We start from the raw sequence: 57,671 nt of genomic DNA, 5'->3' as shown, positions 1-57,671 counted from the left end.
TCATGTGTTTGTTTTTTGCTGTTTTACAACAGTAATGGGATTGCAAGCTTCAGGCTTCAAGCCTCAAGCTGCAAGAAAGTTTATGGTATAAATCGTATTCCTTGTAGCATGCAGCTTGAAGCTTGCAGCTTTCTCATCCTTTATTTGCCAACTGCCCGCAAGCAGCATCAATATCTTTTCCTCTGCTTCTTCTGAGTCGGGCATTAACGCGATTCGATTCAAGGAACTTCATAAAGTTCATGATACCTTCTTCATCAGGTTTGGTGAATTTGAAAGCGTCGATCGGATTGTATTCAATGATGTTCACCAGATCTGCAGGCACTTGTCTGTAAATCTTCACCAGTTCCTCTGCATCTTTTTGTGAGTCATTGAAATCTTTAAAAAGGATATATTCAAAAGTGATCTCGTTACCTGTTTGTTTATAGAAATAATTGAGTGCCTCGATCAACACTTTGATATTGTTTGTTTCATTGATCGGCATGATCTCATTTCGTTTCACATCATTGGCAGCATGTAATGAAAGTGCCAATTTGAAACGAACCTGATCATCACCTAATTTACGTATTGCTTTTGCTACCCCTGCGGTGGAAACGGTGATCCTTCTTGGACTCATAAATAATCCATCTTCCGCCGAAATACGTTCAATGGCTTTCATCACATTGCCATAATTCAACAGCGGCTCACCCATGCCCATGAATACAATGTTGGAAAGCTTTTTATTGAACTTTTCCTCACTTTCTTTATTGATCAAAACAACTTGATCATAAATTTCATCATAGGTCAGGTTTCTTTTGCGGTCCATATATCCGGTCGCACAAAATTTACAGCTGAGACTACAGCCAATTTGGGAGGAAACACAAGCGGTTTTTCTTTCGTCTGTTGGAATAAGTACACCCTCTACCAGGTGGTTATCATGCGTGCGAAAGCGGCTTTTAATGGTTCCATCCTCACTATATTGAACCGTATCTACCTTCAAAGCTGGTAATGAAAAAGTCTGCGCCAACTTAGCGCGGAGGTCTTTACTAAGATTGGTCATGTCATCAAAATGATGCGCATGTTTCTGCCATAACCATTCGTGAACCTGTTTTACACGGAATTTTTTCTCTCCAATGTTTTGAAAGTATTCTTCCAACTCATTGATACTCAAGTGTCTGATATTTGGTAATTCCGTATTCATCCTGCAAAGATACCGTAGAAACAGAGAAATCATGAATAAGAAATAAGGAACAAGGCACAAGACACAGGGAAGATTCAGAATGAAGACATAAGATACAGGTCGGGTAATCGTAGGGACTCAAGAGATAAGGTGGGCTTAAGATCCAACCCTAAAATTATATATCCATTGCCTGATCGTTAGATCAAGTCTTGACCATAACCAATTCTACTTAATACTTGTCTCATGTATCTTCCTTGTACCCTGTACCTTGTTTCTTGTTGCTTCTCTCTTATCTTGCGCATCAATATTGTTATATGAATGCTTGTTATGTAATTGATGCGGTGCGTACACCCATCGGAAGATATGGAGGTAAGTTGAGTACTATTCGTCCGGATGATCTTCTTGCCCACGTGATCACGGCTCTTGTAGAAAGAAACAATACCATCGACCCTGCTGCAATTGAAGATGTAATTGCCGGTGCTGCGAATCAGGCAGGAGAAGATAACCGGGATGTTGCCCGGATGGCTGCTTTATTGGCCGGACTTCCGGTAACAGTGGGTGGCAATACCGTAAATCGTTTATGTGCGAGTGGATTACAGGCGGTGATGGATGCATCCAGGGCTATCATGTGTGGAGAAGGAATGCTGTACATCGCGGGTGGTGTAGAGAGTATGACACGTGCCCCTTTTGTGACAGCTAAAAGCGATGGTGCATGGAGTAGAAAAACAGAGACTTTCGATACTACCATCGGATGGCGATTCATCAATAAAAAATTGGCCAGCATGTATCATCCGTATAGTATGGGAGAAACAGCAGAAAATGTTGCCAATGATTGGAAGATCACACGTGAAGAACAGGATGCTTTTGCTTTTGCTTCTCAACAAAAATATTTTGCGGCACTGGAAGCAGGTAAATGGGAGGATGAAATTGTTGCGGTTGAAATGATCAATGATCGATTGATCACATGGTTCAATCAGGATGAACACCCTCGACAAACATCCATGGAAAAGCTGGCATCTTTAAAACCGGCATTTGCAAAAGATGGTACTGTTACAGCTGGTAATTCTTCCGGTATTAATGATGGTGCAGCCGCTATGTTGCTGGCAAGTGAAGAAGCGGTAAAACTGTTCAACCTTCAACCCATTGCTCGTATTGCAAGTATGGGTGTTGCAGGGGTTGATCCGGCTATTATGGGAATCGGCCCTGTGCCGGCATCCCAAAAAGCTATGATCAGAGCCGGACTTCAAGTAAAAGATTTAGATATCATTGAATTGAATGAGGCCTTTGCTTCTCAAAGTTTGGCTTGTATTCGTGACCTAGAATTGGATATCAATAAAGTGAACGTCAATGGTGGATCCATTGCAATAGGACATCCTTTGGGATGCAGTGGTGTTAGAATATCAGCCACATTGCTACATGAGATGAAACGCAGAGGATCGAAATATGGATTGGCGACCATGTGTGTTGGGGTAGGACAAGGTGCAGCGGTTATTTATGAAGGATTGTCTTCTTGATCATCTTTTAATAACCAAAAGCTATTTTTCATAGTTATCTATTTTCTGTAACTTTTGCATCCAAGAAACGTTTCGCTAACACTAAAACCTGAATACACATGAAAAAACTAATGATGATCTGCCTGATGTTAGGCATCGCTGCATTCGTGCAAGCACAAGACAAAGACAGTACTTTACAAGATTTTGTTGGCAAGTATAAATTCCCGGAAGGAAGTGTTGTTTCAGAAGTAACAGTTTCTGTTGAAGGGGCTGGTTTAGTTATGGGTTCGAGCATTGGTAACTCTACATTGGTAAAAATCGGTGAAGATCTTTTCTCCATTACTGCATATGATGGTAGTGCTCAGTTTAAAAGAGATACAAACAAAAAAGTGATCGGTGTGAGTATCAATGCCGGTGGGTATGCATTGGAAGGAACCAAATCGGATGGTATTGCAATTGATAAATTACATGCAGTTCTCATGAATCGTAATGCGCGATTAATGGCTCGCTAAATAGTATCAACTTATTACAATTAAAAAGGGAGCTTCTGCTCCCTTTTTAATTGTAATAAGTTTCATCCAGATAAAATAATCCATCTTCTTTTTGCCAATACCAGAATTTCTTTCTGTAAACAACATATTTCCCACGTGCGGTTGTTTTGATATAATTCTCCGGAACATATAAGATACGTGGAGGAACAATTTTATAGCGATAGATTAAGTTGGTTCTCTGATTGGGTGTAAAAGCTCTGCTCAATACACGGTAGTCTGCCTTTGCTGCAATCTCTTCCGGTAGTTTTTCTTTCGGCGTGATCACATTGCCCATACCATCTATAACGATCATTGGAAGCAATGCTTCTTTTTTCTCGATCTTGGTTACAGTTGTTTCTTCTTTTTCTGATTTCGATTTTTTGATCAATGCCGGTTCCGTAAAAACTTTACTATTCTCCGGTGATTTAACAACAGGACCGGAATGGACGGTTGTATTATTCGTTTTTTGCGGAACAGATTTTCTACCACAACTGATCAGGAGTGTAATTGAAACAAGGAGGAATAAGAAAAACTGCTTCATAACGATGATTTCCGTTATGAACTACGAATATTATGCCAGAATAGCGGATAGCTAATGGTCCATGGTCGATAGTTCATGGTCTATAGCATATTCAACCACAATCGATAAAATCAATATTTTCACCATGGACCATGGACTATCGACCAACCGCAAAGTAGCTCACCAAATCGACCTGCACCATTTCTTCTTGTGTGCCCTTCAGCAGGTCTTTTACTACACAGGTTCCATTTTCCATTTCTTTGGAACCGATGATGATGGCAAAGGGGATATTCTTTTTCTCTGCGTATTTGAATTGTTTATCAAACTTGCTTTGTTCATGAAATAATTCTCCTGCGATACCTGCAGATCTGAGTTGCTGCAACAATGAGAATGCAATTTTACTTTCTGCATCTCCCAAATTGAAGAACAAAACTTTTGAACCTATCTGAACTGTTTCAGGGAATAACTGTAACTCTTCCATCACATCATAGATACGGTCTACCCCAAAGCTGATACCTACGCCGGGTACATTTGGAACTCCAAATAAACCGGTCAGATCATCATATCTTCCTCCGCCTCCGATACTTCCCATTTGCACATTTATTGCTTTCACTTCAAAGATGATACCGGTGTAATAATTGAGTCCGCGCGCAAGTGTAAAGTCGGGGATAAGTTGAGCGTTATTAGTTGACAGTTGACAGTTGGAAAGAACATGTTTGATTTCTGCTAGTCCTTTTTGTCCGATATCATTCTTGCCAATAAGTGCTTCGAGTTGGGTTAATCTTTCATCACTATCGCCAGAGATCAAAAGATATTTTTCAATGATATTGATTTGCTCATCATTCAATCCACGTTGTGTCAATTCTTCTTTTACTTTTTCAATGCCGATCTTGTCCAGTTTATCAATGGCCACAGTGATATCGATCATTTTATCAGCACCACCGCAAACTTCAGCAAGGGCAGCTAAAATTTTACGGCTATTGATCCTGATCTCAACAGGGATCCCTAATTGCTGGAATACAGTTGCATAGATATTGGTAAGCTCTACTTCGTTCAATAAACTATTGCTGCCCACCACATCTGCATCGCACTGATAGAACTCGCGGTAGCGTCCTTTTTGCGGACGGTCTGCTCGCCATACAGGTTGTATCTGGTAGCGTTTGAAGGGCATGGTCAATTGACCATAGTTCATCGCAACATAACGGGCAAAAGGTATGGTAAGATCATATCTTAATGCTCTTTCAGTGATGCCTTTCGTATTCTTTCCTTCCAGTATTTTCTGCAAATCAGTAATGGCTTGTTCTCTTTTTGCGGGGTTGTCAAGACCATTGTTTAGAATTTTGAAAATCAGTTTGTCTCCTTCTTCACCATATTTTCCCATCAAGGTATCTAGGTTCTCCATGGCAGGGGTTTCGAGGGGCTGGAATCCATACAGTTCAAAGACCTGTTTGATGGTTTGAAAAATATAATTCCGCTTACGTACAGTCGCTGCGCTAAAATCTCTTGTTCCCTGCGGTAATCCCGGTTTACTCATCTTAAATTATTTGTTAAACTGATTGTATTTCTGAATGATACGATCACAAGCTTTTGATAATAAGGCAAAAACATGATGATAATCTTTTTCCGTGCCATACCATGGGTCAGGAACTGGATCATTGCTGTTGTCGATCTCACTAAGTATCAATCTGGTTTTTGATTCATTCCATTTAGGTCCGCTCAATGTTTGCACATCACGATAATTATGATGGTCCATAACATAGATCAGATCAAATCGCTCCATGTCATCGGCATGAAATTGCCTACAACGTTGATGTCCAATATCAATACCATTGACCTTGGCTACTTTCTGCGAAAGCTGATGTGGGGGTTCGCCAATATGGTATCCCCCGGTACCTGCACTGTCTACATGCCAATTCAATCCTGCTTCCCTGGCTTTTTGTTGTAGGATACCTTCTGCCAGCGGACTGCGGCAGATATTCCCCAAACAAACCATCAATACTTTCATGCGGACAAAGATAGCGATGGAAGGGGATAGTGAGTAGCTTATAGCGAATGGGGGATTGCAAACGGTGGGGTGGTGAATAGTTGACAGTTAACAGTTGATAGAAAAAAGCCATAAGCTATTACCAATAACCCATAGGCCAATTGTCAACGGTCAACTCCGCACTGTCCACTTACTTACTAGCGCTTTAACATATGATCGTATGGAAAGAAAACAAACAGGCATCTAAATATTAATTCAGTACTATTTAATCGGAAAATGGCACCTAGATTTCAGCGAACAAATAAAATTATTGACTAAATTGCCCACCCTCGGGTATAAAAGGAGTCGTATGGCAATGGATTTTAAAGAAAGGCAACAGAAAAGTTATAGGATCATGCGAATGATTTATGACCTATCTATGGCAGTGATTATACTTGGGACAGCAGTGCTTTTGTTACTGGCGGAGAAATTGAAAATCGAGCAATTGTTATTGGTTGATCCAATGTTTCGTTATTTAATGGGTGCTGTTTTTTTATTGTATGGTGGCTTTAGATTGTACAGAGGGATCAAGAGGGATTATTAACATGACCAGAAACAATATATATACGATCGCAATTTTTGTTTTGGTTCTGTTGATGGGGTGTTCTGACCAGTCTGATAAAATTCAGACAGTTGATACACCAACAAAAGGTACGATCAGGATCAGTGTTGATGAGAGCTTTAAACCGGTCATTGAAGAGCAGTTAAGAGTTCATAAGTCCTCGTTTCCTGAAACAGAGATCATTGTTTCCTATAAACCGGAATCTGATTGTTTCAGGGATCTACAAAATGACAGTACACGTATGGTCATTGTAGCGCGTGGATTAACAAAAACAGAGGCATCGTTCTTTGAGAATCAGTTGTCTTATTCACCACTATATGGTGTACTGGCTTACGATGCTGTTGCAGTCATCGTTAATAATCAATCACCTGACAGTGTTTTTACCCTGAGCAAGTTAAAAAGTATCCTAAGTGGTAAGGATAAGATAACAGCCGTAATGGATGGCAATAAAGCTACCAGTACCGTTCGCTATCTTAAAGATTCTGTTCTGAAAGGGGCAGATTTTGGAGCGAATGTAGTGGCAGCAAACAATAGCCAACATGTATTGGATATTGTTGCAGGACGAAAAGATGTAGTAGGATTTATAGGTATCAGCTGGATCGCCGATAGTTATGATCCTGTACAACTGGCGTACTTAAAAAAAATACGCTTAGGTCTGGTGGAATGTGTTAAATGTGAGGAAAAAGATATATTCGCAAAACCCTCCCAGGCAACGATTTCATATGGTCAATATCCTTTGGCACGCCCATTGTATTACATATTGAAAGAGAATGCAACCGGACTCGGAACAGGCTTTATGAATTTCATGAGTATGGAAAGAGGGCAGTTGATATTTCGAAGAGCGTTTTTGGTTCCTGCAAAAATGGGATTCACGAAACGCTCTGGTAGTATAAAAGACGCAGATTAACGTACAACTATAAAAACCGACAAATGAAGAAGACCGTTTCTTTGATCGTGACAGCGTTGCTTGCTGTACAGTGCTTGATGGCGCAGGTGGCTGACGGAATCAAATTCCTCAACTACGAGAAATTCAAAAGCGCCCGTGAAACCTTGAAAAAGGCATATGATGCCAATCCAAAAGATCCTCAAACGATCTATTGGTACGGTCAGTCCCTGATTGCAGGTGAAGCCGGCGGGTTGACAAAAGACATGCTCAATGCAGCCAAAGCTGTTTACCAGCAAGGTTTGCAAGATGTGGGTAGTGATGCTTGGTTATTGGTGGGTATGGGTCACTTAGAAATACTCGAAGGTGGCGATATCAATTCTGCCAAACAAAAGTTTGAGCAAGCTATTACTGCTACCACAGAAACAAAAGGTAGAAATAAGGGTAAAGGCAATCCTGGTATCTTGAATGCCATTGGTAGAGCCAATGCGGATGGCGGAAGTAAAGTGGGAGATCCTGCTTATGGTATTGAAAAATTAAAGCAGGCGGCTACACTGGATCTCACCAATCCGGATATCTATATCAATATGGGAATTAGCTACCTGAAATTGGGTGGAGAGAATGGTGGCGAGGCTGTAAAAGCCTATCAGGAAGCGATAGCACGTGATCCCAAAAATGCCAAGGCGAAATTCCGTATCGGAAGAATCTACCAGAGTCAAAATAATAAAGAATTGTTTGAGCAATTCTACAACGACGCTATTGCTACAGATCCTACTTATCCTCCGGTTTATTATACATTGTATAACTACTATGCGGATAAAGATGTACCAAGAGCAAAAGAATACCTGGATAAATATGTAGCGAATGCTGATAAAGATCCTAAAACTGATCTTTTCGTGGCAGACTATCTGTTCCGTGCAGGTAAATACAATGAGAGCTTGGAAAAAGCCAAGCAGATTGAAGCGGAAGTAGGCGGAATTGCTAATCTTCCTGAGTTGAATGTGGTATACGCCTATAACTACGATCGTACCAATGATTCAGTAAGAGCTAAGGAATCTATCGAAAAATTCTTTGCAACTGCTAATCCTGCAGCCATCACAACTTCTCAGTGTGAACTAGCCACTAAGATCTATTCACGTTTCAAAGGAAGTGAAGCTCAAGCTGTAGCTTATATCGAAAAAGCAATGACCCTCGATACGCTAAAAAATAGTAAAATCGCCTACATGGGTAAAGCTGCTGAGATCTATGGAAAGGCTGGAATGTATCGTGATCAATTAGGTTGGTTGCAAAAACAATTAGACCTGAAAGGCGGTAGTATGGGTGAATTCGAATATTATCAGTTTACCAGCACTGCGTTGAACGGGAAAGATTACCCACTCACCATTGAGTTAGGAAAGAAATACCTGGCAGCATTTCCTGATAAGCCACAACCTTATTCATTCCTGAAGAGAGCGGCATTGGCTTCTGATCCGGATACAACAACCGGTGCTGCCATTGCAGTATTGGATTACCTGGATTCATTCTACATGAAAGACCAGGAAAAAAATAAAAAAGCGATCTTCTTGAATTTGTATTACAGACTTCAGTACTATGTAAACAAATCGAAAGAATTGGAAAAAGGATTGGAAGTAGCAGAAAAAATGCTGGCATTGTATCCAACTCCAGGTGATGAGAATCAATATGCTACCAGCGCTAAAGGTGCAATTGTAGAAGGGATCAAAGCCAAAGAAAAACAAGGTTCAGGCAATAAAACTACCTCTGCGAGCTCGTCGAGTGGCTCAGGAAGTTAAGTTTCAGAATATTTCGGTAAAAACTCCTCCAATAACGGGGGAGTTTTTCTTTTTATATGCCTTCGCAGGCTTATTTTTGCCGGACATTAATGTTTTAACATGAACTGGCTTATCCAACTGTTAGATGCATCGGCAACCAGCAACGCGTCTGGTTATTTACCAATCGGAATTCAATTGATTTTTGCGGCAGGATTTGTAGCTACCATGATCGCTGTATCACAGTGGGTAGGACCCAAGCGTAAAACAGCAGATAAGCTTGAAAACTTCGCCAGTGGTATCGAAAGTCATGGTGATGCCCGTCAGCCAATGGCGATCAAGTACTTCCTCGTAGCGATCCTTTTCGTATTGTTTGATGTGGAAGTGATATTCTTCTATCCTTATGCAGTCAATTTTAGAGAATTAGGCTGGGATGGATTTCTGGCTGTTCTGATGTTCGTTTCCTTCTTCCTGATCGGATTCATCTATATCGTGAAGAAAGGTGCCCTTAAATGGGAAGATTAAACCGCTGTGAAAGAAGATTCACGGCTTTTTGACAACAAGACAAAGCTTTAATGGTTATATAAGCAACCATTACAAATAACCGAAAGACTATGGCACGCCCCGTAAGATTTAATATCAACCCCATACCTGCCAGTACCGCTGATGCTATTGCTACTGTAGAAGCACCGCAGGGTTATTCTGGGGAAGGTTTCTTTACCACCAAATTGAGTGATGTTGTTGGATTGGCCCGTAAAAATTCTATCTGGCCTTTGCCTTTTGCTACCTCTTGCTGCGGTATCGAATTCATGGCTACGATGGGCTCGCATTATGACCTCGCCCGTTTTGGGTCTGAACGTGTAGGATTTTCTCCACGTCAGTGCGACCTCCTGATGGTCATGGGTACGATCGCAAAAAAAATGGGTCCCGTTTTACGTCAAGTATACCTGCAAATGGCCGAGCCACGTTGGGTAATTGCTGTTGGCGCCTGTGCATCCAGTGGCGGTATTTTTGATACATACAGTGTTCTTCAGGGAATCGATCAGGTAATACCGGTGGATGTATACGTTCCGGGTTGCCCTCCACGTCCGGAAGCAATTTTAGATGGGTTTATGAAGATTCAAGATCTGGTAGGACAAGAAAGCATCCGAAGAAGAAACAGTGAGCATTATAAAGCATTGCTCAACAGTTATGGAATTCAATAATTAACTATTGACCATGGACCATGAGCCATGGACTATGTACAAAAACATAAAAATGGCTTTAACGAATTCATTCATACAGGAAAAACTGAAAGAAAAGTTTGGAGATCAGGTGTACAACTTTGAGGAAACCTATGGCATGCTCAGTTTTGAAGCACCCAAGGATCTGAACCTGAAAGTGATGCAGTTCTTATTTGATGATGAGTCACTGCAATTCCGTTTTCTGACAGATCTGTGTGCTGTAAATTATCCGGATGATGCAGGAAGAGAATTGGCAGTGGTGTATCATTTGCATAACCTGGTAGAGAACATACGCATTCGGTTCAAAGTATTTACTTCAGTAGAAACACCGGATGTTTTCACAGCGTCTCAATTATTCTCCAGTGCCAATTGGATGGAGCGTGAGACCTATGATTTTTATGGAGTGAATTTTGTCGGTCATCCGAATCTTAAACGCATTTTAAATGTTGATGAGATGGATTATTTCCCGTTACGGAAAGAGTATCCACTCGAAGACCAGACCAGGATCGATAAGGATGATGAAATGTTTGGAAGAGGATAATAAGTCAGTAGTGAATAGTCAATAGTGAGTGTTTTAATTCACTACTCACTCATCATAAAGAATTATTTAGCCGAAAGGTTAATCAACATAGTAACCATGTTAGCGCAACAACAACAGAATATCAAATTGCCGGAAGGTTCCATTGAAAAGGAAACAACTACGTTAAACGTAGGGCCTACGCACCCTGCAACACATGGCGTATTCCAAAACATTATGGAATTGGATGGTGAGAGAGTGGTATCCACTGAGCAAACAGTTGGATATATACATCGTGCATTTGAAAAACTGGCAGAACGCAGACCACTCTATCAGATCACACCAATCACTGATCGTTTGAATTATTGCAGCAGTCCGATCAATAACATGGGATGGCACCTGACCTGTGAAAAATTATTGGGTGTTCAAACACCTAAGCGTGTTGATTACTTGCGTGTCATCATCATGGAGTTAGCACGTATCTCAGACCACCTGATCTGTAATTCGATCGTTGGTGTGGATACCGGTGCTTATACCGGATTCTTGTATGTAATGCAATACCGTGAATTAATCTATGAAATATATGAAGAAGTATGTGGGTCCCGCCTTACTACTAATATTGGGCGTATTGGCGGTTTTGAAAGGAATTTCTCAAATACAGCATTTACGAAACTCGAGAAATTCTTAAATGAATATCCAAAAGTGTTGAAAGAGTTTGAAAACCTCTTCACACGTAACCGCATTTTCATGGACCGTACACAAGGTACCGGTGGCATCAGTGCTGAAAGAGCACTGAATTATGGATTCACCGGACCGAACCTACGCGCAGCAGGAGTTGATTATGATGTGCGTGTACATAGTCCATACAGTAGTTACGAAGATTTTGACTTCACTGTACCTGTTGGAAAAACGGGAGATAATTATGACCGCTTCCTGGTTCGTAATGCGGAAATGTGGCAGAGTCTAAGCATCATTGAACAAGCGTATCGTAAAATACAGGAGTTCAAAGGTGCAGATGCAGAAGTGTATCATGCCAATGTTCCGGAATATTATCTGCCTAAAAAAGAAGATGTCTATACAAAAATGGAAGCACTCATCTGGCATTTCAAGATCATCATGGGTGAGGTGGATATGCCAAAAGGTGAAGTATACCATGCAGTAGAAGGAGGTAACGGTGAATTAGGTTTTTACCTGATCAGTGATGGAGGAAGAACGCCATTCCGTCTGCATTTCAGAAGACCTTGTTTTATTTATTATCAGGCATATCCTGAATTGATCCAGGGTGGTATGTTGAGTGATGCCATTGTAACCATGAGTAGTTTGAACCTGATCGCAGGAGAACTTGACGCATAATAATTTGAATTGTATGGTGAAATTTTCAGAAGAACAGATGACTGAATTCAAGCGCCTGGTAGCGCGTTATCCGGAAGGCAAACAAAAAAGCGCCTTGCTACCGGTATTGCATCTGGCACAAGATAGTTTTGGAGGTTGGTTAAGTACAGAAACAATGGATTATGTGGCAGAACTGTTACAGATCACTCCCATTGAAGTATATGAAGTGGCTACTTTCTACAGTATGTACAACCTGAAACCTGTTGGCAAATACATGTTTGAAGTTTGTCAGACAGGTCCTTGCATGCTGAGAGGAAGTGATGATATCATTGCATATATCGGAGAAAAACTGGGTATCAAACCAGGTGAGACAACAACCGACGGTATGTTCACATTGAAAACAGTAGAATGCCTGGGTGCATGCGGATATGCGCCGATGATGCAACTGGGTAAACACTATCGTGAACACCTGACCAAAGAAAAAGTGGATTCAATCATTGATGAATGCAGAAAAGCAGCAGCAAGCTTGAATTAAGCACATGAAAAGTTTAAACTACATATTATGTGTATCACTCTTCTTCGCTGCTTGTGAAGAAAAGCCTACTACCACACAGGTAGTGATTAGTGATACTACATATGAAGTAGATTCTTCGGAAATAATGCGCGTTGTTGATGGAGCCACAGCACAAAATTCTCTTGATGTTGTAGGTATTTATAAAGGAGTATTGCCTTGTGCAGATTGTGAAGGAATGGAAACCACCATTGAATTAAAAAATGATTCCACTTATTCCAGAGTAATCAAATACCTGGGAAAGAAGGAAAATAGTTTTACAGCATCTGGTAAGTGGACATGGATCAATGGGTCTACCATCAGTTTAGGAAGCATTAAAGAAGGACCCAATCAATATTTTGTTGCAGAAGGAAAATTGATACAGCTGGATATGAGTGGCAACAGAATTACAGGTGAATTGGCCGCTAAATATGAATTGAAAAAACAGTAGTTGAATATCATTTAAAATTCCCGAAAGGGATGTGAGGATATGAGTAAAAAATTATTACTGGAAAAGGCACATGTAGAAGGTATCCGCTACTTCGATGTATATCGGAGAGAGGGCGGTTATAGAAGTGTTGAGAAAGCACTCAAAGAAATGAGCCCTGAAGCCATTGTAGAAGAAGTAAAGAAGAGCGGTCTTCGTGGCCGTGGTGGTGCCGGTTTCCCTGCCGGTATGAAATGGAGCTTCATCGCAAAGCCTGAAGGTGTGCCAAGACATTTGGTGTGTAATGCAGATGAAAGTGAACCTGGTACATTTAAGGATCGCTACTTGATGGAGTTCATCCCTCACTTATTGATCGAAGGTTTGATCGTTTCATCTTTCGCTTTGGGAAGTAATGACACTTATATCTATATCCGTGGTGAATATGCATGGATCGTTGATATTCTTGAACAAGCGATTACAGAAGCAAAGAACAACGGCTTCCTCGGTAAAAATATCTTAGGTAGTGGTTTTGATTGTAATATACATGTACAAAGAGGTGCGGGTGCCTATATCTGCGGTGAAGAAACTGCATTGATCGAATCATTGGAAGGTAAGCGTGGTAACCCTAGAATCAAACCTCCATTCCCTGCTGTTAAAGGCGTATGGGACAGACCTACAGTTGTAAACAATGTGGAGACATTGGCTGCTGTTGTTCCGATCATCAATATGGGTGGTGATGAATATGCGAAGATCGGAGTTGGCAGATCAACAGGAACCAAGCTGATCAGTGCTTGTGGTAATATCAATAAGCCGGGTGTATATGAAATTGATATGACCATTTCAGTCGAAGAATTTATTTACAGTGATGAATATTGTGGCGGAATTGCCAATGGGAAAAAATTAAAAGCTTGTATTCCGGGTGGTTCATCTGTTCCAATTCTTCCTGCCAATCTATTATTGAAAACTGCAAAAGGTGAAACACGTTACATGAACTATGAGAGTTTGGCTGATGGCGGTTTTGCTACCGGATCTATGATGGGTTCGGGTGGATTCATTGTATTAGATGAAGATCAGTGTGTAGTTCGTCATACCTTATCATTGGCACGTTTCTACAGACATGAAAGTTGTGGTCAGTGTTCACCTTGTAGAGAAGGAACAGGATGGATGGAAAAGATCCTTAAGAATATTGAATACGGAAAAGGAAAGATGAGTGATATCGATTTGCTTTGGGATATCCAACGTAAGATCGAAGGCAATACGATTTGTCCGTTAGGAGATGCTGCAGCATGGCCTGTAGCAGCAGCTATCAGACATTTCAGAGATGAATTTGAATGGCATGTCCTGAATCCTGAAGAATCACAAAAAAGAAATTACGGTCTTGCACATTATGCTGATCCCATACATGTGCCGGCTGGAGTATAGATGAATTAACAGTTGTAGCTACTCGGGTAGCTGAAAATGAATCATATGTCTGAACAACAATTGTTTAAAGTAACGATCGACAACATCACTATTGAAGTTCCTGCAGGAACAACGATTCTCAATGCTGCACGTAAGATCGGTGGTGATGTAGCACCTCCGGCTATGTGTTATTATAGCAAGCTGGAAGGTAGTGGTGGTAAGTGTCGTACCTGTTTGGTGGAAGTAAGCAAAGGGTCTGAAAAAGATCCACGGCCAATGCCTAAGCTGGTTGCATCCTGTCGTACCACAGTGATGGATGGTATGGAAGTGAAAAATATCACCAGCGAAAAAGTATTGGATGCAAGAGCGGGTGTTGTTGAATTCTTATTACTGAATCACCCATTGGATTGCCCTATTTGTGATCAGGCGGGAGAATGTCATTTGCAAGACCTTAGCTATGAACACGGTAAAGAAGGTACACGTTACGAGTTTCAAAGAAGAACATTTAAGAAACACGATATCGGTCCATACATTCAGCTGCATATGACACGTTGCATTCTTTGCTATCGTTGTGTATTTACGGCTGATCAACTTACTAAAAAACGTGAGCATGGTGTATTGGATCGCGGAGATCATGCAGAGATCGCAACATTCATTGAGAAAAGTCTGGAGAACGATTTTATTGGGAACGTGATCGATGTATGTCCGGTTGGTGCACTCACTGATAAAACATTCCGATTTAAAAACCGTGTATGGTTCCTGAAACCAATGGATGCCCATCGCGATTGCCCTACTTGTAGCGGACGTGTAACACTTTGGAATAGAGGAGATGAAGTTTTCCGAGTTACCGCAAGAAAAGATGAGTGGGGAGAAGTAGAAGATACACCTGATGGTAAACCGGGCTGGATCTGTAACACCTGTCGCTTCGAAAAGAAAAAAACAAGTGACTGGATCATTGAGGGTCCTCGTTTGATCAACAGACATTCGGTGATCTCACAAGGTCATTATGCCGGAAAAGTAGGAGTACACAAACCCACTGAAACTTTTGAAGCGGTGAATGACGGACGTAAACCTAAACTACTGATGGATATTCATTCGGTGAGTGAGGTCAATAAACCGGATGTACAACTGAGTCTGATCGATGGACCGGCTCATTCCAAAGTATTTAATCAGAACAAAGACTAATTGAATTCTATATCATGACACTACTTGCTTTTGACTGGGCATTATTGATAGAAAAACTAGTACTGATCGCCGTAATCGTATTCGGTAGTCTGGGTATTGCTTTGTATACCACATTCGCAGAGCGAAAAGTAGCAGCGGTCTTGCAAGACAGACCAGGCCCTAACCGTGCAGGTCCTTTTGGATTGTTTCAACCTTTTGCAGATGGTTTGAAATTGATCATGAAAGAAGAGATCATTCCTAACACTTCTAATAAAGTACTCTTTATTCTAGGACCGGGTTTGGCTATGACCGCTGCACTGATGACCTGTGCTGTTATTCCATGGAGTAGTCATGTAGAACTGTTTGACAGAAAAATTGAATTACAGATCGCAGATATCAATATTGGAATTCTGTATGTGTTTGGCGTAGTCAGTATGGGTGTTTATGGAATCATGATCGGAGGCTGGGCATCGAACAACAAATTCTCATTAATGGCAGCGTTGCGTGGAGCTTCTCAGGCCATCAGTTATGAGTTGGCGATGGGGCTTTCATTGATCGCTGTATTGATGTTATCAGGTTCATTGAGTCTGAAAAGCATTGTAGGGGAGCAAATGGCTGACGGTAATCTTTGGAACATTGCATATCAGCCGCTAGGATTCCTGATCTTCTTTATCTGCGCATTGGCGGAATGTAATCGTACACCTTTTGATCTGCCTGAAGCAGAAAATGAATTGAACTTTGGATACCATCAGGAATATTCATCCATGAAATTGGGCTTTTATCTGTTCGCTGAATATGTGAACATGATCATGAGTAGCGCAGTCATGGCTTGTTTATATTTCGGTGGTTATGATATTCCATTCTTGGATGAATCAACATTGGCTCCCAACATTGCAGCATTGCTGGGTGTAGGTGCGTTGCTCACCAAGATTGTGATCTTTATTTTCATATTCATGTGGATACGCTGGACCATCCCACGTTTCCGTTATGATCAATTGATGAACTTGGGCTGGAAAACGATGATCCCATTGGCTTTAGCGAATATGCTGATCACCGGAGCGTTGATCTTATGGAAAGTGGGGGCATGATGTGAATTGTGAATGGTCAATGATTATATATTGACCATTCACAATTCACATGATAAACTTGGCATCAATAGGTTAGGAAAATATTTTTGCAAACATTAAACATCCCTCAGGGATACAACATATGCAGGCATTAACAAATCGAGGACAAGAAGTGAGTCGGAAGCCAATGAGCTTCATGGAGCGACTGTATATACCGGCGATTCTGAAGGGTATGGCGATTACTTTCAGTCATATCTTCAAAAAGCAACCAACCATACGTTATCCTGAACAAAAACGTCCATTTAGTCCTGTATTCAGAGGACTGCATGTCTTGAATCGTGATGAAGAAGGTCGCGAGCGTTGTACTGCATGTGGATTGTGTGCTGTTGCTTGTCCGGCAGAAGCCATTACCATGGAGGCAGCAGAAAGATTACCAAACGAAGAGCATCTTTATCGGGAAGAAAAGTATGCAGCGAAATATGAGATCAATATGTTGCGTTGTATCTTCTGTGGACTTTGTGAAGAAGCATGTCCGAAAGATGCGATTTATCTGAGTGAAACATTTGCTCCAGCAAATTATACCAGAAAAGGATTTGTTTACGGAAAAGAAGAGTTGTTGATACCCAATCCTAAAACCGAGCCTGAAGCATATGCAAAGGCCAAAGGATTATAATAAAGGATAATCAGTTGTAGCGACTGCTGCAGCTTATTATAAAAGCCTAATTAAAACACCAATGAGTATAACACAAATCATGTTTTTCTTTTTGTCGGCACTGGCTGTTTTCTCAGCTATCATGGTACTGGTAAGCCGAAACCCGGTACACAGTGTATTGTGGTTGATCGCGGTGTTTTTTGCCATCTCAGGTCATTATGTTTTATTGAATGCGCAGTTTCTGGCAATCGTGAATTTGATCGTTTATGCCGGGGCAATCATGGTACTTTTCCTCTTCGTGATCATGTTGATGAACCTCAATAAAGAGTCTGAACCCAACAAACATATCTGGATGAAACTTGCAGGAGCCATCTCTGGTGGATGTTTCCTGATGGTAATGGTATCACTGGTTCGTCAGGCTGCAGATTTTCAAGGAAAAGAAGCATTGATGGGAACGGGGGATATCGGATTGATCAAAAACCTTGGTAAAGCACTCTTCAGCAACTATGTAGTACCCTTCGAAATAAGCAGCGTATTATTTCTAAGTGCTATGGTAGGTGCTGTGGTGATCGGGAAGAAGGAGTAGAAAATTTTAGTCCATGGTCCATAGTCCATGGTATGAATAAAAACTTTTCCATGGACTATGGACCATGGACCACAAGCTAATAGCTATGCCGATACAATACTATATCTATCTGAGTCTTGCGCTCTTCAGCATTGGGATCATTGGGGTGTTGACACGCCGTAATGCGATCATTGTTTTTATGTGCATTGAATTGATGCTGAATGCCGTGAATTTATTATTGGTAGCATTTTCAAAAATGCATCATGGTACAGCACTGGCAACGGATGCTGCAACAACAGCAGGTATTGACGGGCAATTATTCGTTTTCTTCATCATGGTAGTGGCCGCAGCGGAAGTGAGTGTGGGATTGGCCATTATTGTTATGATGTATCGTAATATACATTCAGTGGATATTAATTTCCTCAATCGCTTGAAGAATTAATAATCATTGAATAAAACAGAACTGATTCATGATCATACTTCATTAATGAAGTGAAAAAGTCCCGAAAGGGAACAAGGCTATGAGTAAACTTGTTTATCTGGTACCATTATTTCCACTGATCGGTTTCCTGATCAATGGATTGGGAAGAAAATCATTGTCAAAATCAATGATCAGTATCATTGGTTGTGGCGTGATGCTCGCATCTTTTGTTGTAAGCCTGCTCGTATTCTTTGATGTAAAAGCGAATGGTGCAACCACCGTTGAACTGTTTTCTTTTATCAAAGCAGCAGATTTTCAAATTCCATTTGCATTTCAGGTAGATCAACTGTCTTCTTTGTTTTTGCTGATCATTACGGGGATTGGATTTTTAATTCATCTCTACTCGGCAGCATATATGCATGAAGAAGAAGCGCAACATTTCGGTAGGTATTTTGCATACCTGAATCTGTTCGTGTTTTCTATGTTACTCCTGGTCTTGGGTGCAAACTATGTGATCATGTTCATTGGTTGGGAAGGAGTAGGTCTTTGCTCTTATTTACTGATCGGATACTGGTTTAAGAATGATCAATACAATTACGCAGCTAAAAAAGCTTTTGTGATGAATCGTATTGGAGATCTGGGCTTTCTCTTAGCGGTATTCTGGTTACTCTTCAAATTAGGAACTGTAACCTATGGTGATGTTTTCTCTCGCGTATCTGAATTATCTTCTTTTGATATTACAGCAATAACGATCTTATTATTTGTAGGTGCGATGGGTAAAAGTGCCCAAATACCTTTGTATACATGGTTACCTGATGCGATGGCTGGTCCAACACCAGTATCAGCTTTGATCCATGCCGCAACCATGGTTACTGCGGGTATTTACATGATCGCTCGCAGTAATATTCTCTATACGCTTGCACCTGTTTCTCAAACCCTGGTTGCTATTATTGGGTTGGCCACTGCCATCTTTGCTGCAACCATTGCATTAAAGCAAAATGATATCAAAAAGGTACTTGCGTATTCTACCGTGAGCCAGTTGGGTTATATGTTCTTAGGCTTGGGTGTGGGTGCTTATACAGGAGCGGTATTTCATGTGATGACACATGCTTTTTTCAAAGCCTTGTTATTCTTAGGTGCCGGATCAGTGATACACGCTATGCATCATGAGCAAGATATCAGAAAAATGGGTGGATTGAAAAAACACATGCCTATTACACATATCACTTTCTTATTGGCATGTTTGGCAATTGCAGGAATACCTCCGTTTTCAGGTTTCTTTTCTAAGGATGAAATATTAATGGCAGCTTATAGTAATAATCCGATCTTCTACTATGTAGGATTGGGTGGCGCACTCATGACTGCTTTTTATATGTTCCGTTTGTATAGTCTTACTTTCCTTGGATCATTCAGAGGAACCCATGAACAAGAACATCACCTGCATGAAAGTCCTGCTGCTATGACCATTCCATTGATTGTATTGGCAGTGTTATCAGTAGTCGGTGGTTTTGTAGGTATACCGGAAGTTTTTGCCGCAGACGCGCATAGTCTGGAAAATTTCTTATCACCCATTTTTGCCGAATCATCAAAATTGGCACATGAACATCACCTGACACATTCTCAGGAATATATCATGATGGGTGTTTCAACGATCCTGATCATTGGCATCATTGTATTTGCTGTGACCAAGTTTAAAAAAGCATCCAATATTCAGGATGAGAATAGTGGTATTGGAAAAGTATTGGAAAACAAATGGTATGTTGATGAATTGTATGATACCGTGATCGTTAAGCCACTTCATCTTTTATCGGTATTCTTCAAAAACATCCTGGAGAAAAATATTATTGATGGGATGGTAAATGGTGTAGGCAAGATCGTTGGATATGGATCAAGACAACTTAGATTATTACAAAGTGGACAGGTTGGTAATTATATTCTGGTGATGGTAATGGTGATGGTTATATTCATATTGATCTGGTTCAATGATCTCACCATCATGAAATTTTTGAAAAAACTGTTTTAACCGCTTTTAGCGACAAAGAAAATATATGATCCCAGTTCTATTGATATTACTTCCCTTGCTTACAGGCATCATCTCATTCTTCATTAAAGATGAGAATGCTGCAAAAGGTTGGGGATTATTGTCTGCGATCTTAACACTGATCGTAGCTGTGGCAGGCGTTTATTTTTATCCGGCAGCTCAATTGTCATTTGATAGTGCATGGTTGCCTTCTTTAGGAAGCCGTTTCACAATGTCAATGGACGGAATGTCCAAAATGCTTGTGCTTTTAACAGCCATTTCTTTTCCATTGATCTTTTTAGCCACGTATAAGAATCAATATAGAAATGCAGGATCTTTTTATGCATTGATGTTGTTGACACAATCCGGACTGATGGGTGTATTTGTGGCCAATGATGCACTGTTATTTTACTTTTTCTGGGAGTTAGCGTTGATCCCAGTTTATTTCTTGTGCTCATTATGGGGAGGAGAAAAAAGGATCGCTGTTACATTTAAATTTTTCATCTATACATTCATCGGGTCACTGATGATGCTGGCGGGTATTTTGTACATGTACTTCCAAACAGCTGACCATTCTTTTGCATGGCAGTCGTTTTATGGTGTGCAATTACCAGCTCAAAATCAATCATTGGTATTCTGGCTCTTCTTTATTGCATTTGCGATCAAGATGCCGATATTCCCATTACATACCTGGCAGCCGGATGCTTATGAACAATCACCGACTGCTACAACAATGGTATTGAGTGGCGTCATGGTCAAGATGGGGATCTTTGCAGTGATCAAATGGTTATTGCCATTCTTTCCTTCTGCATCTGATCAATTCGCTCAGATCATTATTGTATTGTCCGTAATCGGGATGTTATATGCTTCTTTGATCGCTATCAGACAAGATGATGTAAAACGTTTGATCGCTTATTCATCCATCGCGCATATTGGCTTGATGAGTGCTACATTATTTACCGGTAGCAGAGTAGGTATGGAAGGGGTGATGATTCAAATGTTCAACCACGGTATCAATGTAATCGGACTTTGGATCGTTGCAGATGCGATCGAGCAGCAATTAGGAACGAGAAAGTTCAGTGAATTAGGAGGTCTTGCTCAAAAAGCACCGGCACTCGCTATTTTATTGGTCGTGATGGCTTTTGCAAATATTGCACTGCCATTGACCAATGCGTTTATCGGAGAATTTTTGATGTTTAATGGATTATTCCAATATAATATTTGGATAGCTGCTATAGCTGGTATCAGTATCATTTTGGCAGCTGTGTATACTTTGAATATGGTGCAGAAAGTATTTTATGGTAATACATCCGCTATTACAGCAAATGCAACAGACATTACCGGCAACATCAAACTGGCATTGGTAATTCTGGTGGTATTGGTGATCGCTTTGGGTGTATATCCACAGCCTATGATCGATCTTACCAGCGATACGGTAGGAGCAACCATGGCAGGAAAATAAAGGTTATTGAATTTTAATTATCTGATTAATCACAATACGTAAGAATGGGAATCCATTCTTACCCAAAAATCCCGCAGGGGATTTGGAACTATGAACGCAATAATTATATCAGCATTACTGGGAGTTGTCATGATGTTCAGTGGCATCCTGACAAGTAACAAATCTGTATTGAAATACATTGCAGCAATTGGATTATTGTTGCTGATCGCTTTTAATGTAATGGATACTTATGCGATCTTCAAATTCGATATCAATACCCGTGGGTTATTGAATTTTGAAAAATTCGGTTTGTACTTCAACACGCTGGCATTTGCTGCTACTTTTATTTATGTGCTGCTCAGCGGTTCTGATATTGAAAAAGCAGGCATCAATGTAGCTGAATATTTTGCGTTGATCTTCTTTGTATTGTGTGGCCTTAGTATCCTTTCCGGATTCAATGGTATGTTGATGTTGTTTCTGGGTATTGAGATTCTTTCTATCCCTTTGTACATCCTCACTGGTTCTGATAAGCGAAACCTGAAAAGTAATGAAGCGTCACTGAAATACTTTTTGATGGGCTCATTCACCACAGGTATCATGTTAATGGGTATCGCTTTCTTTTACGGAGCAACCGGATCTTTTACTTTGAATGCATTACCTGTTGTTCCTACAACCGGAATGATCAATCCTTCTTTTCTTCATGTGGGAGGGTTGTTACTTTTATTTGTAGCCATGTGTTTTAAAGTTTCAGCAGCCCCATTCCATTTCTGGACACCGGATGTATATGATGGAGCGCCAAGTGTATTCACCTCTTTTATGGCTACCATTGTTAAAGCTGCCGGATTTGTTGCTTTCATCAGATTGTTCCAAACCCAGGCGGATGCATTAGGCCCAACTTGGAAGATCATACTATCAATAGTGATCATACTTACTTTACTGATCGGAAATATTACTGCAGTATTTCAACAAAGTGTTAAGCGAATGCTTGCTTATTCGAGTATTGCTCAGGCAGGTTTTATGCTGTTCGCATTGTTCAGCAGCAATGATCTGTCAAGAGAAGGTATTCTTTTGTACAGTGTTGCATATAGTCTGGCAACCATCGGCATTTTCGCTGTACTCATCAAAATGAATGATTATACTTTCGATGGGTTTAACGGCCTTGCGAAAAGCAATCCGGTACTAGCATTCACAACTACTGTTTTTCTCCTATCTCTGGCAGGTATACCACTGACCGCAGGTTTCTTTGCGAAATATTATATGCTGGCTTCTGTGATCAAAGAGGGAGGTGCGCTTTGGTTGGTGATAGTAGCACTTTTCTTTGCAGCAGTGAGCGTATACTACTATTTCAGAGTCATTCAGGCGATCTATTTTAAAGAGGGTGAAGCAGCTACCGCACCAATATCAGGCGGTTTCAAGTTCACTGTGATCCTGTTGGCAGCGCTGATCATACTATTAGGCGTTTTCCCTTCGATCATTCTGAATGGTTTCTATTTCTAACCGTTCCTCACTTTTTTTACAGGTAAAACCCTGCATAGGAATTTCTCAGCTATCTTTATAGGAAGATAGTTACACTATGAAGGGTATGACCATTTTTGATTCCTTATCATTGGCATGGCGAACAGTTCGCAGCAATAAACTGCGTACGGGGATTACTGTGGCTATTATTGCTTTTGGTATCATGGCACTCATTGGTATCATTACCGCTATTGAAGCAATGAACCAAAGTTTGAAGGAAAGTTTCTCTTCCATGGGAGCCAATGCTTTTAATATTCGCTTTAAAGATTCAAGGGTAAGATTTGGTGGTAATAATTCTGATGTAAAAAAGACTACGAGAGGACGTAAAGAGAAAAAATCGAATCTCGATAAACCTATTCAAAAAGAAGAAGCTGAATACTTCAAACAAAATTTCAATTTTCCAGCAGCGAAAGTAAGTATCTATAGAAGAGGTCCGGGTGGACAAGAAGTCAATTACAAGGATAAAAAAACCAATCCACAAATTGTTGTATGGGGAGGCGATGAAAACTATTTACAGGTTACCGGTTATGTGATTGAAATGGGACGCAACCTAAATGACCTTGACCAGCAAAGTGGAAGGAATGTCTGTTTGATCGGTAGTAATGTTGCAAAGACATTGTTTGGTGACAGACCTGATAAATCAATAGACAAAATAGTACGAATTGGGGGCTTGCCATATCGTGTGATTGGTTTATTGAAGAGTAAAGGATCCAGTGCTATGTTGCGACAAGATGATGTAGTGGTAACAACCTATAACAATGTCCGAAATTTTCAGAATGCGAGCAGATCTTACTTGGTAGGTGTGATGGTAAGTAATGTGAATGAGTTGGATCCGGCAAGTGGTGTTGCAACTTCTGTTTTCAGATCAGTAAGAAGATTAAAACCTTTGGATGAGGACAATTTCGTCATTGAGAAAAGCGACAAATTTGCTGAGATGTTCATCAGTTTCTTAAGTAGTATCACCGGTTCTGCAGGTGCTATCGGATTGATCACATTGATCGGAGCAGCCATTGGTTTGATGAATATCATGTTGGTGGCTGTGAATGAAAGAACAAAAGAGGTTGGATTGATCAAAGCGATTGGAGGTAAAAGTAAGAATGTACGTCAGCAGTTTTTATTTGAAAGTATGATCATTAGTCTGTTAGGTGCAGTCTTTGGTATCATTTTAGGTGTAATGGTCGGTAACGTATTTGGGCTGATCCTCAAAACAGGTTTTGTGATACCATGGGCATGGGTGATCGTTGGTGTGATCATTTGTTCAGTTGTAGGCTTGATCGCAGGAATATACCCGGCCATGAAAGCAGCACGCTTGAACCCTATTGTAGCGTTACGTTACGAATAATATTTAATGCTTATCGTAAGTCTTAGAGAAGATCTTTAGTTGCTCATTGATGTAGTACCGAATATCTTCTTCAGTAGTATGCTTTCTTAGCCATTCATAAGAAGGGCGATGCTGTTGCATAAAAAGACGAAGCTTCTCATCTTTGAATCGTGTTAGTGAGATCACCAAAGAAGTGTTGAAACGATAATTGATATAAGCTTCTTTCTCATTGGTCTCATAAAACTTGAGGGTCTTTCTTTTATTCCGTTCATGCCGAGAGAAACGATCAATATTAAGCGCGATACCTGCACCTGAATTGGCCTGTGATACAGTAGGGATTGTATAATTAACGATATCCTGTAGGAAATCTTTTCTGCGTTCAATACTATCTTGTTGATATTGGCTTAAACCTCTACTGCTGACTGTTACATTTCCCAGATCACGAACCAATGGAGATAAGACAGGGAACAAAGTATCCTGTAGCAGATAAGCATTTGTGTATTGCAGGGTATCAAAATAATAACCAACAGCAGCAAATGAAAGGATATGATTTTCTGCAGCCTGAATAGAAAATCTTCCATCATTCCCGGTCATGGTAGTAGTATTGGTAGTGATGTTTCTGACACTTGCTAAGATGATAGGGGCATTGGTGACACTGTCTTTCAAATAGCCATAGATCATTTTTTTCTTTTGCCCGAAACCGTAGAATGAAAACAATAATACAACGACCAGGAAAATATATCGCATACCCTCTTTTTTATAAAGGTACAGCTAATAGAAATAGCCGCTATTACTGGTCAAAAAAAGCCGGTGAATAACACCGGCTTTTTAATCAAAAGGTCTGATTATTTTATGATGATCACTTTTTGCAGATAAGTCTTCTTATTATGGAAGATCTTTAAGATATACTGACCATCATTTACATTGCCAACATTCATTTGTCTAGAGAATGCACCATTGAAACCCGGGAAGTTTTGATTGAAGATTCTTTGTCCACCAGAGTTCAGTAATTCGATGGATACATCTCCTTTCTCTTTCACTTCAAAGCTCAGATTGAATATACCCTTGTTCGGATTAGGTGAAACACTGAGTTTGATTTCTCTCGCAATCACTTCTGGAGGAAGAGATGTGACAGTGAACTGTATCGGTGCAGATGTTTTCTGACAGCCCAATGCATCAATGGTCACCACTTTATAGTTTCCGGAAGCGATAGGTTTGAAGCTAGGATTCGTAGCGCCGTCAATACCTACATCATCTTTAAACCACTGTCTTGAAACGCCCGGAGCATTGATAACTAGGGAGTCTCCTTGTCTGGTAACAACCGGAGTTGGAGCATCGGAAACAACGATCTCTTGTCTTGCGCTTGGACATGATGTCCCTGTTCTGATCTTCATGTCATAGAAGAAATAGTAGAATGGATTTGGATCGCCTGTGCCATTAATGTTTACACTATTTCCAGTGATCGACATCACATTCGGTATACTGATCGGATAAGTAGTTCCTGCGATATTATTATTTCTAAAGATCGTAGCGCCATTCTCATTACACAATACCAGCAGAATATGATCTCCTGTTTCATTTACAGGAAGGTTGAGATAATAAACAGCTCCGGTATCCGCAGCGGGGTTCCCATTTACCAAGCCTGGTGCAGGATTCGGATTGGTAGCTGTTACGGTTAAAGTTGTTCGTGAAAGTGGGATATAGTTAAAACTTCCATCCTGATTCACGGTTCCCAGATTCGCTACAATGACTTCAACAGTACCCGGATTTCCGATGTACAGTCTTGCACTTTCAATGGTCAATGGAACGCTGTTATTAAAGCGAACAAAATTTCCACGGAAATTATTATAGCCACCATCTGTATAAGCCATTTTAGTAGTTGGGCCAATGGAAGCTTTTAATTCACTGGAAACATAGAATGTTTTGTTTGCAGGAATACTCGTAGTCGATGCAGTGCTTCCACTTGCAAATGGTGCAGTAGCGGTAGCACTATTAAACCAGAAATAGTTTGTATTGGCTACCGAAGACGGTATTCTCAATAACGCAGTATTATTACAGATCGTACCGATCGGATTTGGATCAGCCCCTTTTCTACCAATGGTTAAGCTGGTAGTCAGCGTGTTGTTCGCAGTATTCTGATCACCGGTTATATTGGCGGTAGCAGTGATAGTATAGGTGGTATTCTCTGTTGTAACAAAAGGTGTTTGCAAAGTGAAGCTCGCATTACTCAATGGCAATACGGTACCAGGATAAGTACCATTGATGGTAGCAACTGTTGTTGCTCCATTCTTAACTTCCACAGTTACCGGAATACTGGTTTTTGGTACACTACCGTTATTGCGAATATTGATAGTGAGGTATTGTTTATTATCCGCACAATCAGCAACGCTTGGTGTTATTACTTCACTGATGGTAAAATCAGTTGAAGGATTTACAACTATCAATCTGAAATCATCTGTTTCTCCTCTAAGATAAGTTCCACAGGATGTAACATCATTGGCAGTACTGGTTTCAACCAATACGATTCTGGTTCTGTAGGAACTACCAATCGTAAGTGTACTAGGTGTTGTGAAACTACCGGCAAAGACCTCATTGTTTTTCAAGATACCGCTGGTAGCAACAAGCTCATTTGCATCTGTAAAATCACCATCATTATTGTAATCGATAAACAGCTTCACGATCTTGTCTGCATTAGTAGCATCTGAACTATTTACTCTTACTCTGAATGGAACTGACTGGGTAGGTTCGATGTTCGCAGAGATACTGGTATTGTTCACATAAGTAGTGCCTCCTGCAGGATTTGCATAACGAATGGTTTGCAAACTCACACTATCAATACGTGCACCTGTATTAGCAGTTGGATTGGAGCTGCAATGCGCTGTTCCACCCACACCACTTACCAAGAGTGAATAAGCTTGCTGCCCACGTACCAAAGAACCTGCGCCACCTTTATGTGTAACAGTAATGGTATAACTATCACCGGAAACAGTGCTGTCAATATCGATCCGCTCCACATTATCTGTATTATTATCACCTTTAACGGCTGCATTGGCAGGGCTAGCAGGATTTAATGTCCAGGGTCTGAATGTTCTGCTGCCACTTGTGATCCTGATATCCAGATCGTTGATCAATTTCTTCGCAGGATTATTCAATACGTCAATTTGTTCCACAGTTCCTTTAACATCTGTCCAACAGATCGTTGCTTTCAAAGGTTCTTTACCACTGGCTATTACAGTGGTTGAGAAACTAGACGTTGTTGCATTCAGTACATTTTCAAACATCAGGTGTTCACTGGCTGATCCATTGTTCGATGCAACAGAAGCGGAAATAACGGCAGCTGCTTTTTGAACATTCAATAAGCCCCATCCATTTTGATAATCAGGCCCGGGATTAGCACCGGCTTCATCAGCAGTATGTATTGCCAATCCTTTGATCGTTGCTGATCTAAGGAATGCTCCACTTTTTAATTTTGAATAATGCTCCTGTAGCAGGAATAATGATCCGGCTGCATTGGGTGATGACATAGATGTTCCACTCAATGTAGAATAACTATTGTTGCCGGTTGCAAAAGTAGATAACACATTCACTCCATCTGCAACCACATCTGGTTTGATGCGGCCATCATCTGTAGGTCCCCAACTGCTGAAAGTACTCATAACAACATCTTCTGGTCGGTTATATCCTCCCGGAATACCTCTCACAGCGCCAACAGTTAAAATATTCTTCGCATTTCCATCCCATGTAATGGTACCATAGCTATCATTGCTACTGATAGAAGAAGGTCTGCTACCGGCAGCGGTCATTTGATTCTGTGCATTGAATCTGAAATAAGGTTCACCAACTGCAGGTCCTGTTTCTCCACGATTATTACCGGATGATTTTACGATCAGATAAAAAGGAGCATTGTAGGCAATAGAGTCCAATTCTTGAGCATCGGTACTATAGTAACCAAATTTATAATCTTCATCTTCATTAGGTCTGCCATAAAATTCCCAACGATTTTGTGCGCTATTGAAATTCCATCCAGAGATAATGGAGTAAGAGTGATTGGATATTAATAAACCGGATGCTTCTGAAGCGATCTCAGAGTTGTCGTTATTGAAATCATAAGCGATCATTCCCTGTACACCATGTGCCATACCTTTTGCACTAGGGTTCAAGCCTGTTGCGATCATTGTACCGGCTACGTGTGTAGCATGGTTATCTGTTGTTGAAGGATTATCTTTTTGAGTAATTCTACCTGTCAGCTCAACGTGTGTACCTAAAACAAAACCGCCATCCCAGATACCAATTTTATTTTTCATATTGGCAGAGCTTCCTGACAGATTTAATCCGGATGCACCACCAGGCCATAATTGATTGGTTCTGGTAGTAGCGGCAGCAATACTATTGTTATGCGTGATATAGTATTTAGGAAAATTAAATGCATCCACACCAACCAATGTTCCCCTTGCACCATTTCTTCCGTTAATGATCAAAGGCCAGTTTCTTTGCTTAGCTAAGGATAATGCTTTTGTGTATTCGCTTCTTTCTCTTAATCTGATACCCTGGGCAGTAATATCTAATGCTTGTGCATTGGTAGATAATTGCGCATTGGCAATGGATACCAAGCCCATAGCGGTGATAAAAAAGGGTAAAAATCTTCTCAGCATAATATAGTTTAATTTAACTTCATTATTATTCAGGGCTTGCCCCCGGGTAGTGTTACTAAATTAGATACTTTCACCATTCAAAGTGAAGCATGAGGCATAATCTTTTTGTAGTTCTATGGGCTATTTTAACAATTTTCGCATGTAAAACAGCTAATAAATCGCAAACCGGTCCGATAACCCAGGGAATATCCGGAATTATCACCGAGCTGAAGGGCAATCAAATGCCCATGAAAGGTGCTCCCGAAAACAAACCCAGACCCGTATCTGTCACACTTTTGGTCTATGAACCCACCAATTTAACACAGGTGCAAAGGGTCGAAACTTCCGCCTTATATACGGCAATAAACACACGAAAGGTTGCTTCTGTTCTCTCAGACAGTACCGGTGCTTTTAGCGTTGCTTTACCTCCGGGTACTTATTCCCTCTTTGTGCAACAGGGAAAGTTCTTTTTTGCCAATTCCTTCGACAGTCAGAATAATATTCAGCTAGTAACGGTAGAAGCCAATAAAGTAACACCCTTTAATATCACGATCAATTCCGGAGCGGTATATTGATTTCTAAGGTTATCTTTGCGTCCCACATTACAGATGATAGCCGGTAATGGGGTTGATGGTGTTATGAATTTGAATGTGTTGTTGGAGCAGTATCAAAATAACCCCCGCCTTTTTCAGTTGGCGGACATGCTTTCTTTTGCCCAATCTCAAAGAATTTTTCTCAAAAACCTTCAAGGAAGTAGTGCTGAATTCGTAGTCAGTGCAGTCTTCAATCATACTGCTACTTCTGCATTGAATCATATTGTGGTTTTGAATGATGCGGAAGAAGCTGCCTATTTTCATAATACATTGGAGAATCTGACGCAGGCATTGGATCTGTTTTATTTTCCATCTTCTTTCAAAAACAGAAAAAACTTTCGAATCCTCAACAGCTCTCATGTAATGCTTCGCACAGAAGCCCTTACTAAGTTGGCAGCTGGGGGTAATAAAAAAATCCTGGTCACTTATCCGGAAGCCATTTTTGAAAAAGTGGTCCTTCCCAAAACACTCAGCAGTAATATCATCACCATTAAAACAAACGATACCATTAACCCTGAAAGTTTGATGGAATTGTTTGTCATGTATGGTTTTGAAAGAACAGATTTTGTATACGAACCCGGACAGTTTGCAGTACGTGGTGGTATCCTGGATATTTATTCTTTTGGTAATGAGAAGCCCTATCGTGTTGAATTGTTCGGTAATGAAGTAGACAGTATCCGCATCTTTGATCCGGAAACACAATTGAGCGAAAGAAAGTTGCTGCAAGTCAATATCATTCCCAATGTTGAAACACAATTCAGTACGGAAGAGAAAGTATCACTCTTTGATTTTTTAAGTGAAAATACCATTGTATGGTTGAAAGATTGGGATGTGATCGCTGAAAAAGTGCAACAACAGTATGAGGAGATGGAAGGTTTCATGCAACTGCTGAAAGAAGGTTACCAAATGAAAGCCAACGAAGAGGAAGAAGATATACGTGTATTGAAGGAAGTATCGGCTGATGATTTTGTTCCACTCTCCATGATCAGCGAACAGCTGGATAAAAGGCATATCATTGAATTTGGCTACAAGCCACAATTGGCAAATACCGAGATCGAATTTGCAACCCGACCGCAACCTGCATTCAACAGACAGTTCGATCTGTTGATCAAAGATCTTACTGCACATGAATCAGCGAAGTATAGTATTTACATTTTTGCTGAACAGGTAAAACAACTGGAGAGACTTAACAGCATTTTTGCGGACCTCAAAACAGAGATTCAGTTCGTTCCAGTTCCTTGTAGTATTCATGAAGGTTTTATTGATGAAGATCTTAAGATCGTTTGTTATACGGATCATCAGATATTTCAACGTTACCATAAATACAAGGTCAAGCAAGCTTATAATAAAAACAAAGCCCTTACCCTTAAAACACTGCGTGATCTCCAGCCGGGAGATTATGTAACACATATTGATCATGGTGTAGGTACTTATAGCGGTCTTCAGAAATTAGAAGTGAATGGTAAACTACAGGAAGCTGTTAGGATCATTTATAAAGACAGTGATATCTTATATGTCAACATTAACTCACTCCATAAAATTTCCAAGTACACGGGTAAAGAGGGAACAGTACCTAAGATCAACAAGTTAGGAAGTGATGTGTGGGTAAGACTAAAGGAAAAGACCAAAACCAAGGTTAAAGAAATTGCATTTGATCTGATCAAACTATATGCGCAAAGAAAAGCACAGGAAGGTTTTGCGCATACACCGGATAATTATCTTCAAACAGAATTGGAAGCTTCCTTTATTTATGAAGATACACCCGATCAAAGCAAAGCTACGGCTGATGTGAAAAAAGATATGGAGAGTCCTTCTCCAATGGATAGGCTGGTGTGTGGCGATGTGGGTTTTGGTAAAACAGAGATCGCTGTACGAGCTGCTTTTAAATCAGTAGTCGATGGTAAACAGGCTGCGGTATTGGTTCCTACAACGATACTTGCATTCCAGCATTATAAAACCTTTAAAGAACGATTAAAGGATTTTCCGGTAACCGTAGATTATATCAACCGATTCAAATCAGCCAAGGAGAAAAAAGAAACATTAAAGAAAGTAGAAGAGGGTAAGATTGATATTATAGTTGGTACGCATGGACTTCTAGGTAAAGAAGTGAAGTTCAAAGATCTGGGTATTATGATCATTGATGAAGAACAGAAATTTGGTGTTGCACATAAGGAGAAACTGAAAACCCTGAAGACCAATGTCGACTGTTTAACACTCACGGCTACTCCGATTCCAAGAACCTTGCAATTTAGTTTGATGGGGGCACGTGATTTGAGTATCATCAATACCCCGCCGCCGAATCGTCAGCCGATACAAACAGAAGTGCATGTATTCAATGATGATTTTATTCGTGAATCTATCTATTATGAAACAGAACGAGGAGGACAGGTTTTCTTTATTCACAATCGTGTCGTAGGATTATCTGAGATGAGTGCCTTATTGCAAGGGCTTTGTCCGGATTTGAGTATAGGCTTTGCGCATGGGCAGTTGGAGGGGCATGAGTTGGAAGAAAGGATCATGGATTTTATTGACAAGAAGTATGATGTATTGGTTTGTACCAATATTGTAGAGAGTGGAGTAGATATTCCCAATGTGAATACGATTATTGTCAATAATGCCCATCAATTTGGATTGAGTGATCTACATCAGTTAAGAGGAAGAGTTGGTAGAAGTAATAAAAAAGCTTTCTGTTATTTGTTAGCACCACCTATGAGCACTTTGCCCACAGATTCAAGAAAGCGATTACAAACGCTGGAACAGTTCAGTGATCTGGGAAGTGGTTTTCAAATTGCCATGCGTGACTTGGATATCCGAGGAGCAGGAAATTTATTAGGCGGAGAACAGAGTGGATTCATGGCAGAGATCGGGTTTGAAATGTATCAGAAAATTTTAGAAGAAGCCATTCGAGAATTGAAGCGTACTTCGTTCAAAGAGTTGTTCAAAGAAGAGATCAGTAAGCAAGATGATTATGTAAGTGATTGTACGATCGATACAGATCTGGAGATACTGATACCGGATAGTTATGTAGAAAGTATTGCTGAGCGACTTTCGTTGTATTCACGATTGGACAATTGCGAGAAAGAGGAAGAGTTACAGGATTTTCATCGAGAAATGATTGACCGATTTGGTCCAATGCCATCACAGGTTGAAGACCTTTTTACAACTGTACGCTGTAGATGGAGAGCAGTTGAGATCGGCTTTGAAAAAATGACCCTGAAGCAAGATACATTACGCTGTTATTTCATCAATCGTCCTGATTCTCCTTATTTTGAATCAGCGTTATTCAAACGAGTGTTGGCTTATCTACAGAGCGGAACGAATAAAGCACGATTGAAACAAGCGGGTAAAAACTTTTTACTGGTAGTAGATGATATAAAAGATATGGAAGCGATGTTGCGCTTTTTAGACGGGATGCATAAAGGGGTTATTCAATTGCAATAAAAGAGGCTATATCAAAAAACTGATACAGCCTCTTTTACTTTTAAGACTTTCGTTTTCTCTACTAATAAACCATGGTCCATGGACTATGGTCTATAGATTATAACCCCAGTCCCACAGCAAAAGCACGAAATCTCGTAGCAATAGTTCCAGTTGAAGTGAAAGCTCCTGTTGTTAGATTTACAGAATAAATATTTGTGCTGTTACCAACAGTTCCTACTGCATAGGCCATTCCGGATCTTCCTCCAATATCGAAACCATTCATCGCAGATAATGTAATTCCTATATTACCGACTTCTACGAGAGTGCCATTGTTGGGTGGATCTTGTTTGAATAATTTGGTTCCACTCATTACATACAGCAATGTACTGGTAGCGCCATTAAAGTTATTGGTGTAAGCAGCCCCTGAGATAAGTGGTGTTCCCGGATTGATAGTACCATCTGTTGCAGCAATGGTTCCGTCGTTTGGATTTAAGCGGAGATTAAGTCCCGCATCACTCACCAGTCTGATACGATCTACTGTTGGATTGAAATCAAAACCCCATGCAGTTGCCGTAGTTCCAACCATGAATCCGGTTCCTACTGCTGCGGCTGCTCCTGAGGAAGTATTCAATTTATATAATCGACCCATTCCGGTTGTAGTTACGGTGAAGGCAAATAACTCTCCATTAGCCGGACGAAAATCTATTCCTTCGATTGTTTCACCCGCTCCTAAACCAGTAATAGGTTTACTGATCATCATCTGTGGTCTGGAAGGATCAAAGATCTGAAGTGTGTTCATGTCATCAACGCCATATGCAACAGACGGTGTAGGTATTGCAATATCTATCAGGTTTGCGGCTATTTCATTGACGTAGGTGGTAGCTCCTGACATTAAATTAATCGTATACAGTCTCGTTTTACCAGCTTGCGTAAAAGTAGCCAGTGAAACAGTATTATCAGGACTGATGTCAAACCCACCCTTGCCCACAAAATCAATTCCCAGACTACCAACTTCAGCAAGTGTACCATCATTAGGTGGATTCTGCTTGTACAATTTTTTCTGCGAAATATCTATATCATATAAATCGGTAGTGCTTACTCCGGCTCTGCTATTTGTATATGCGATAGAAGTGATAGCGGGGTTCATACCGCCATTGATATTACCATCAGTAGCAACACTGGCTCCTGTTTCAGGATGTAAACGAAGATTCTGACCAGCATGTGTTACCAGTCGGATTCGATCTACGGTTGGATTAAAATCAATGTTTGCGATTTGAGAATTCAATACCGGTGTGAAGCCACTACCAATTTGTCTGGCAACACCATCTATTAAACTGATCACATACAATCTACTGTTTGATGCCAAAGCATACAACTGCGCAGTAGCAGGTCTGAAGTCAATACTTAAAACTTTTTCACCTGATGGTATACCGGATATGTTCAATGAGTTTTCAACGACGCCCGGAGATTTCGCATTGTAACGGTTTAGTTTACCGTCATCTGTGAGGCCATAGAATACTATATCGGGCCCAGTTCCGGGAGTAAATACGGGTGGCTCGGGAATATTTCCGGAGTTGCCTAACTCTTTGGCACAACCGGATACCAGCAGGCCAAATGTACAAACCAGTAAGAACTGGTGTATGATTTGATAATGAGATCGGGTTCTGTTCATAGTGTTCATATTTCGTTGAACCCTATAAACGAGATTTTTTAAATAGTGGTTTTCGGGGTACTAAAAACAAAAAGCCGACCATATGGCCGGCTTTCAAAAAGATTGGTACGGGTCAAAAGCCTTTTTTCGCAACGCCATCAGCGATAGCAGCCAATGCTTTTGCTTCACTGAGAATCGCTGCCATTTTATTTCCTTTTCCATCATGCCCTGCAGCCATGTAACCGCCACGAGCTGTTTTGGTGATCACTGCATCTTGCATAGGAACATTTTTCTCCTTGGTCTTCAGGCAATATGCTTTGATCATTTTTGAAGTGTCCATTTTCTTAGAATTTAATGTGGTTAGTAAATAAACAACGGGTTATGTTACCACAACTTACTGTTTTTTACTGAAAATCAAAAGGGATGGGGAAAATAGTAATCCACAGGGGTTTAGTGAGTGGTGAATAGTCAGTAGTGAGTGTTTTAATTTTTTACGCACTACTGACTATTCACTACTCACTTTTCAGATAAACTTTTCCTAACCATGGACCATAATCCATTCGCCAAACTAAACGTCAATCTTCGCGTACTTTGCATGGCTTTCAATGAATTCACGGCGTGGTGCTACGTCATCACCCATGAGCATACTGAATATTCTATCAGCTTCTGCAGCACTTTCTATGGTTACTTGTTTGAGTGTTCTGCGGGCAGGATCCATAGTGGTTTCCCATAATTGGTCTGCATTCATTTCACCCAAACCTTTGTATCGCTGAACAGTCACGCTGTCATCCTTTCCACCACCTAATTTCTCGATCCACATTCTTCTTTGCTCTTCATTGTAAGCATATTGCTGCTCTTTTCCTTTCTTCACCAGATACAGCGGTGGTTGTGCAATGTATACATAACCTTGTTCTACCATTTCTTTCATGTATCGGAAAATGAAAGTAAGGATCAATGTTGCGATATGTGAACCATCCACATCAGCATCCGTCATGATGATGAGTTTATGGTAACGCAGTTTTGTGATGTTTAAGGCTTTTGGATCTTCCGGTGTTCCCACTGTTACTCCCAAAGCCGTGTACATATTCCTGATCTCTTCATTTTCATAGATCTTATGCTCCATGGCTTTTTCAACGTTCAGGATCTTACCCCTTAAAGGAAGGATGGCCTGATAACTTCTATCTCTTCCTTGCTTGGCGGTTCCACCTGCTGAATCTCCCTCCACCAGGTACAACTCACATTTCTGCGGATCACGTTCACTACAGTCAGCCAGTTTACCGGGAAGTCCACCACCACTTAATACTGTCTTGCGCTGAACCATGTCTCTTGCTTTCTTTGCTGCAACACGAGCTTGTGCAGCAAGAATGATTTTCGAGATCACATTCTTGGCTTCCTTAGGATTTTCTTCCAGATAGGCTTCCAGTACACGTGCAACAGTCGTTTGTACCACACCACTCACTTCACTGTTTCCTAATTTGGTTTTGGTTTGTCCTTCAAATTGTGGTTCTGGTACTTTCACAGAAATGATTGCACTCAATCCTTCACGAAAATCATCACCTTCTACCTGTACTTTGGCTTTCTCAAATAAACCTTCTTTATCTCCATAGCTTTTGAATACACGTGTCAAAGCCTGGCGGAAGCCGGTCACATGTGTACCACCTTCAATGGTATTGATGTTGTTTACATAAGAGAAAATATGTTCTTTGAAATCATCATTATAAGTCAGCGCCACTTCTACAGCAACATTTGTTCCTTCATCATGTCCTTCAACATAAAGTGGATTGCTGATAAGCGGATTACGATGTCCGTTTTTATCCAGCATTTGCACAAACTCAACAATACCTCCTTCACTGTAGAAATTTTTCGAGTATACATTTCCTTCTTCGTCTTTTTCACGAAGATCAGTAAGGGTGATACTGATGCGTTTGTTCAGATAGCTCAACTCACGTAAGCGACCTTCCAGAATATCTTTTTTGTATACAGTTTCCTGGAAAATGGATGCGTCGGGCCAGAAGCGAACATGGGTGCCGGTGATATCACTTGTACCGATTTCTCTCACCGGATACTGAGGTACACCGATCTTGTATTCCTGTTCAAATATTTTTCCTTCGCGATGTACAGTTACATGAAGGGTCGTACTCAATGCATTCACACAGCTCACACCCACACCATGCAGACCACCGGATACTTTGTAAGTATTCTTATCAAACTTACCACCCGCATGCAATACGGTCATTACAACTTCAAGTGCACTTCTCTTTTCTTTGGAATGCATGGCAGTAGGAATACCTCGTCCATCATCTTTTACACTGATCGAATTGTCTTCATGAATGGTTACATGGATGTTTTTACAGTATCCAGCTAAAGCTTCATCGATAGAGTTGTCAACCACCTCATACACGAGATGATGGAGACCTTTTACCCCCACGTCACCAATGTACATGGCGGGTCTTTTTCTTACTGCTTCTAAACCTTCTAAAACCTGTATACTATCGGCACCATAATTTTTGTTCTGGGCCTCATTACTGTTCATTTGTTCCTGAGTCATAAATGCTTGTAAATCCTGAGTTTAAGTGAATTTTCGCAGGTGGACAAAGCTAATGAAAATAGGGGGTTTTTGGTGATAAATGGACCTGCTGTTTTCCACATTTCAAAGGAGTTTTTTAGACCCCAATCTGACCGTTTTTGACAGTGCTATGACATCCCCTGCAAACTGCTTTCCGTTAATTTGATGTTTATACATTAATTTTGTATTCTGATGATAGAAGTAATGGATATATTGAGAGTGGCGCATAAGAGTGGTGTGGAACCTTCATTGGATGTTTTGTACCATAAGGAACAGCATATTCCCGGCTCTATTCATTACAATATCAGGCGTTTATATGCCCAACATCCTTGGGTTGCGGAAGATACCGGTATGATGGTGTATCATTACAACTCCCGTAAACCTGAAGAGAACTACCTCGAACTTCGTTATTGTACTACCGGCAATCGCTATTGCGCTGAAAAAAGTTGTGCGCAATGTGTGGAACTTCCGACCAATCAATGCAGCGGGAAGCACCAGACGGTAGACGTATTTACATTTCACTTTACTTCTACTTTTTTACACCAGTTTGTGCACAATGTTAAGTTGAGCAACCGTAAAGATGAAGTGCTTGCATTTCGCCATCCTCATGCATTTACCAAAGTATTCCCACTTTGTAACAGAAAAAGAAATGCACTTGATTCTCTACTCAATCATAGTTACACTGGTGCGCTCGAAAATATTTTCGTAAATGCAAAAGTGCATGAACTGTTATTGTACAGTTTAGATTGCTTAGTGGATGAAAAGGAAGAAGGATTTACCTGTAAATTTCTTGCGGATGAAAGTGGCCGTGACAGGATCTACCAAGCCCGAGAAATTTTATTACAACATATTGGTGACCCTATCACGATCAAAGAACTGAGTCGTAAAGTAGCCATGAATGAATGCTACTTGAAAAAAGGGTTCAAAGAAATTTTTGGTACAACGATCTTCGATTTTTATCAGCAACAAAGAATGGAACATGCGAAATACCTTTTGTATGAAAAAGGATTAAGCGTTACAGATGTCTCTGCATTATTGGGCTATTCTTCCATTTCACACTTCTCAGCCGCCTTCAAAAAACATACAGGACTGAAACCTTGTGACCTGTTGCGTTGATCATTTTCTGTATTCACCTTTTATGAAATGCTGATTGCCAGGTTTTGGCTACAGATGTATTTTTACATGACCATATTCATTATCTTCATTCTGAACGAAATCCCAAAGCATGCTTATGAGGTACCTCTACATTCTCATGCTGTTCTTTGTAACAGCATGTTCTAACAACAAAGCAGATCTGATCATTCACAACGCAGTGATCTACACTGTTGATTCTACTTTCACTACTGCTGAAGCAATGGCTATTAAAGATGGTTTGATTCTCGAAGTAGGCAGTAATGATGAGATCCTAAAAAAGTATAAGAGTGATGAAAAGGTAGATGCGGCAGGTCAGGCTGTGTATCCGGGTCTTATTGATGCACATGCGCACTTTGTAGGATATGGTCGCTCTTTGTTCCAGGTAGATCTGTTCGGTACCAATACATGGGAAGAAACGGTAGCTCGTGTAAAAGCTTTTGCCGATGAACATCCTGATCTGTATTGGATACAAGGCAGAGGTTGGGATCAGAACCGCTGGCCGGGTAAAAACTTCCCAACCAATGAAGAATTAAATAAACTGTTTCCTGATAAACCGGTTGTATTGACCCGTGTAGATGGACATGCTTCTATTGCCAATCAGAAAGCATTGGATCTGGCTGGGATTAAAGCCGGACAAACAATAGTCGGTGGCTCTATCGAAGTAAAGCATGGCGTGTTGACAGGTGTTTTGATCGATAATGCTGACAATAAAGTCTATGCTCAAATTCCTGCCCCAACCAAAGAAACCTATGTTCAATGGTTACAGGCGGCAGAGAAAAATTGTTTTGCTCAGGGGCTCACTACGATCACTGACTGTGGTCTGCATTATACAGATGTTGAAGCCATTGACACTTTGCAAAAAGAAGGCAAACTCAATATGCGTTTGTATGTTATGTTGAGTGATGATGCTTCGAATTATGAAAAGTTCTTACCGAAAGGTCCTTATAAAACCGATAAGCTATATGTGAAAGGCATTAAAGTTTATGCAGATGGGGCATTGGGTAGCCGTGGTGCCTGCTTATTAAAACATTATAGTGATCGCCCAGACTGGACAGGGTTCTTGCTTAGAAATAAAAATCATTACGATTCATTAGCAGGTGTGTTATCCAAAACAGATTTCCAAATGTGTACACATGCGATTGGAGATAGTGCCAATCGTGAGATCTTAAATATCTATAACAAGTATCTTGGTGGTAAGAATGACAAACGCTGGCGCATTGAACACGCACAAGTTATTCATCCTGATGATTTCAAATTATTTGCTGCAGCTAGTGTGATCCCTTCTGTTCAGCCTACACATGGCACCAGTGATATGTATTGGGCTGAAGATCGTTTAGGTCCTGATCGTGTGAAAGGTGCTTATGCATTCAAACAATTATTACAACAAAACGGATGGATTCCATTGGGTACGGATTTTCCCGTGGAAGATATTTCTCCCTTTAAAACATTCTTAGCCGCAGTCGTTCGTAAAGATGCCAAAGGGTTTCCAGAGAACGGATTCCAAATGGAGAATGCGTTGACTCGCGAGGAGACCATTCGCGGAATGACCATCTGGGCTGCAAAAGCCAGCTTCATGGAAAAAGAGATCGGTAGTTTGGAGAAAGGAAAGAAAGCTGATTTTATTTTCCTTGATAATGATTTGATGAAAGTAGCACCTGAGAAAATATTAGATGTTAAGGTGACGGCTACTTATTCCGGAGGTAAAAAAGTTTATAGTAAATAAAATGTAAAGCCACAGATTCTCAGATTTAAATTTAATCTGTGCATCTGTGGCTTAATAAATATCCTCTCTGGGGCTATTTGATTTCTCCAACCATATCCCCCGGAACTACCCACTGGTCAAACTCTTCCGGTGTAAGATAACCCAGCTTCACTGCCATTTCTTTCAATGTGGTTCCTTCCTTATGTGCTTTCTGCGCAATTTCTGCAGCTTTATAATAACCGATCTTGGTATTCAAAGCAGTTACCAGCATCAGGCTATTATCTACATGCTTTTTGATATTGGCTTCCAATGGTTCAATACCTACTGCACACTTGTCATTGAAGCTCACACAACCATCACCAATCAGTCTTGCACTGTGTAAGAAATTATAGATCATCACCGGCTTGAATACATTCAATTCAAAATGTCCGGTAGCGCCACCAATGTTGATGGCAACATCATTACCCATCACTTGTGCAGCGATCATGGTCAATGCTTCGCACTGGGTTGGATTTACTTTACCCGGCATGATCGAAGATCCTGGCTCATTATCCGGGATAAAGATTTCTCCGATACCACTTCTGGGTCCTGAGCTCAGCATACGAATGTCATTTGCTATTTTCATCAGACTAACAGCAACTGTTTTCAATGCTCCATGTGCTTCTACAATAGCATCATGTGCTGCCAGCGCCTCGAATTTATTTTCTGCTGTAACAAATGGCAATCCGGTTAACTGTGCGATATGTTTTGCAACATTCACATCATAACCTTTTGGTGTATTGATGCCGGTACCCACAGCTGTACCACCTAACGCCAATTCACTCAGGTGAGCTAATGTGTTATTGATGGCTTTTAATCCATGATCCAATTGACTTACATATCCGCTGATTTCTTGTCCGAGTGTCAGGGGGGTTGCATCCATAAAATGGGTGCGACCAATTTTCACTACATGCATGAAAGCTTTACTTTTTGCTGCCAGTGTATCCCTCAGTTTTTTGATACCCGGAATAGTTACTTCCAACAATATCTTATATGCTGCGATGTGCATCGCTGTCGGGAATGTGTCATTTGATGATTGTGATTTATTGACATCATCATTCGGGTGCAGAAATTTTTCTTTATCAGTCAGGCTACCACCTTTGATCACATGACCACGATAAGCAACCACTTCATTCACATTCATATTGCTTTGAGTACCCGAGCCTGTTTGCCAAACCACTAATGGAAATTGATCGTCTAATTTTCCGTCCAGGATCTCATCACATACTTGTCCGATCAAAGCTGCTTTTTCTTCCGGTAATACACCTGCATCACGATTGGTGAGTGCAGCTGCTTTCTTCAGATAAGCAAATGCCTGTATGATCTCTTTTGGCATTTTATTGATATCCTGCGCAATACGGAAATTATCGATACTGCGTTGTGTCTGTGCTCCCCAATAAACATGTGCCGGTACTTTTACCTCGCCCATGGTGTCTTTTTCAATACGGAATTCCATCGTTATGATTTTTTGTTGATCAGGTAGATTAAAATTTGCTGCAAAGGTAGGGAAGATGAGCAGGGAATGGTTATAGAAATGCAGGAACTTTAAGGGTTTTGAATAAATATTTGGGGTGCATCAGGGCAATGGTTTCAACAGTTTTCCATTCATCATTCACAAATGGGGGATTAACATTTTAACAGACCTTTTCAATCCCCTTTTTTTTATCTTCCAATTTCTAAAACTGCATTATGAAAGGAGTAAAACTATGGTTATTACTGCTGTTGGTCGGATTCGCAGCAACAGCACAGAAAAAGTACGAGTGGAAGCAAGCCACTTCCAATGGGTACACTTACCGTTATGTGACCAATGACCCAATGGCTGCCCGGTACTACACTTTATCCAATGGACTAACGGTCATATTGTCTCCGAATAAAAAAGAACCCCGTATTTCGGTACGGATACCGGTAAGAGCCGGTAGTAATACTGATCCAAGAGAGCATACCGGATTGGCGCACTATCTGGAACACATGCTTTTCAAAGGAACCGATAAATTCGGAACCCTTGATTGGGCAAAAGAAAAGCCATTGCTGGATAAGATCGATCAGTTGTACGAACAATACAATTCTACAAAGGATACGGAGAAGAGAAAAGAGATCTATAAAGAGATCGATAAGATTTCCGGTGAAGCCGCCAAGTTTGCGATCGCCAATGAGTATGATAAAATGATGGCTGCCATGGGTGCACAGGGTACGAATGCACATACATGGGTAGAAGAGACAGTATATGAAGAAGATATTCCAGCCAATGCCTTAGATAAATTTCTGGATGTACAAGCAGAGCGTTTCCGTAATCCGATCCTTCGTATTTTTCACACGGAGTTAGAAGCAGTATACGAGGAGAAGAACAGAACCCTTGACGAAGATGGTTGGAAACTGCAGGAAGCTTCTCATTACTATTTATTTCCTACACATAACTATGGTCAGCAAACTACCATCGGTACGATCGAGCATTTGAAAAACCCTTCTTTGAATGCGATCAGAGATTACTACAGAAAGTTTTATGTACCTAATAATATGGCCATTGTTTTAGCAGGTGATTTCGATCCTGATAAAGTGATCGCTATGATCGATGCTAAATTCAAGTACATGAAAGCAAACCCTGTACCTGAATATAAGCCAGCTCCTGAGAAGCCTATCACACAAGCGATTGTAAAAGATATTTATGGTCCTAGTGCCGAAAGTCTTCAATTCAGTTTCAGGACAAGTGCGGCAGATTCAAAAGAAGCTTTGTTGGCTGTGCTAGCAGCTTCTGTTTTATCAAATGGTAAAGCCGGTTTATTGGATCTGAACCTGAATAAGCAACAAAAAGTACTTCGTTCCGGAGCTGGTGTTCGTCAATACAAGGATTATGGAGTATTCAATATTTCAGCCGCTCCAAAGCAAGGTCAAACATTGGAAGAAGTGAAAGACCTGATCATGGGTCAGTTGGATATCCTTAAAAAAGGAAACTTTGATGAAAGTCTTATTAAAGCCATTGTTGCTAATTTCAAATTGGCTCAATTGCAAGGATTGGAAAACAATGGTAACCGAGTTGAAGAGATCACCGATGGCTTCATCAAACACAAAGGAACCAAATGGAATGAGGATGTTGCAGTATTGGATGATATGAGTAAGATCACCAAACAGGAATTGGTGACTTTTGCAAACAATTTCTTTAAAGATAACTACGTATTGCTTTACAAAAGAAAAGGAGAAAGTGGCAATGTCGTTAAAGTGGAGAAGCCTCCGATCACTGCTGTTGAAACCAATGCCGATAAACAATCTCCATTCCTGAAAGCCATTAATGATAAGCCTTTGAGTGCTGTTCAACCAGTTTGGCTGGATTATAATAAAGACATGCAAAAAGGTAAATTGGGCAATGCAGATGTGTTGTATGTTCAGAATAAAGAGAACAGCCTTTTCCGCATGTACTATTACTATGATATGGGTGCATGGAATAATAAATTACTTCCTCTTGCACTGCAATATTTGCAATTCATAGGTACTGATAAATATTCAGCAGAAGATATCAGTAAAGAGTTTTACAATTTGGCATGCAGTTTCAATGCGAATGCAGGTAATGATGTTACAACCATTTCATTGAATGGTTTAGAAGAGAATTTTGATAAAGCCGTGGCTTTATTGGAACAATTGGTACGTAACTGTAAAGCAGATGATGCTGCACTGGCAAGTCTGATCAATCGTTTGGAAAGAACCAGAGCCAATAATAAGCTGAATAAGAATGTGATCATGAATGCTTTGCGTAACTATGGAGCTTATGGCGAAAAAAATCCTTTCAACTATACCTTATCAGATGCAGAATTGAAAAGTGTCAAAGCTGCTGATCTGATCAATATTTTACACAATCTCTTTAACTATTCTCATCGTATTCTTTATTATGGATCTAAACCACTAAATGAGTTCTCAGCAGGTTTGGCCAAAGTGCATACACTGCCAACTAGTTGGACTCCAACGCCGGCAGCTGTTGTTTTTGAAAGAACAAAACTTACAAAGAACCAGGTCTTGTTTGCTGATTATGAGATGAAACAAGCGGAGATCACTTGGATCGGCAACCTTGATAAGTATGACGCATCAAAAGAAGCAGTTGTGAATGTGTTCAATAACTATTTCGGTGGCGGCGGTATGGGTGCGATCGTATTCCAGACCATTCGTGAATCAAAAGCGTTGGCGTATTCAACATTTGCTGTCTTACAAACGCCGAATAAGAAAGAGGATGATTTTTCTTTTGTGGCTTACGTAGGAAGTCAGGCAGATAAATTCCATGAAGCTATCGCAGGAATGAATGAGTTATTGAATACTTTGCCTGAAGCAACACAGACTTTTGAAAATGCGAAAAAGAGTCTATTGAAAGATTATGAGACGGAGCGCATCACAAAAGATGGAATCCTCTTTTCTTATCTGAATAATGAAAAGAAAGGGATCAGCACAGATCTAAGAAAGCAGATCTATGATAAAGCTACCGGTATTAGCTTTACAGACCTCAAACAGTTACATCAGTCAGGTATTGCCAATAAGGCATACGCTTATTGTGTGGTAGCTTCTGAGAAGTCTGTTAAGCAGGAAGATCTGGAGAAATACGGGGAAGTGAAAAAACTTTCTCTGACTCAGTTGTTTGGATACTAATTCAATGTTCATTGAATATGATAGGCTGCATCGTTTCGGTGCAGCCTTTTTTATTTTCATTTAGTTTTGATAAAACTGTTAGATAGCTTACTTTCAAAAGACAAATGATCCAGTCCATGAAACTTATATTGTCAATTATTGCTTTTATGTGTTGTTGCGGTAGCTATGCACAACAAACAGAAAATGTCATTATCATTACCACAGATGGATTGCGTTGGCAAGAGTTATTTAAGGGTATGGATCCAGTATTGGCATCCGATAAAAGATATAATCAAGACGACAGTACATTGATCTATTCAACATATTGGGCTGAAGATCTAGCAGAAAGAAGAACCAAATTGATGCCTTTCTTTTGGAAAACGATTGCCCGGCAAGGTCAGATTCATGGTAACAGGGATTTGGGCAGTAAAGTGAATGTTACCAATCCGTATTGGTTTTCATATCCCGGTTATAATGAGATCTTTTCAGGGTATGCTGATGATAACATCAACAGCAATGATTATCCGCCCAATCCCAATACCACTGTACTGGAATTCCTGCATCAACAACAGCCTTATAAAGGAAGGATTGGAGCTTTTGGGGCATGGGAAGCTTTCAATAGAATTTTAAATGAAAAAAGAAGTGGTATTCCGGTCATAGCTGCATATGATACTACCGGAGGTGCGAAACCCAATGCGGCAGAATTAGTGATCAATAAAATGTTGCTAAGTAGTCATCGTATGTGGGCAGAAGAATGTTTTGATGTATTTACACATCATGCTGCGATGGAATATTTGAAAAAAGAAAAACCCAGAGTGCTGTATATCGCTTATGGAGAAACAGATGAATGGGCACATGGATGGAAATATCGTTCCTATTTACAAGCTGCAACACAAGTAGATAAGTGGATCGAAGAAATATGGAACTATGTACAATCTACTCCGCAGTACCGTAATAAAACCACTTTACTCATTACTACTGATCATGGCAGGGGTGATAAAGATAAACGTAAATGGACCAGTCATGGTTCTGATATTGAAGGTGCAGATGAAATTTGGTTTGCGGCGATTGGGCCGAATACTCCTGCCCTTGGTGAGATTAAAAAACCCTCACAGTTTTATCAGAAACAATTTGCACAAACCATTGCTAAGCTGTTAGGTGTTACATTCACTGCTAACCATCCTATCGCCGAAGAGATCAAAGAAGTAATCAAACGATAGTCAAATAGTGCGTAGCCTCTGTTTTTCTTGTTCTCAGCGGTTTCATAAAAAGGATGCTGCCGCAGAGAACAAGAAAAACAGAAGTAGCACGTAGGGGTTATTGGCCTTTGAAAATGGCTTTTCTTTTTTCAAGGAAGGCAGAGGTTCCTTCTTTCATGTCTTCTGTTGCGAAACAATCACCAAAAGCATTGATTTCCACTTCAAACCCATTTTTACTTTCATCAAATACTGCATTGGCTGCTTCAATACATTTGGCCACAGCTACAGGGGCTTTACTATTGATCACCTGAAGGATAGCGATCGCTTTAGCGATCAATTCTTCCTGTGGTACCACATAATTCACTAAGCCATATTGTAAGGCGGTAGCGGCATCGATCATGCCTGCACCCATTAGTAATTCCATCGCTCTTCCCTTGCCGATGAGCTGCACCAGTCTTTGTGTTCCACCATAACCGGGAATAAGACCTAGGTTCACTTCGGGTTGACCAAACTTTGCATTTTCAGAAGCGATTCTGAAGTGACAACTCATTGCCAGTTCACAACCTCCACCTAATGCAAATCCGTTTACACAGGCTATAACAGGTTTTGGACAATTTTCAATTTTAAAAAAGATGTCTTGTCCTCTTTTGGCCAATGCTTTTCCCTCAGCAACAGAAGCGCCACTGAACTCACTGATATCAGCACCTGCAACAAAAGCTTTAGGACCTGAGCCGGTAATGATGACAGATTGAATGTCTTTATTCTGGTATACTTCATCCATCACATTGCTTAAATCAGACATGACCTGCTGATTCAAGGCATTTAATTTATCGGGGCGATTAATAGTAATGGTGAAAATACCATTTGAAAGATCGGTAACTAAGGTTTGATACATGGCAATCGTATTTGTACAAAAATAGGGGAGCAATACTGTTCTTTTGTATTTTGTAGTATGAATCTGATAGAGGTCATCATATATACCGGGATTTTCGTCTTTGCAATAACAGGCGCTTTAAAAGCGAGAACGCATCAGATGGATATTTTTGGTGCTGCAGTTGTGGCGTTTGTTACTGCTTATGGTGGTGGCACCATTAGAGACCTGCTCATTGGTGTGCGACCTGTGAATTGGGTGAATGATTATCTCGCTCTGGGATTGGTTGTATCAGCGGTATTGATCGTATCCTTATTGAACACGAATTTCACTCGTTTTCGCAGGGCTATTTTCTTTACGGATGCTATTGGATTAGGCATGTTTACTGTAGGTGGAATTGAACGTAGCCTCGTATATGGGATCAATGAAGGTTATTCAGTGATCATGGGTGTGATGTCTGCAACTTTTGGAGGATTATTGGCAGATATGATCTGTGGAGAAGTACCCAATCTCTTAAAACGTGGAGAACTATATGCCACAGCCTGTGCTTTGGGAGGTGTGATCTATCTCGGATTGAAATATTATGGTATAGAATATAATCTTGGTCTCTTTATATGCGTTGCCATCATTGTAGGCATACGTATTCTTTCAAAACGAAAAAGACTAAGACTTCCCGAGATCTAATGTTAGTTCAATAAATAACTTTTCAGAAAATCAAGGGTTCTTTTTTTCGCCAGCAGATTGGCTTTCGCATCTTCATTATTTCCTGTCACACCATCAAAACTATGATCTGCATCAGGGTATACATGCATGGTCATTGGAGCAGATAGGGGTGATTGTTGAGCTTTTAATATCAGTCCATCATAAGCACTGATATTGGTATTATTATCACTATTGGTATATAAAGTAGTATAGAGAGGATCTTTGCCGGCAGCGTGGATCATCACAGGTGCATATGGAATGTATTTTCCATTACTCGGAGTGCCGGGGCGACCATAATAACTAAACATCGCAGCTCCGGGATAGTAAGAGACAGCTGCAACAAATCCGCCTTCTGATGGACGTTGGGCAGGTGGTAAAACACCGTCGGTATAAGTAACTCCTCCACTGATCAATGACCAGGTTGTTTTGCTGACAGCTTGTGCATCTACCATGGTGCTCAGTACACTGGTACCACCATGTGAGAATCCAAGTAATGCGATCTTATTTGATTTGATCCTGGTTAATGTTCGTAAATAGTTTAACCCGGCATAAGCATCGCGTGGACGAACAAACTCAGCTGCTAAGAAAATATTTTCAGGAGGGGCCATGTTGGGAAAATTCTTAACACCTCGTGGTGTATAGCTGTCGATGAAAAGAGCAGCGATTTTATTGACCCTAAAAGAATCGATCCAGATATGAAACTGGCTGGCTAATTGAGTGTTAGTGGCATCATTGCTACTCCATAATCCACCACTGCCATGCTGTACGATCACTGCAGGAAGCGATGTAGATGAAGCAGGAATGAAAAGAATGGCTTTCAAAGGTGTTGTTCCTGTCGGGTTGTTGATCAGAACCGTTTCCAATACTTCATTCTGCGTATTGTTGGTATTCGAAGGATTAGTATTAGCAGTAGTGGTTACTGATTTTTTACTGCATGAAAATATCAGTAATGCCATTAGGCAAACAACGATTCTCATGCTTACAACCTGTTTCATAATGTGCTTCCTTTTTTTCGGGATGCAAAGATGCTATGCAACCATTGCGGGATGCAATCATATTGGTTCAATCGGGATAATAAAGGGTTGAACGGTCTGCTTACAGTTGTTCTGCATTTAAAAAGAACGATTCAGACTCACCCATTCTGAGATATAGTTGGCGATCTCGCCGGTAGCTGTGCCGGGAGCAAAGAGCTTACCAACACCCATGTCATTGAGGGTTTTCATATCGTCTTCAGGAATGATACCACCGCCCGTGAGTAATACATCATTCATCCCTTTTTCTTTGAGTAGTTGGATGACTTTTGGAAATACGGTCATGTGTGCTCCGCTAAGGATGCTGATACCAATGGCGTCCACATCTTCCTGTAAAGCCGCATTCACTACCATTTCAGGGGTTTGTCTGAGGCCGGTATAGATCACTTCCATTCCTGCATCGCGTAATGCGGTAGCAATTACTTTAGCACCACGGTCATGTCCGTCTAATCCAACTTTAGCAACCAGTACGCGAATGGGGCGTTTGAGCTTACTCATGCAATCGATTTATGGCTCAAAAGTAAGCAATGGATGGCAAATCTCATTTTCGGCTGAACCGGGCTTTTAAAGCAGCTACCCCTCGTTCGGTAATGGGCTGTAAAGAGTCGTTTCCATTCTCAAATAAGAAGATCTTGGTTCTTGTTTCACGGAATAAAGGGTAGTCTATGGAATCACGCAGGGATACTTTTTCAAATTGTTGGAAAACAATATCATCTGCATCAGGCATTTTTTTTCCTATCAGTAGCAAATGTTTGAAATCATATTTTTCCGGCATCCAGAATAGAAAAGAAGCATTGTCGCTATATACTACCGGTAAGCCTACCTGTTTTGCATAATAGTTCAATGCACCGGCCGTATAATAACCGCGACAATACACCATTGTTTTCTTTTGTTCTGCTTCCGGTAAACTCTTATAGACAGCAGCCGTTTTTTCTGCCAATTCTTTCCATCCGATCATATCTGCAAAATCTTGTGGTAAAGGATGGTATTCAAGATCCTCCCATTTAAAGGATCCGGTTGTATGGATATTCTTTGACCGATACCAATCAGCCAATTCCTGAGGTGGATAGAGTGGCAGTAGTAATGGCATGATGAGTATTCCCAGTCCTGCCGGTATACATACGAATACATACCGAAGCACCTGTAATTTTCCGGTAGTGAGTTTTTCAAGCCAATATGCTCCGAATGCAAACAATAAAGGGTATACTCCTGCGGCATAATAGCTTTTTCCATTCATATAGGTTAATAAAGCGATCACGGCAAAATAACTGATGCCGATCATGCGATATTTTCTTCCTTGGGCAGTAAATAAAACATACAGCAGACCGCTGATCCAAATGAATACACAAGGAAGAAACATCATGATCTGATCGATCAAGAAATCTTTTGGATCAATGAATTGGAGTTGTGTTGCTTTCAATTCTTCCATGTGAATGAATATCGGAAACCCGTGCTGGTATTGCCAGATCAGATTGGGTAACATGATCAGTAGTGCAAGAGATCCGGCGAAATAAAGATGTTTATTCAAGAAGATAGATCGGTGCTTCGTGAATAGTAGTCCTGCCAATAGACTTATAGTATAAAATGCAACAGAGTATTTACTTAACATACCCAATCCAATGCTGATACCAAAAAGGTATAACCAACTATTTTTCTTGGTGTCGATGAAGTTGATCAGCGCATAGCCGTTAAGTGTCCAAAAAAATACATCCAGAAAATTGGGATGGAAAAAATAAAACATACGGATATAACCCGTGAATAAAAAAGGGAGCGATGCTAATACAATCGCAAATGAGCGGCCACCTAATCGAAGAATGATCTTGCCCATCATCAGTAATATCATCGAGCCAAATAATGCAGGCCAAAATTTCACCCAAAACTCAGTAGCTCCTAAGCCGTTACTGATGTATGCCATAAATGATAACATGGGGGGTACTTCCAAAAATCCCCAGGCAAGATGATGGCCTTCCGCTAAATACAGGTATTCATCACGATGTAATTGGTAGGAGGGGTGCACCAATAAAAAGGGAAGAGTAAAACGTACAATCGCTAAGAGATACAATAGTCTGGTAGCGTTCTTCATGTGAGATGTTTGTGGTAAGATACGAATGAAAAAGAGATTGCCACTGAAGACACAGAAATACACTGAATCATTCTGTGTATTTCTGTGGCTTCAGTGGCAACTCATCTATCTTAACCCACTAAACCAAGCGTATGTTTAATCCTGGCAACCGTTTCTGTTTTTCCGATCAACGCAGCAATATCAAACACACCCGGTCCAAACTTTCCTCCTACTAGCATGATACGAAAAGGAAGCATCAATTCACCCGGCTTTAGTTGATTTGCTGCAGCGAGTTCTTTGAACTCCTTTTCCAGATCGGAAGCTTCCCAAAGTGAGCTCAGTTCATAAGCGCGAATCAACTCAGTGAAGAACAGATTTTTTTTATCATCCCATTTGGGTTTGATCGCATCAATATCTATTTCAGTGGGTGACTGAAAGAAAAAGCTGCTTTGCGCTGTGAAATCAGACAACAGTGTGCAACGCTCTTTTACCAGATCAATTACTTTGTGTAAAAATGATGGTTCTGTTATCTGAATATTATTGGTCGCGAATGTTTGCTGCACAAATGGAGCAAGATCTATTGCTGTTGATTGCTTGATCCATTCATGATTGTACCATTTCGCTTTTTCATAATCAAATTTAGCACCGCCTTTATGAACGCGATCCATGGAGAATTTTTCGATCAATTCAGTCATCGTAAATATCTCTTGATCGGTGCCATCATTCCATCCAAGCATGGCCAATAAGTTCACAAAAGCTTCAGGAAGGAAACCTCTTTCTCTGAATCCGATGGTCTTTTCATTTGTTTTTGGATCGGTCCAATCCATGGCAAATACAGGAAAACCTAATCTATCACCGTCTCTTTTACTGAGTTTGCCATTGCCATCAGGTTTCAAGATCAAAGGAAGGTGGGCCCATTCAGGCATGTCTTTTTCCCATCCCAAGTATTTCCATAACAGTATATGAACGGGAGCAGAGGGTAGCCATTCTTCTCCACGAAATGCATGTGATATCTTCATCAGATAATCATCCACTACTACAGCAAGATGATAGGTAGGCATACCATCCGCTTTAAGTAATACTTTATCATCTACCTGATCAGTTTGAAAAGAAACTTCTCCACGGATCATATCTGTGAAACTCACGGTTTCACCGGCAGGCATTTTGATGCGTATCACATAAGGCATCCCCTCACTGATCAATCGCGTCACTTCATCTTCACCCAGTGTAAGAGAGTTACGCATTTTCTCACGAATGAATTGATTGTATTGAGGAGACGGATTTTCAGCGGTCTTAAAATCACTACGCATAGCTTCCAACTCTTCAGGCGTATCAAATGCATAATACGCATAGCCGGCTTTTATAAGTTGTTCAGCGTACTGTCTGTACATGTCTTTGCGCTCACTTTGTCTGTAAGGTGCATATGGACCACCATGTTTCGGACTTTCATCGGGTATCAATCCACACCACTCCAAAGTCTGGAAAATATATTCTTCAGCCCCGGGTACGAAACGGGTTTGGTCGGTATCCTCGATTCTTAAAATGAAATCGCCACCATGCTTCTTCGCAAAAAGATAGTTGAATAAAACAGTTCTTACACCCCCCAAATGCAGTCCTCCGGTAGGAGAAGGGGCAAAACGTACACGTACTTTTTTGTTCATAGTACAAAGATAAGTGTTAGTCCATAGTCGATGGTCTATAGTCCATGTTTGATCTCCAATGTTTTGCCATGGACTATGGGCTATCAACTATAAGCTATATTTACACCATGTATCTTACAAAAACTCCCTTTTGGCTGCGCAGTTTGTATCCTTCGTTGGTATGGAGAATGCCGGTGGAGGGGGAGAAGAGGATCTACCTCACATTTGACGATGGTCCGCATCCGCAGGCAACGCCATTTGTATTGGATCAGTTGGCGGCTTATGGAGCGAAAGCTACTTTTTTTTGTATTGGTAAAAATGTTGCAGCAGAGCCGGAGATTTACCAGCATATCATTGCGGAAGGACATTCGGTGGGTAATCACACACAACATCACCTGAATGGCTGGAAAACGGATGATGTTACCTATTTGAGTGACATCTCAACAGCGGAACAATACATTGCCTCTGATCTTTTCAGACCTCCTTACGGACGCATTAAACGTTCTCAAATAAAAAATCTCCAACAGCAACAAAAGAAGATCATCATGTGGGATGTGTTGAGTGCTGATTTTGATACGCGTCTTACTGGAGATGCTTGTCTGGCTTATGTCTTGTACCATACCAAGCCTGGTTCCATCGTTTTATTTCATGATAGTGCCAAAGCATGGGATCGGATGTCAGTAGCATTGCCTAAAGTATTGAAACATTTTTCGGAGAAAGGGTTTCGGTTTGAGAGAATTGATCAGTGGACAGTTGATAGTTGACAGAGATAGGAAGATTAATAGTACAACAGCAATCTGCTTTTGGAGAATATATAATATAGACGTAAAACATAAAACCCCGCTCAGCGGGATTCAAATTTGCAGAGAGGAAGGGATTCGAACCCTCGATACGGTTTCCCGTATACACACTTTCCAGGCGTGCTCCTTCAACCACTCGGACACCTCTCTGTATTTATCTATAAATTAATCGAAAGAACTTTTTTGAGGACTGCAAAAATAGCGCTTCGCTCCTCAGTTTCCGAATATTTTTTGCGCATTGGCAGTAGTGATAGCGGCAACATCCTCTAAAGGCACTTTCTTAACCTCTGCCAGTTTGATCGCTATTTCCAGCAGATAGCTGCTTTCATTTCTCTTCCCACGATAAGGAACCGGACTCAGATAAGGAGCATCTGTTTCTAATACCATATGTGCTAAATCAATATTTTCCAAGGCAGCAGGTAACCCGGCATTTTTATAAGTAAGAACACCTCCTATACCTAATAAAAAGCCCATATCAATGATTTGTTGAGCAGATTCATAGCTGCCACTGAAACAATGAAATATGCCTTTCAATCCCTTCTTTGCGTAAGGTTTAACCATATCAATGGTTTCTTGCATGGCATTGCGAGTGTGAATCACAATAGGTTTGTTCATCGATAGTGCCCAACTCATTTGTATATCAAATGCCTTTTTCTGTTCTACTGCGAAAGTCTTATCCCAATAAAAATCAAGACCTATCTCACCTACTGCTACAAAATCTCTTTTGTCAAGCCATTCCTTTACAATAGCTAACTCTTCCTCCACATTTTCTTTCACAGAGCAAGGATGTAGTCCCATCATAGCAAAACATACCTTGGGATAGGCTGCTTCCAGATCCAGCATAGCTTGTATCACTTCACTATCAATAGCCGGTAAATAAAATTTCTCAACACCTGCTTTCTGAGCTCGTTCAATAATATCGGGTATTTCTTCGCCGAATTCAGTTGAATATAAATGACAGTGGGTATCAATCAATATCATCCTGCAAAATTCACAATAAATAACGATTAAGCACAGTATTTAAATTTTTTTCTATCCGTATAAAATAAAAAGACAACACACTGCGTTATTAGTCTCGTATCCCATGAAGCAAAATCAACAGGCGATTTAAAAGATTGATCCCGATTAGATCGGGAAAAGATTGTTTTCATAGGGTACGGATTAAAAGCAGAGCCGAAGTTTCTACTTCGGCTATTTTTTTCCAATCTTCCTCTTTCAACAGGCTTTTTACATTAATATCCCCTTAAATACCGTCAGGTAATATTCCCTTAACATTGGGGTAACATAGCGGTAACATTGCCATAATACTTTTGCGGCAAAATAAACACTGTGAAATCTACGTTCTTAACCCTTTTGTCTTTCCTATTCCTTTCTGTGTTATCTGCTCAAACAGGAACACTTTCCGGAAAAGTAACTTCTGCTTCTAATAATGAAGTACTCACCGGGGTTACGATTTATAATGCTGCTAAAAAGATCAATGTTACCACAGATGTGGAAGGTCGCTTTAGTATCAGACTGGCTCCGGGTTCTTATGAACTCACTTTTTCCCTGACAGGATACAAAACCAAAACGATCAATGAGATCGCTGTAACGAATGGACAGCTGAATGAACTCAATATCGTATTGGTGGAGCAAAAGAAAGAACTGGATGAAGTGGTTGTAACCGCTACACCTGCACGTCGTGAATCTGCCAATGCCGTATTGAGCATGCAGAAAAATAATACCAGTGTATCTGATGGTATCTCTTCTGAGTCCATCAAAAAATCTCCGGATCGTAACGTAGGTGAAGTATTGAAACGTGTTACAGGTACCAGTGTACAAGATGATAAATATGTGATCGTTCGTGGTTTGAATGATCGTTATAATATTGCTACCATCAATGGTGCGGTAATGCCCAGCACTGAACCTGATAGAAGAACTTTTTCTTTTGATGTAGTGCCTTCAGATATGATCGATAATGTTTTGATCAATAAAACCGCCACCCCGGATATGCCCGGTGAATTTTCAGGTGGTATCGTTCAGGTAACTACAAAAGATATTCCTTACAGAAATGCTTTTGGATTGGCATTTTCTACTTCCTTTAATACGATCTCTACCGGAAAAGATTTTAATATCGGTCACAGAGGTAGTCTTGATTATCTGGGTTTCGATGATGGTACCAGAACTTTCCCTTCTCGTTTCCCATCGACCAACAGATGGAGAACACTGTCAATGGATCAAAAGATTCAGGTTTCCAGAAGAATGTACAACACCTATGGTGATGATATCTCCAAAGCATTGCCGGGCTTGAATGCACAAATCAATTTTGCAAAAAAGTTCAATGGTAAAAAAGGCGGTACTTATGGTTTGTTGGGTGCAGTGACTTACAGAAACTCACAGACCATCCAGGTGACCGATAGACAACAATACGGTGATGCTACCGGTACGAATAACCTGTTATTTGACTATGCAGATACTTCTTATTCTTTTAGTACCAGCTTAGGTGCATTATTGAATGTGGGTTATAAAAAAGGCAAGAACAAATTTGTACTGAAGAATCTGTTTAACAGGGTATTTGAAAACAATAATACGATCAGAGAAGGCGCTAACTTCAATGATCTTCAATACATCAACAAGAACAGGATCGCGATCGCAATGATCAAAACGATTTTTAGTTCTCAGTTGGAAGGCGAGCATGCTGTTGGACAAAAGAATGATAAGATCAAGTGGAACCTGAACTATGCTTTTACTAAGAAAGATCAGCCTGATTACCGTTCTCAGCCTTATCAAAAAAGCTTGTCTCAACAAAATGATAAGTCAGTTCCTTATGGTGTTGCGCTAAGAAATACCTATCGTTTCTGGAGTGAACTGAACGAAAATACTTTGGGTGGAAAAGTGGACTACAACAAGCAATTAAATTGGGGTAATACTTCTTCAACTTTAAAAGCAGGTGTACTTGCTCAATATAAAATTCGTGAATTCGATGCGCGTGCATTCCGTTATGAAGCCGCAAGTCCTAATAATTTCAACACAGCTTTGTTGACTTTGCCAGCCGGACAAGTATTCAACGACGGTAGTATGTATGCAGAAGGATTTTACCTGAATGATATCACCAATAATACTGACCGTTACGATGCTAACTCATTGTTGACAGGATCTTACCTGATGTTAGATAATAAACTCAATGAAAAATGGAGATTGATCTGGGGTGTACGTGTTGAAACTTTCAATTATGAAGTAGAAACAGGTAACGTATCCGGAACGAATACCATCATCAAAAAAAATTATCTGGACATCCTTCCATCTGCGAACCTGATCTATAGTTTCAGTAATAAATCAAATCTTCGTTTTTCAGCTTCAAGAACGGTATCAAGACCTGATTTCCGTGAAGTGGCCAACTTCTCTTATTTTGATTTCGTAAGAGCTGCGATCATTCGTGGTAATGGTGCATTGGAGAGAAGTCAGAATACCAATATCGATCTGCGTTTTGAAACCTATCCTCAAAGCGGAGAAGTTCTTTCAGCTTCTTTATTCTTCAAACATTTCAGTAAACCAATTGAACAGCGTATGTCTGGTGAGTCATCACTTGAATATCAGGTGATCACTTACTTCAATCCGAACAATGCATATGCATATGGTATTGAATTGGATCTGCGTAAAAAACTTTCTTTCTTCGGAGAGGGTAAGTTCTGGAATAATACCACTTTCAGCGCAAATACCTCTTTGATCAAGTCAACAGTTGATTTGGATAATTCTTCAAATCCTTATGATATCAAGAGACCGATGCAGGGTCAATCACCTTACCTGGTGAATTTAAGTCTGACCTATGCTGATGCCGAAGCAGATTGGAGTAGCACAGTACTCTTTAACAGAATTGGTCAGCGTATTGAAACTGTTGGAGCATTTGGTATTCCTGATGTATATGAGAATGGAAGAAGCATCCTTGATTTTCAATTAGCCAAGAAAGTGTTGAAGAAAAAGGGAGAGATCAAGATCAATATGGCGAATCTTTTGAACACCAGACAGATCTTCTATAATAACGTAGAGTCTAAGAAGGAAAACAGAGCTTACAAGAGCAGTGAGGACAGGATCCAGTGGAGTAACTTATTCGGAGCCAGCTTTGGTATTGGGTTCTCTTATAATTTCTAGTTCGGCTTGAACATTAGATAGATGTGAGGCTGTGTCAATTTTGATACAGCCTCTTTTTTTGGGCTATGTTCTGTGGTCCATGGTCCATAGTCCATGGTCCATAGACCATAGCCCATTAAACGAATCTTACGAGTGTTATTCCATTTTTAAGACTCTTTCTTTACCATGGACCATGGACCATAAGCCATGGTCCATAAGCCATAACCCATCAACCTGCTACCAGGTAACAATTAGTTAACGCTGCCGTAACATACCCATTACATTAAAGCGATTCTTTTGCAACATAAAAACATTGAAAATGATACGTTCACTTATGATTTCCCGTCTTGCTTTAGTGGCACTTGCTGTAGC

Annotated in this window: 48 protein-coding genes and 1 tRNA gene (2 of these 49 cut by a window edge); 31 read left to right on the top strand and 18 right to left on the bottom strand. The window is 40.5% G+C overall.

Annotated features, from left to right (window positions below; all coding sequences use genetic code 11):
• A protein-coding gene (locus tag ABXG83_RS06815) for a pseudouridine synthase (RefSeq protein WP_353550735.1) crosses the window boundary here: on the bottom strand, positions 1-4 show its beginning. It extends 1,058 nt beyond the left edge of the window; only the first 4 of its 1,062 coding nucleotides appear in the window; it begins with the start codon at positions 2-4; the stop codon falls past the left edge of the window.
• Between the two features lie 129 nt (positions 5-133).
• Positions 134-1,177, bottom strand: a complete 1,044-nt coding sequence (gene rlmN, locus ABXG83_RS06810) for a 23S rRNA (adenine(2503)-C(2))-methyltransferase RlmN (protein WP_353550734.1) — start codon at positions 1,175-1,177, stop codon at positions 134-136.
• Positions 1,178-1,470: 293 nt separating this feature from the next.
• Here rlmN and ABXG83_RS06805 point away from each other — a divergent pair, with 293 nt between their 5' ends.
• Complete coding sequence (locus tag ABXG83_RS06805; RefSeq protein WP_353550733.1) at positions 1,471-2,670, top strand: acetyl-CoA C-acyltransferase; 1,200 nt, start codon at positions 1,471-1,473, stop codon at positions 2,668-2,670.
• A gap of 98 nt (positions 2,671-2,768) precedes the next feature.
• A complete protein-coding gene (locus tag ABXG83_RS06800) occupies positions 2,769-3,161 on the top strand; it encodes a hypothetical protein (protein WP_353550732.1) in 393 nt (130 codons plus the stop codon).
• Positions 3,162-3,207: 46 nt separating this feature from the next.
• Here the strand turns inward: ABXG83_RS06800 and ABXG83_RS06795 are convergent, their stop codons facing one another.
• From ABXG83_RS06795 to ABXG83_RS06785, 3 genes are all read right to left on the bottom strand, one after another.
• Positions 3,208-3,720 carry a hypothetical protein gene (locus ABXG83_RS06795; protein WP_353550731.1) on the bottom strand — a complete coding sequence of 171 codons (513 nt, stop codon included), beginning with the start codon at positions 3,718-3,720 and terminating at the stop codon, positions 3,208-3,210.
• Positions 3,721-3,856: 136 nt separating this feature from the next.
• The gene (gene hisS, locus ABXG83_RS06790; RefSeq protein WP_353550730.1) at positions 3,857-5,233 is read right to left on the bottom strand and encodes a histidine--tRNA ligase; all 1,377 of its coding nucleotides are present in this window, start codon (positions 5,231-5,233) and stop codon (positions 3,857-3,859) included.
• A gap of 6 nt (positions 5,234-5,239) precedes the next feature.
• A complete protein-coding gene (locus ABXG83_RS06785; protein ID WP_353550729.1) occupies positions 5,240-5,704 on the bottom strand; it encodes a low molecular weight protein-tyrosine-phosphatase in 465 nt (154 codons plus the stop codon).
• A 328-nt stretch (positions 5,705-6,032) separates the two neighbouring features.
• Between ABXG83_RS06785 and ABXG83_RS06780 the strand changes: the two genes are divergently transcribed.
• The 19 genes from ABXG83_RS06780 to ABXG83_RS06690 all read left to right on the top strand — a co-directional run bounded on the left by ABXG83_RS06780 (position 6,033) and on the right by ABXG83_RS06690 (position 24,570).
• A complete protein-coding gene (locus ABXG83_RS06780) occupies positions 6,033-6,266 on the top strand; it encodes a hypothetical protein (protein WP_353550728.1) in 234 nt (77 codons plus the stop codon).
• Position 6,267: 1 nt separating this feature from the next.
• Positions 6,268-7,191: a substrate-binding domain-containing protein gene (locus tag ABXG83_RS06775; protein ID WP_353550727.1), complete on the top strand. Its 924-nt coding sequence runs from the start codon at positions 6,268-6,270 to the stop codon at positions 7,189-7,191.
• Between the two features lie 23 nt (positions 7,192-7,214).
• Entirely contained in the window at positions 7,215-8,957 is a 1,743-nt protein-coding gene (locus ABXG83_RS06770) for a tetratricopeptide repeat protein (RefSeq protein ID WP_353550726.1), read from the top strand.
• Positions 8,958-9,056: 99 nt separating this feature from the next.
• Positions 9,057-9,458 (top strand): NADH-quinone oxidoreductase subunit A, encoded by a 402-nt coding sequence (gene ndhC / locus ABXG83_RS06765; protein WP_353550725.1) that lies wholly within the window; start codon positions 9,057-9,059, stop codon positions 9,456-9,458.
• An 89-nt stretch (positions 9,459-9,547) separates the two neighbouring features.
• Positions 9,548-10,138 (top strand): NADH-quinone oxidoreductase subunit B, encoded by a 591-nt coding sequence (locus ABXG83_RS06760; RefSeq protein ID WP_353550724.1) that lies wholly within the window; start codon positions 9,548-9,550, stop codon positions 10,136-10,138.
• A 52-nt stretch (positions 10,139-10,190) separates the two neighbouring features.
• The gene (locus ABXG83_RS06755; RefSeq protein ID WP_353550723.1) at positions 10,191-10,697 is read left to right on the top strand and encodes an NADH-quinone oxidoreductase subunit C; all 507 of its coding nucleotides are present in this window, start codon (positions 10,191-10,193) and stop codon (positions 10,695-10,697) included.
• 96 nt (positions 10,698-10,793) lie between these two features.
• Positions 10,794-12,026 carry an NADH-quinone oxidoreductase subunit D gene (locus ABXG83_RS06750; RefSeq protein ID WP_353550722.1) on the top strand — a complete coding sequence of 411 codons (1,233 nt, stop codon included), beginning with the start codon at positions 10,794-10,796 and terminating at the stop codon, positions 12,024-12,026.
• A gap of 13 nt (positions 12,027-12,039) precedes the next feature.
• On the top strand, positions 12,040-12,540 hold the full coding sequence (locus tag ABXG83_RS06745) for an NAD(P)H-dependent oxidoreductase subunit E (protein ID WP_353550721.1): 501 nt from the start codon (positions 12,040-12,042) through the stop codon (positions 12,538-12,540).
• A gap of 4 nt (positions 12,541-12,544) precedes the next feature.
• Positions 12,545-13,006, top strand: a complete 462-nt coding sequence (locus tag ABXG83_RS06740; RefSeq protein WP_353550720.1) for a copper resistance protein NlpE — start codon at positions 12,545-12,547, stop codon at positions 13,004-13,006.
• 39 nt (positions 13,007-13,045) lie between these two features.
• A complete protein-coding gene (gene nuoF / locus ABXG83_RS06735) occupies positions 13,046-14,404 on the top strand; it encodes an NADH-quinone oxidoreductase subunit NuoF (protein ID WP_353550719.1) in 1,359 nt (452 codons plus the stop codon).
• Between the two features lie 45 nt (positions 14,405-14,449).
• Positions 14,450-15,568: a 2Fe-2S iron-sulfur cluster-binding protein gene (locus ABXG83_RS06730; RefSeq protein WP_353550718.1), complete on the top strand. Its 1,119-nt coding sequence runs from the start codon at positions 14,450-14,452 to the stop codon at positions 15,566-15,568.
• A 14-nt stretch (positions 15,569-15,582) separates the two neighbouring features.
• The gene (gene nuoH, locus ABXG83_RS06725; protein WP_353550717.1) at positions 15,583-16,635 is read left to right on the top strand and encodes an NADH-quinone oxidoreductase subunit NuoH; all 1,053 of its coding nucleotides are present in this window, start codon (positions 15,583-15,585) and stop codon (positions 16,633-16,635) included.
• Positions 16,636-16,756: 121 nt separating this feature from the next.
• Positions 16,757-17,287, top strand: coding sequence for an NADH-quinone oxidoreductase subunit NuoI (nuoI, locus tag ABXG83_RS06720; RefSeq protein ID WP_353550716.1), 531 nt, complete (start codon positions 16,757-16,759; stop codon positions 17,285-17,287).
• Positions 17,288-17,348: 61 nt separating this feature from the next.
• Positions 17,349-17,852, top strand: a complete 504-nt coding sequence (locus ABXG83_RS06715; RefSeq protein WP_353550715.1) for an NADH-quinone oxidoreductase subunit J — start codon at positions 17,349-17,351, stop codon at positions 17,850-17,852.
• Positions 17,853-17,937: 85 nt separating this feature from the next.
• Positions 17,938-18,273: an NADH-quinone oxidoreductase subunit NuoK gene (nuoK, locus tag ABXG83_RS06710; protein WP_178889111.1), complete on the top strand. Its 336-nt coding sequence runs from the start codon at positions 17,938-17,940 to the stop codon at positions 18,271-18,273.
• 79 nt (positions 18,274-18,352) lie between these two features.
• Positions 18,353-20,275, top strand: a complete 1,923-nt coding sequence (gene nuoL, locus ABXG83_RS06705; protein WP_353550714.1) for an NADH-quinone oxidoreductase subunit L — start codon at positions 18,353-18,355, stop codon at positions 20,273-20,275.
• A 25-nt stretch (positions 20,276-20,300) separates the two neighbouring features.
• Positions 20,301-21,734: an NADH-quinone oxidoreductase subunit M gene (locus ABXG83_RS06700; protein WP_353550713.1), complete on the top strand. Its 1,434-nt coding sequence runs from the start codon at positions 20,301-20,303 to the stop codon at positions 21,732-21,734.
• A 90-nt stretch (positions 21,735-21,824) separates the two neighbouring features.
• Positions 21,825-23,210 carry an NADH-quinone oxidoreductase subunit N gene (locus ABXG83_RS06695; RefSeq protein ID WP_353550712.1) on the top strand — a complete coding sequence of 462 codons (1,386 nt, stop codon included), beginning with the start codon at positions 21,825-21,827 and terminating at the stop codon, positions 23,208-23,210.
• An 85-nt stretch (positions 23,211-23,295) separates the two neighbouring features.
• Complete coding sequence (locus tag ABXG83_RS06690; protein WP_353550711.1) at positions 23,296-24,570, top strand: ABC transporter permease; 1,275 nt, start codon at positions 23,296-23,298, stop codon at positions 24,568-24,570.
• A 3-nt stretch (positions 24,571-24,573) separates the two neighbouring features.
• On the opposite strand, the gene ABXG83_RS06685 is transcribed toward ABXG83_RS06690, so the two are convergent.
• Both ABXG83_RS06685 and ABXG83_RS06680 read right to left on the bottom strand, forming a co-directional pair.
• Complete coding sequence (locus tag ABXG83_RS06685) at positions 24,574-25,296, bottom strand: hypothetical protein (protein WP_353550710.1); 723 nt, start codon at positions 25,294-25,296, stop codon at positions 24,574-24,576.
• Between the two features lie 98 nt (positions 25,297-25,394).
• On the bottom strand, positions 25,395-29,201 hold the full coding sequence (locus tag ABXG83_RS06680; RefSeq protein WP_353550709.1) for a S8 family serine peptidase: 3,807 nt from the start codon (positions 29,199-29,201) through the stop codon (positions 25,395-25,397).
• Between the two features lie 227 nt (positions 29,202-29,428).
• On the opposite strand from ABXG83_RS06680, the gene ABXG83_RS06675 reads away from it, so the two are divergent.
• Both ABXG83_RS06675 and mfd read left to right on the top strand, forming a co-directional pair.
• Complete coding sequence (locus ABXG83_RS06675) at positions 29,429-29,755, top strand: carboxypeptidase-like regulatory domain-containing protein (protein WP_353550708.1); 327 nt, start codon at positions 29,429-29,431, stop codon at positions 29,753-29,755.
• A gap of 63 nt (positions 29,756-29,818) precedes the next feature.
• The gene (gene mfd / locus ABXG83_RS06670) at positions 29,819-33,214 is read left to right on the top strand and encodes a transcription-repair coupling factor (protein ID WP_353550758.1); all 3,396 of its coding nucleotides are present in this window, start codon (positions 29,819-29,821) and stop codon (positions 33,212-33,214) included.
• A gap of 97 nt (positions 33,215-33,311) precedes the next feature.
• Here the strand turns inward: mfd and ABXG83_RS06665 are convergent, their stop codons facing one another.
• The 3 genes from ABXG83_RS06665 to gyrB form a co-directional block, all read right to left on the bottom strand.
• Positions 33,312-34,865: a DUF4394 domain-containing protein gene (locus ABXG83_RS06665; protein ID WP_353550707.1), complete on the bottom strand. Its 1,554-nt coding sequence runs from the start codon at positions 34,863-34,865 to the stop codon at positions 33,312-33,314.
• 112 nt (positions 34,866-34,977) lie between these two features.
• Positions 34,978-35,184, bottom strand: coding sequence for a hypothetical protein (locus ABXG83_RS06660; RefSeq protein WP_178889119.1), 207 nt, complete (start codon positions 35,182-35,184; stop codon positions 34,978-34,980).
• A 228-nt stretch (positions 35,185-35,412) separates the two neighbouring features.
• On the bottom strand, positions 35,413-37,392 hold the full coding sequence (gene gyrB, locus ABXG83_RS06655; RefSeq protein ID WP_353550706.1) for a DNA topoisomerase (ATP-hydrolyzing) subunit B: 1,980 nt from the start codon (positions 37,390-37,392) through the stop codon (positions 35,413-35,415).
• 210 nt (positions 37,393-37,602) lie between these two features.
• Between gyrB and ABXG83_RS06650 the strand changes: the two genes are divergently transcribed.
• Together ABXG83_RS06650 and ABXG83_RS06645 are read left to right on the top strand one after the other, a co-directional pair.
• Positions 37,603-38,526: an AraC family transcriptional regulator gene (locus tag ABXG83_RS06650; protein ID WP_353550705.1), complete on the top strand. Its 924-nt coding sequence runs from the start codon at positions 37,603-37,605 to the stop codon at positions 38,524-38,526.
• A gap of 115 nt (positions 38,527-38,641) precedes the next feature.
• Positions 38,642-40,267 carry an amidohydrolase gene (locus tag ABXG83_RS06645; protein ID WP_353550704.1) on the top strand — a complete coding sequence of 542 codons (1,626 nt, stop codon included), beginning with the start codon at positions 38,642-38,644 and terminating at the stop codon, positions 40,265-40,267.
• Positions 40,268-40,340: 73 nt separating this feature from the next.
• Here the strand turns inward: ABXG83_RS06645 and fumC are convergent, their stop codons facing one another.
• Entirely contained in the window at positions 40,341-41,741 is a 1,401-nt protein-coding gene (fumC, locus tag ABXG83_RS06640) for a class II fumarate hydratase (RefSeq protein WP_353550703.1), read from the bottom strand.
• Between the two features lie 233 nt (positions 41,742-41,974).
• Here fumC and ABXG83_RS06635 point away from each other — a divergent pair, with 233 nt between their 5' ends.
• On the top strand, positions 41,975-44,908 hold the full coding sequence (locus tag ABXG83_RS06635) for an insulinase family protein (RefSeq protein ID WP_353550702.1): 2,934 nt from the start codon (positions 41,975-41,977) through the stop codon (positions 44,906-44,908).
• 116 nt (positions 44,909-45,024) lie between these two features.
• On the top strand, positions 45,025-46,107 hold the full coding sequence (locus ABXG83_RS06630) for an alkaline phosphatase family protein (protein WP_353550701.1): 1,083 nt from the start codon (positions 45,025-45,027) through the stop codon (positions 46,105-46,107).
• Between the two features lie 97 nt (positions 46,108-46,204).
• Here ABXG83_RS06630 and ABXG83_RS06625 read toward each other — a convergent pair whose 3' ends face one another.
• Positions 46,205-46,981: an enoyl-CoA hydratase-related protein gene (locus ABXG83_RS06625; protein ID WP_353550700.1), complete on the bottom strand. Its 777-nt coding sequence runs from the start codon at positions 46,979-46,981 to the stop codon at positions 46,205-46,207.
• A gap of 57 nt (positions 46,982-47,038) precedes the next feature.
• Here ABXG83_RS06625 and ABXG83_RS06620 point away from each other — a divergent pair, with 57 nt between their 5' ends.
• Positions 47,039-47,641, top strand: a complete 603-nt coding sequence (locus tag ABXG83_RS06620; RefSeq protein ID WP_353550699.1) for a trimeric intracellular cation channel family protein — start codon at positions 47,039-47,041, stop codon at positions 47,639-47,641.
• 2 nt (positions 47,642-47,643) lie between these two features.
• Here ABXG83_RS06620 and ABXG83_RS06615 read toward each other — a convergent pair whose 3' ends face one another.
• The 4 genes from ABXG83_RS06615 to gltX all read right to left on the bottom strand — a co-directional run bounded on the left by ABXG83_RS06615 (position 47,644) and on the right by gltX (position 52,413).
• Positions 47,644-48,654: a dienelactone hydrolase family protein gene (locus tag ABXG83_RS06615; protein ID WP_353550698.1), complete on the bottom strand. Its 1,011-nt coding sequence runs from the start codon at positions 48,652-48,654 to the stop codon at positions 47,644-47,646.
• Positions 48,655-48,771: 117 nt separating this feature from the next.
• Positions 48,772-49,188, bottom strand: a complete 417-nt coding sequence (locus ABXG83_RS06610; RefSeq protein ID WP_353550697.1) for a cobalamin B12-binding domain-containing protein — start codon at positions 49,186-49,188, stop codon at positions 48,772-48,774.
• Positions 49,189-49,231: 43 nt separating this feature from the next.
• Entirely contained in the window at positions 49,232-50,773 is a 1,542-nt protein-coding gene (locus ABXG83_RS06605; RefSeq protein WP_353550696.1) for a glycosyltransferase family 39 protein, read from the bottom strand.
• 110 nt (positions 50,774-50,883) lie between these two features.
• On the bottom strand, positions 50,884-52,413 hold the full coding sequence (gene gltX, locus ABXG83_RS06600) for a glutamate--tRNA ligase (RefSeq protein WP_353550695.1): 1,530 nt from the start codon (positions 52,411-52,413) through the stop codon (positions 50,884-50,886).
• A gap of 107 nt (positions 52,414-52,520) precedes the next feature.
• On the opposite strand from gltX, the gene ABXG83_RS06595 reads away from it, so the two are divergent.
• A complete protein-coding gene (locus tag ABXG83_RS06595) occupies positions 52,521-53,156 on the top strand; it encodes a polysaccharide deacetylase family protein (protein ID WP_353550694.1) in 636 nt (211 codons plus the stop codon).
• A 99-nt stretch (positions 53,157-53,255) separates the two neighbouring features.
• Here ABXG83_RS06595 and ABXG83_RS06590 read toward each other — a convergent pair.
• Positions 53,256-53,342, bottom strand: a tRNA-Ser gene (locus ABXG83_RS06590).
• A gap of 63 nt (positions 53,343-53,405) precedes the next feature.
• Positions 53,406-54,173 carry a TatD family hydrolase gene (locus tag ABXG83_RS06585; protein WP_353550693.1) on the bottom strand — a complete coding sequence of 256 codons (768 nt, stop codon included), beginning with the start codon at positions 54,171-54,173 and terminating at the stop codon, positions 53,406-53,408.
• Positions 54,174-54,521: 348 nt separating this feature from the next.
• On the opposite strand from ABXG83_RS06585, the gene ABXG83_RS06580 reads away from it, so the two are divergent.
• A complete protein-coding gene (locus ABXG83_RS06580) occupies positions 54,522-57,320 on the top strand; it encodes a TonB-dependent receptor (protein ID WP_353550692.1) in 2,799 nt (932 codons plus the stop codon).
• 298 nt (positions 57,321-57,618) lie between these two features.
• Positions 57,619-57,671, top strand: partial view of a hypothetical protein gene (locus ABXG83_RS06575; protein ID WP_353550691.1) — the start only. The gene runs 1,306 nt beyond the window's last position; 53 of the gene's 1,359 nt are visible here — the first part of the coding sequence; it begins with the start codon at positions 57,619-57,621; its stop codon lies beyond the right edge, outside the window.

Source organism: Sediminibacterium sp. KACHI17 (assembly GCF_040362915.1).
In the GTDB taxonomy this organism is placed as follows: Bacteria; Bacteroidota; Bacteroidia; order Chitinophagales; family Chitinophagaceae; genus Sediminibacterium.
Note: the sequence above shows the minus strand (reverse complement) of the source record. Positions and strands in the feature narration are given on the sequence as shown.

Coding starts and splice junctions, on each gene's coding strand:
- rlmN (WP_353550734.1), bottom strand. CDS start 1,177: ATGAATACGGAATTACCAAATATCAGACACTTGAGTATCAATGAGTTG.
- ABXG83_RS06805 (WP_353550733.1), top strand. CDS start 1,471: ATGAATGCTTGTTATGTAATTGATGCGGTGCGTACACCCATCGGAAGA.
- ABXG83_RS06800 (WP_353550732.1), top strand. CDS start 2,769: ATGAAAAAACTAATGATGATCTGCCTGATGTTAGGCATCGCTGCATTC.
- ABXG83_RS06795 (WP_353550731.1), bottom strand. CDS start 3,720: ATGAAGCAGTTTTTCTTATTCCTCCTTGTTTCAATTACACTCCTGATC.
- hisS (WP_353550730.1), bottom strand. CDS start 5,233: ATGAGTAAACCGGGATTACCGCAGGGAACAAGAGATTTTAGCGCAGCG.
- ABXG83_RS06785 (WP_353550729.1), bottom strand. CDS start 5,704: ATGAAAGTATTGATGGTTTGTTTGGGGAATATCTGCCGCAGTCCGCTG.
- ABXG83_RS06780 (WP_353550728.1), top strand. CDS start 6,033: ATGGCAATGGATTTTAAAGAAAGGCAACAGAAAAGTTATAGGATCATG.
- ABXG83_RS06775 (WP_353550727.1), top strand. CDS start 6,268: ATGACCAGAAACAATATATATACGATCGCAATTTTTGTTTTGGTTCTG.
- ABXG83_RS06770 (WP_353550726.1), top strand. CDS start 7,215: ATGAAGAAGACCGTTTCTTTGATCGTGACAGCGTTGCTTGCTGTACAG.
- ndhC (WP_353550725.1), top strand. CDS start 9,057: ATGAACTGGCTTATCCAACTGTTAGATGCATCGGCAACCAGCAACGCG.
- ABXG83_RS06760 (WP_353550724.1), top strand. CDS start 9,548: ATGGCACGCCCCGTAAGATTTAATATCAACCCCATACCTGCCAGTACC.
- ABXG83_RS06755 (WP_353550723.1), top strand. CDS start 10,191: ATGGCTTTAACGAATTCATTCATACAGGAAAAACTGAAAGAAAAGTTT.
- ABXG83_RS06750 (WP_353550722.1), top strand. CDS start 10,794: ATGTTAGCGCAACAACAACAGAATATCAAATTGCCGGAAGGTTCCATT.
- ABXG83_RS06745 (WP_353550721.1), top strand. CDS start 12,040: ATGGTGAAATTTTCAGAAGAACAGATGACTGAATTCAAGCGCCTGGTA.
- ABXG83_RS06740 (WP_353550720.1), top strand. CDS start 12,545: ATGAAAAGTTTAAACTACATATTATGTGTATCACTCTTCTTCGCTGCT.
- nuoF (WP_353550719.1), top strand. CDS start 13,046: ATGAGTAAAAAATTATTACTGGAAAAGGCACATGTAGAAGGTATCCGC.
- ABXG83_RS06730 (WP_353550718.1), top strand. CDS start 14,450: ATGTCTGAACAACAATTGTTTAAAGTAACGATCGACAACATCACTATT.
- nuoH (WP_353550717.1), top strand. CDS start 15,583: ATGACACTACTTGCTTTTGACTGGGCATTATTGATAGAAAAACTAGTA.
- nuoI (WP_353550716.1), top strand. CDS start 16,757: ATGCAGGCATTAACAAATCGAGGACAAGAAGTGAGTCGGAAGCCAATG.
- ABXG83_RS06715 (WP_353550715.1), top strand. CDS start 17,349: ATGAGTATAACACAAATCATGTTTTTCTTTTTGTCGGCACTGGCTGTT.
- nuoK (WP_178889111.1), top strand. CDS start 17,938: ATGCCGATACAATACTATATCTATCTGAGTCTTGCGCTCTTCAGCATT.
- nuoL (WP_353550714.1), top strand. CDS start 18,353: ATGAGTAAACTTGTTTATCTGGTACCATTATTTCCACTGATCGGTTTC.
- ABXG83_RS06700 (WP_353550713.1), top strand. CDS start 20,301: ATGATCCCAGTTCTATTGATATTACTTCCCTTGCTTACAGGCATCATC.
- ABXG83_RS06695 (WP_353550712.1), top strand. CDS start 21,825: ATGAACGCAATAATTATATCAGCATTACTGGGAGTTGTCATGATGTTC.
- ABXG83_RS06690 (WP_353550711.1), top strand. CDS start 23,296: ATGACCATTTTTGATTCCTTATCATTGGCATGGCGAACAGTTCGCAGC.
- ABXG83_RS06685 (WP_353550710.1), bottom strand. CDS start 25,296: ATGCGATATATTTTCCTGGTCGTTGTATTATTGTTTTCATTCTACGGT.
- ABXG83_RS06680 (WP_353550709.1), bottom strand. CDS start 29,201: ATGCTGAGAAGATTTTTACCCTTTTTTATCACCGCTATGGGCTTGGTA.
- ABXG83_RS06675 (WP_353550708.1), top strand. CDS start 29,429: ATGAAAGGTGCTCCCGAAAACAAACCCAGACCCGTATCTGTCACACTT.
- mfd (WP_353550758.1), top strand. CDS start 29,819: ATGAATTTGAATGTGTTGTTGGAGCAGTATCAAAATAACCCCCGCCTT.
- ABXG83_RS06665 (WP_353550707.1), bottom strand. CDS start 34,865: ATGAACAGAACCCGATCTCATTATCAAATCATACACCAGTTCTTACTG.
- ABXG83_RS06660 (WP_178889119.1), bottom strand. CDS start 35,184: ATGGACACTTCAAAAATGATCAAAGCATATTGCCTGAAGACCAAGGAG.
- gyrB (WP_353550706.1), bottom strand. CDS start 37,392: ATGACTCAGGAACAAATGAACAGTAATGAGGCCCAGAACAAAAATTAT.
- ABXG83_RS06650 (WP_353550705.1), top strand. CDS start 37,603: ATGATAGAAGTAATGGATATATTGAGAGTGGCGCATAAGAGTGGTGTG.
- ABXG83_RS06645 (WP_353550704.1), top strand. CDS start 38,642: ATGAGGTACCTCTACATTCTCATGCTGTTCTTTGTAACAGCATGTTCT.
- fumC (WP_353550703.1), bottom strand. CDS start 41,741: ATGGAATTCCGTATTGAAAAAGACACCATGGGCGAGGTAAAAGTACCG.
- ABXG83_RS06635 (WP_353550702.1), top strand. CDS start 41,975: ATGAAAGGAGTAAAACTATGGTTATTACTGCTGTTGGTCGGATTCGCA.
- ABXG83_RS06630 (WP_353550701.1), top strand. CDS start 45,025: ATGAAACTTATATTGTCAATTATTGCTTTTATGTGTTGTTGCGGTAGC.
- ABXG83_RS06625 (WP_353550700.1), bottom strand. CDS start 46,981: ATGTATCAAACCTTAGTTACCGATCTTTCAAATGGTATTTTCACCATT.
- ABXG83_RS06620 (WP_353550699.1), top strand. CDS start 47,039: ATGAATCTGATAGAGGTCATCATATATACCGGGATTTTCGTCTTTGCA.
- ABXG83_RS06615 (WP_353550698.1), bottom strand. CDS start 48,654: ATGAAACAGGTTGTAAGCATGAGAATCGTTGTTTGCCTAATGGCATTA.
- ABXG83_RS06610 (WP_353550697.1), bottom strand. CDS start 49,188: ATGAGTAAGCTCAAACGCCCCATTCGCGTACTGGTTGCTAAAGTTGGA.
- ABXG83_RS06605 (WP_353550696.1), bottom strand. CDS start 50,773: ATGAAGAACGCTACCAGACTATTGTATCTCTTAGCGATTGTACGTTTT.
- gltX (WP_353550695.1), bottom strand. CDS start 52,413: ATGAACAAAAAAGTACGTGTACGTTTTGCCCCTTCTCCTACCGGAGGA.
- ABXG83_RS06595 (WP_353550694.1), top strand. CDS start 52,521: ATGTATCTTACAAAAACTCCCTTTTGGCTGCGCAGTTTGTATCCTTCG.
- ABXG83_RS06585 (WP_353550693.1), bottom strand. CDS start 54,173: ATGATATTGATTGATACCCACTGTCATTTATATTCAACTGAATTCGGC.